General features: G+C 33.7%; 43 protein-coding genes. 27 read left to right on the top strand and 16 right to left on the bottom strand.

Annotated elements, in window-relative coordinates; genetic code table 11:
- Positions 1-309 precede the first annotated feature (309 nt).
- From nadC to QZ659_RS11455, 4 genes are all read right to left on the bottom strand, one after another.
- On the bottom strand, positions 310-1,197 hold the full coding sequence (gene nadC / locus QZ659_RS11440) for a carboxylating nicotinate-nucleotide diphosphorylase (protein WP_291725953.1): 888 nt from the start codon (positions 1,195-1,197) through the stop codon (positions 310-312).
- Between the two features lie 102 nt (positions 1,198-1,299).
- Positions 1,300-2,175, bottom strand: coding sequence for a hypothetical protein (locus QZ659_RS11445; protein WP_291725954.1), 876 nt, complete (start codon positions 2,173-2,175; stop codon positions 1,300-1,302).
- Positions 2,165-3,082, bottom strand: a complete 918-nt coding sequence (locus QZ659_RS11450; protein ID WP_291725955.1) for a hypothetical protein — start codon at positions 3,080-3,082, stop codon at positions 2,165-2,167. The genes QZ659_RS11445 and QZ659_RS11450 overlap by 11 nt, the downstream gene beginning before the upstream one ends.
- Before the next feature lie 52 nt (positions 3,083-3,134).
- Positions 3,135-4,046, bottom strand: coding sequence for a TIGR01777 family oxidoreductase (locus QZ659_RS11455; RefSeq protein WP_291725956.1), 912 nt, complete (start codon positions 4,044-4,046; stop codon positions 3,135-3,137).
- 223 nt (positions 4,047-4,269) lie between these two features.
- Here QZ659_RS11455 and QZ659_RS11460 point away from each other — a divergent pair, with 223 nt between their 5' ends.
- The 8 genes from QZ659_RS11460 (at position 4,270) to QZ659_RS11495 (ending at position 11,501) form a co-directional block, all read left to right on the top strand.
- Positions 4,270-4,695: a hypothetical protein gene (locus tag QZ659_RS11460; RefSeq protein WP_291725957.1), complete on the top strand. Its 426-nt coding sequence runs from the start codon at positions 4,270-4,272 to the stop codon at positions 4,693-4,695.
- 81 nt (positions 4,696-4,776) lie between these two features.
- Positions 4,777-5,919: a F0F1 ATP synthase subunit A gene (gene atpB / locus QZ659_RS11465; RefSeq protein ID WP_291725958.1), complete on the top strand. Its 1,143-nt coding sequence runs from the start codon at positions 4,777-4,779 to the stop codon at positions 5,917-5,919.
- Positions 5,920-6,223: 304 nt separating this feature from the next.
- Complete coding sequence (gene atpE / locus QZ659_RS11470; protein WP_291725959.1) at positions 6,224-6,490, top strand: ATP synthase F0 subunit C; 267 nt, start codon at positions 6,224-6,226, stop codon at positions 6,488-6,490.
- Between the two features lie 164 nt (positions 6,491-6,654).
- Entirely contained in the window at positions 6,655-7,164 is a 510-nt protein-coding gene (gene atpF / locus QZ659_RS11475) for a F0F1 ATP synthase subunit B (RefSeq protein ID WP_291725960.1), read from the top strand.
- A 109-nt stretch (positions 7,165-7,273) separates the two neighbouring features.
- Complete coding sequence (gene atpH / locus QZ659_RS11480; RefSeq protein ID WP_291725961.1) at positions 7,274-7,810, top strand: ATP synthase F1 subunit delta; 537 nt, start codon at positions 7,274-7,276, stop codon at positions 7,808-7,810.
- A 141-nt stretch (positions 7,811-7,951) separates the two neighbouring features.
- A complete protein-coding gene (gene atpA / locus QZ659_RS11485; RefSeq protein WP_291725962.1) occupies positions 7,952-9,544 on the top strand; it encodes a F0F1 ATP synthase subunit alpha in 1,593 nt (530 codons plus the stop codon).
- A 169-nt stretch (positions 9,545-9,713) separates the two neighbouring features.
- Complete coding sequence (gene atpG / locus QZ659_RS11490; RefSeq protein ID WP_291725963.1) at positions 9,714-10,640, top strand: ATP synthase F1 subunit gamma; 927 nt, start codon at positions 9,714-9,716, stop codon at positions 10,638-10,640.
- A 573-nt stretch (positions 10,641-11,213) separates the two neighbouring features.
- Entirely contained in the window at positions 11,214-11,501 is a 288-nt protein-coding gene (locus QZ659_RS11495; protein ID WP_291725964.1) for a hypothetical protein, read from the top strand.
- Positions 11,502-11,505: 4 nt separating this feature from the next.
- Here the strand turns inward: QZ659_RS11495 and QZ659_RS11500 are convergent, their stop codons facing one another.
- The 4 genes from QZ659_RS11500 to QZ659_RS11515 all read right to left on the bottom strand — a co-directional run bounded on the left by QZ659_RS11500 (position 11,506) and on the right by QZ659_RS11515 (position 16,313).
- The gene (locus QZ659_RS11500; RefSeq protein WP_291725965.1) at positions 11,506-12,822 is read right to left on the bottom strand and encodes a DEAD/DEAH box helicase; all 1,317 of its coding nucleotides are present in this window, start codon (positions 12,820-12,822) and stop codon (positions 11,506-11,508) included.
- A 143-nt stretch (positions 12,823-12,965) separates the two neighbouring features.
- Positions 12,966-14,249 (bottom strand): putative sugar nucleotidyl transferase, encoded by a 1,284-nt coding sequence (locus tag QZ659_RS11505; RefSeq protein ID WP_291725966.1) that lies wholly within the window; start codon positions 14,247-14,249, stop codon positions 12,966-12,968.
- A 91-nt stretch (positions 14,250-14,340) separates the two neighbouring features.
- Positions 14,341-15,081 (bottom strand): DUF434 domain-containing protein, encoded by a 741-nt coding sequence (locus QZ659_RS11510; RefSeq protein ID WP_291725967.1) that lies wholly within the window; start codon positions 15,079-15,081, stop codon positions 14,341-14,343.
- 116 nt (positions 15,082-15,197) lie between these two features.
- Entirely contained in the window at positions 15,198-16,313 is a 1,116-nt protein-coding gene (locus QZ659_RS11515; protein ID WP_291725968.1) for a DUF4837 family protein, read from the bottom strand.
- Between the two features lie 234 nt (positions 16,314-16,547).
- On the opposite strand from QZ659_RS11515, the gene QZ659_RS11520 reads away from it, so the two are divergent.
- Positions 16,548-16,898: an immunity 51 family protein gene (locus QZ659_RS11520; protein ID WP_291725969.1), complete on the top strand. Its 351-nt coding sequence runs from the start codon at positions 16,548-16,550 to the stop codon at positions 16,896-16,898.
- A 69-nt stretch (positions 16,899-16,967) separates the two neighbouring features.
- Here the strand turns inward: QZ659_RS11520 and ruvX are convergent, their stop codons facing one another.
- On the bottom strand, positions 16,968-17,387 hold the full coding sequence (ruvX, locus tag QZ659_RS11525) for a Holliday junction resolvase RuvX (protein WP_291725970.1): 420 nt from the start codon (positions 17,385-17,387) through the stop codon (positions 16,968-16,970).
- Positions 17,388-17,539: 152 nt separating this feature from the next.
- Between ruvX and QZ659_RS11530 the strand changes: the two genes are divergently transcribed.
- The 13 genes from QZ659_RS11530 (at position 17,540) to rplQ (ending at position 29,770) form a co-directional block, all read left to right on the top strand.
- Complete coding sequence (locus QZ659_RS11530) at positions 17,540-18,064, top strand: hypothetical protein (protein ID WP_291725971.1); 525 nt, start codon at positions 17,540-17,542, stop codon at positions 18,062-18,064.
- An 88-nt stretch (positions 18,065-18,152) separates the two neighbouring features.
- Positions 18,153-18,686 carry a KdsC family phosphatase gene (locus tag QZ659_RS11535; protein WP_291725972.1) on the top strand — a complete coding sequence of 178 codons (534 nt, stop codon included), beginning with the start codon at positions 18,153-18,155 and terminating at the stop codon, positions 18,684-18,686.
- 167 nt (positions 18,687-18,853) lie between these two features.
- Positions 18,854-22,192 carry a SpoIIE family protein phosphatase gene (locus QZ659_RS11540; RefSeq protein ID WP_291725973.1) on the top strand — a complete coding sequence of 1,113 codons (3,339 nt, stop codon included), beginning with the start codon at positions 18,854-18,856 and terminating at the stop codon, positions 22,190-22,192.
- Between the two features lie 380 nt (positions 22,193-22,572).
- Positions 22,573-23,205 (top strand): heme-copper oxidase subunit III, encoded by a 633-nt coding sequence (locus QZ659_RS11545; RefSeq protein WP_291725974.1) that lies wholly within the window; start codon positions 22,573-22,575, stop codon positions 23,203-23,205.
- 139 nt (positions 23,206-23,344) lie between these two features.
- A complete protein-coding gene (gene yihA / locus QZ659_RS11550) occupies positions 23,345-24,253 on the top strand; it encodes a ribosome biogenesis GTP-binding protein YihA/YsxC (protein ID WP_366935865.1) in 909 nt (302 codons plus the stop codon).
- Between the two features lie 225 nt (positions 24,254-24,478).
- Positions 24,479-25,195 carry a DUF5606 domain-containing protein gene (locus tag QZ659_RS11555; protein ID WP_291725975.1) on the top strand — a complete coding sequence of 239 codons (717 nt, stop codon included), beginning with the start codon at positions 24,479-24,481 and terminating at the stop codon, positions 25,193-25,195.
- A 316-nt stretch (positions 25,196-25,511) separates the two neighbouring features.
- Positions 25,512-25,730 carry a translation initiation factor IF-1 gene (infA, locus tag QZ659_RS11560; RefSeq protein WP_291725976.1) on the top strand — a complete coding sequence of 73 codons (219 nt, stop codon included), beginning with the start codon at positions 25,512-25,514 and terminating at the stop codon, positions 25,728-25,730.
- Between the two features lie 101 nt (positions 25,731-25,831).
- Positions 25,832-25,948 carry a type B 50S ribosomal protein L36 gene (ykgO, locus tag QZ659_RS11565; RefSeq protein WP_291725977.1) on the top strand — a complete coding sequence of 39 codons (117 nt, stop codon included), beginning with the start codon at positions 25,832-25,834 and terminating at the stop codon, positions 25,946-25,948.
- A gap of 105 nt (positions 25,949-26,053) precedes the next feature.
- Positions 26,054-26,422, top strand: a complete 369-nt coding sequence (gene rpsM, locus QZ659_RS11570; protein ID WP_291725978.1) for a 30S ribosomal protein S13 — start codon at positions 26,054-26,056, stop codon at positions 26,420-26,422.
- Positions 26,423-26,507: 85 nt separating this feature from the next.
- On the top strand, positions 26,508-26,900 hold the full coding sequence (rpsK, locus tag QZ659_RS11575; RefSeq protein ID WP_291725979.1) for a 30S ribosomal protein S11: 393 nt from the start codon (positions 26,508-26,510) through the stop codon (positions 26,898-26,900).
- A gap of 478 nt (positions 26,901-27,378) precedes the next feature.
- Positions 27,379-27,981 (top strand): 30S ribosomal protein S4, encoded by a 603-nt coding sequence (gene rpsD / locus QZ659_RS11580; RefSeq protein ID WP_291725980.1) that lies wholly within the window; start codon positions 27,379-27,381, stop codon positions 27,979-27,981.
- A gap of 134 nt (positions 27,982-28,115) precedes the next feature.
- Positions 28,116-29,108, top strand: a complete 993-nt coding sequence (locus QZ659_RS11585) for a DNA-directed RNA polymerase subunit alpha (RefSeq protein WP_291725981.1) — start codon at positions 28,116-28,118, stop codon at positions 29,106-29,108.
- Between the two features lie 131 nt (positions 29,109-29,239).
- A complete protein-coding gene (gene rplQ, locus QZ659_RS11590; protein WP_291725982.1) occupies positions 29,240-29,770 on the top strand; it encodes a 50S ribosomal protein L17 in 531 nt (176 codons plus the stop codon).
- A 70-nt stretch (positions 29,771-29,840) separates the two neighbouring features.
- Here rplQ and QZ659_RS11595 read toward each other — a convergent pair whose 3' ends face one another.
- Positions 29,841-30,452, bottom strand: coding sequence for a DUF6992 family protein (locus QZ659_RS11595; protein ID WP_291725983.1), 612 nt, complete (start codon positions 30,450-30,452; stop codon positions 29,841-29,843).
- A gap of 248 nt (positions 30,453-30,700) precedes the next feature.
- Here QZ659_RS11595 and porU point away from each other — a divergent pair, with 248 nt between their 5' ends.
- Entirely contained in the window at positions 30,701-34,138 is a 3,438-nt protein-coding gene (porU, locus tag QZ659_RS11600) for a type IX secretion system sortase PorU (RefSeq protein WP_291725984.1), read from the top strand.
- Between the two features lie 312 nt (positions 34,139-34,450).
- Here porU and QZ659_RS11605 read toward each other — a convergent pair whose 3' ends face one another.
- A complete protein-coding gene (locus QZ659_RS11605) occupies positions 34,451-35,137 on the bottom strand; it encodes a hypothetical protein (protein ID WP_291725985.1) in 687 nt (228 codons plus the stop codon).
- Positions 35,138-35,409: 272 nt separating this feature from the next.
- Here QZ659_RS11605 and QZ659_RS11610 point away from each other — a divergent pair, with 272 nt between their 5' ends.
- On the top strand, positions 35,410-36,462 hold the full coding sequence (locus QZ659_RS11610; protein ID WP_291725986.1) for an agmatine deiminase family protein: 1,053 nt from the start codon (positions 35,410-35,412) through the stop codon (positions 36,460-36,462).
- A 76-nt stretch (positions 36,463-36,538) separates the two neighbouring features.
- Here QZ659_RS11610 and QZ659_RS11615 read toward each other — a convergent pair whose 3' ends face one another.
- The 5 genes from QZ659_RS11615 to QZ659_RS11635 all read right to left on the bottom strand — a co-directional run bounded on the left by QZ659_RS11615 (position 36,539) and on the right by QZ659_RS11635 (position 42,979).
- Positions 36,539-37,111: a hypothetical protein gene (locus QZ659_RS11615; RefSeq protein ID WP_291725987.1), complete on the bottom strand. Its 573-nt coding sequence runs from the start codon at positions 37,109-37,111 to the stop codon at positions 36,539-36,541.
- 217 nt (positions 37,112-37,328) lie between these two features.
- Positions 37,329-38,594, bottom strand: coding sequence for an NADP-dependent isocitrate dehydrogenase (gene icd / locus QZ659_RS11620; RefSeq protein ID WP_291725988.1), 1,266 nt, complete (start codon positions 38,592-38,594; stop codon positions 37,329-37,331).
- A gap of 183 nt (positions 38,595-38,777) precedes the next feature.
- Positions 38,778-39,527, bottom strand: a complete 750-nt coding sequence (locus QZ659_RS11625) for a tyrosine-protein phosphatase (RefSeq protein WP_291725989.1) — start codon at positions 39,525-39,527, stop codon at positions 38,778-38,780.
- A 1-nt stretch (position 39,528) separates the two neighbouring features.
- Entirely contained in the window at positions 39,529-42,012 is a 2,484-nt protein-coding gene (locus QZ659_RS11630; protein ID WP_291725990.1) for a polysaccharide biosynthesis tyrosine autokinase, read from the bottom strand.
- Between the two features lie 64 nt (positions 42,013-42,076).
- Entirely contained in the window at positions 42,077-42,979 is a 903-nt protein-coding gene (locus tag QZ659_RS11635; RefSeq protein WP_291725991.1) for a polysaccharide biosynthesis/export family protein, read from the bottom strand.
- Positions 42,980-43,279: 300 nt separating this feature from the next.
- Between QZ659_RS11635 and QZ659_RS11640 the strand changes: the two genes are divergently transcribed.
- The 3 genes from QZ659_RS11640 (at position 43,280) to QZ659_RS11650 (ending at position 46,722) form a co-directional block, all read left to right on the top strand.
- Positions 43,280-45,205: a DNA topoisomerase IV subunit B gene (locus tag QZ659_RS11640; protein WP_291725992.1), complete on the top strand. Its 1,926-nt coding sequence runs from the start codon at positions 43,280-43,282 to the stop codon at positions 45,203-45,205.
- 203 nt (positions 45,206-45,408) lie between these two features.
- Positions 45,409-45,849, top strand: coding sequence for a hypothetical protein (locus QZ659_RS11645; protein WP_291725993.1), 441 nt, complete (start codon positions 45,409-45,411; stop codon positions 45,847-45,849).
- Between the two features lie 102 nt (positions 45,850-45,951).
- Positions 45,952-46,722, top strand: coding sequence for an enoyl-CoA hydratase/isomerase family protein (locus tag QZ659_RS11650; RefSeq protein ID WP_291725994.1), 771 nt, complete (start codon positions 45,952-45,954; stop codon positions 46,720-46,722).
- Positions 46,723-46,886: the final 164 nt, after the last annotated feature.

Consider the following 46,886-nt stretch of genomic DNA (forward strand, 5'->3'; position numbering starts at 1 on the left):
ACCCGCGACCCCATGCGTGACAGGCATGTATTCTAACCAACTGAACTACCAAACCGTTTGAGTTTTGTTATTCAGAACATTTATTTGATTTTATAAACTTTCATCTTAATTAAAAAGTTCACTTTAAATCAATATAATTTATCTTGAGATTTCAAATAACACTCCGTTCTTTTCCCGAAGTGCGATGCAAAGGTAAGACAGTATTTTTTATTTTACAAACTATTTGTGAAAAAAAATGTCTTTTTTTGAGAATTTATTTTGCTGCGAATGTTTGTTTGTTGATTATCAATAAGTTATGGTTTTGTTTGATTATATTGCTTTTAGGCTCATATCTAAACTTTTGTATGAGTGTGTGAGTGCGCCTACTGAAATAGCATCTACTCCTGTTTTTGAAACTCCTTCTATGGTTTCTAAGGTTATGCCTCCAGAGGCTTCAGTTGTTATGGATTTAGATGATGTTTTGTTAAAATCTTGTATTATGCTGACTGCTTCCTTCATCTTTTCATTTGTCATGTTATCCAGCATAATTACGTCTATTGGTGTTGTTTGTTTGCTAACTTCTAAGACTTGTTTTACTTCTTCTATATTTCTTGTTTCGATTTCTATTTTTAAGTCTTTATTTTTTTCTTTACAATAGCTTTGTGCAGCTTGTATCGCATTAGAAATTCCTCCTGCGTAGTCAACGTGGTTGTCTTTGAGCATTATCATGTCGAAAAGACCGTATCTATGGTTTGTTCCCCCACCAATTTTGACTGCCCATTTTTCTGTGATTCTTGAATTAGGAGTAGTTTTTCTTGTATCTAAAATCTTTGTATCTGTTCCTTTTACAACTTCTACAAACTGGCTTGTAAGTGTTGCAATTCCACTCATACGTTGCATGCAATTAAGAACTAGCCTTTCTGCTGTGAGGATAGACTGTGCATTTCCTTCTACGATGAAACCAATATCTCCTTTTTTGACTTTCTCTCCATCATTTATGAAAATATCCAATTTTAAATCTTTATCTACTTTAGCAAAAATCAGTTTGGCTAGTTCTACCCCAGCTAGAATACCATCGTCTTTTATGAGCAGATGAGCTTTCTTTTGAGCATTTTTAGGAACTGATGATAATGTAGAGTGGTCGCCATCAGCAATATCTTCTTTGAGAGCGAGCGTAATAAATTGGTCTAAGGCTTCGGAGGTAAGGTAATTGTACACTACTTGAATTGGTTTAGAAAGATAAAAAATATGGTTCGTGTTTATTTAACACAAAGTAAGTGAATTTTACTGATATTTGCAATTTTGAGATTGTTGTTAGTCTCAAAAATCAAGTTCTCTTTCCAAAACAACAGAGTCTTGTTCTAATTTATCGTTTCTGAAATAGAAGACACTTCTCCATTTTTCATCTTTTTTGATTTCTGAAAATGGGATTTGGTATTCTTGAACCAGAAAGTAATTTGCTTGTTCTCCACAATAACGACAACCATTATATCCACTTTCAAGAATCAGAAATTTATCATAATTGGAAGTAAAATTATATGTTTGGGGAATAAAATCTTGACCAATGTAGTTTACTAAGTCTATTGAAATTGTATCTCCTGCTTTTACGATTTGTTTAGAAGGAATATACATTATTTGGTATGAAGAGAAGCATATACAAAAGCCACTCATTCTGCTTTTTAGAATATCTTTGTAGTGAATAGATAACTCTAACAACAAACTCCATTCGAAAAAAGTCAATTTATCCTTCTCAAAGATTTCATTCAAATCGTATGGTATGCTATGATGTATATTGCCCTTAAGTTTTAGAGAATCATCAGCATTTGTTACTTTAAAAAAAATAAAACGTATTTTATTTTTATTCCTAGCCCAGTTTTTTCCTAATGGGTCATTTAAAACAATTGAATCTAAAGCATAGAGAGTTTTTGCTGTTTCAATATTGTGTCTGTCCCGTTTATGAATTTTTTTTAAAAGAGTGAAAGAGTATGGTTCATTAAAATCTCTAGAATCTACAATATAACTGTCCATATACGCATTGAGATTTTTCGAAATATCAAGTTGTAGGTTAATATATTTTAAGGCGTATTCATTTTTTAGTTTTTTATACTGATTTATTTTAAAATGCTCAACTACAATAAAATACAGTCCTACACAGAAGAGCAGAGCTAGTATGCTATTTATGATATTATTTTTCATCCGAATTTTGATTAGGTATAACCTTAAAAGGAATTGAAAGACCTTCATGTTCTGCTTCTATTTCTTTAGCTTCTTTTGCTAAAGGAATAGGGTAAATAATAGTATCTCCAGCCTCATAGAAAGTATAAAGCAACTTAGGGTTACTGAATGGATCATAGATAGAATCTTGAAACTTAAAATCTTTAGGAACTAGTCCCATTCTATTTTTTTTACCGTAATCAGAATAATACTTGGTATCAGACGGAAACCAATATGCTTTTATGAGCATGCTTTGGTTTTCATAATTTGGAATTAGAGTAGAGTATCCCTCAAAATTATTGGAAGAATAAGAGGTAGGAAATTGTTTTCTGCTTTGTTCAAATATAGAATCTATTATCTGTATTATTTCACTTCTCTGCTGAACTAAATCGAACCAAATAGATTCATCATCTGTTTCCTCCCAATCTACTTTATGATAGCCTGTTTTTTCTATGCTTGGATGGTTAGTGACATTTTGAAAGTGTTTTTCTATGTTTGATAAGAGTTCTTTTCTATGTTCATTGTTGTATTTAAATTTTGTATCATATCTTTTTGAGTAGAAAAATTCATTTTCAAATTCATTAATGTATTTCAAGTAAAGGATGTATTCTTCAGGAACGTTTTTATAAAAATCTTCTTTGAGAGTTGATTTGGGATAATGACGCATAAATCCAATGGAGTCAAGCCAACTTGATTTTACCCTTCGAAGAAACTTTTCATTATTGTCTTGTTTTATGATTCTACTTTTTTCGTGGAAATCAATAATAATAGCTTGCGTTTCCTCAACCAACTCTTGATTTTCCTTTTTCTGCCAAAAATAAAAACTCCACACTCCTACAGCCAAAAAAGCCAGTAGAAGTGTGTATTTGTTGAAATATTGTTTTTTCATAGGCAGAAGGTAGTGAAAATTAGCCTATTTTTTATCGTTTGATTGTTTTTGTTTAGCTATACAAATCATCCACAGCTTTTTGAGCGTCTGTGAAATCAAAATCAAATCCTGCTTTTACAATTTTGTCTTCGCTTGCTTTTATACTTCTTAAAACAGATTCTGCTTGTTGCCCTAAGAGTAAATACATAGCTGGCTCTGGGACATTTGGTAAAAATAAAGGTTTGTCTAATGTATTGGCAATAATGCGTGTTAGTTCGGCATTGGTAACAGGGTTTGGAGCGACAGCATTATAAACCCCACTCATATTTTCATCTTCAATCGCTTTTATGAAAATTCTGCAAAGGTCGTCTATATGAATCCAAGAAACAACTTGATTTCCGTCTCCCAACGCTGCACCAGCCCACGCTTTGACAGGTTTTGCCATTTCTACAAGTGCGCCACCTTTATCACTCAAAACAATTCCGATGCGAATAATCGACGAGCGAATATTTGAAGGGACTTCTGCATGTGCATTTTCCCATTCTAAACAAACTTGTGCTAAAAAATCGCTGCCTGCTGGGCTTTCCTCGTGTTTGAGTGTAGTTTGGTCACTTTGCTCAATTCCATAATAACCAATGGCAGAAGCTCCAATGTATGTTTTGACGTTATGGTCAAGCACAGTTAGTTTTTCTACTAAAAGTGCTGTGGAGAGTGTTCGACTTTCTAAGATTTTTTCTTTTTGAGAATCTATCCAAGCTTTATCCATAATTCCTGTTCCTGCTAAATGAATTACAACATCAGCGTTGCGAATAGCTTCTTCTTCCATTTCTCCTGCTTCTACATCCCATTCATACACTGTAACGCCTGGGATATGACTGCCAGAACGGCTAAGGTGCATTACTTCATAGTTTCCACTTGCTAATAAAAGTTCTGTAAGACGAGTTCCGACAAGTCCAGAACCTCCTGTAATTAATATTTTTTTCATAAAAGTAAAACGATTCAAAAAATGTAGTTATAAAAAAATGAGTTTTATGTCTATTTGAACTGAGAAACTAAAAAAACGTTTCAGATTTTCAGACAAAGTAGGTAACAGTAGCAATTCGTTAAAAATACTTTATATTTTTGTTTGCTTTTAAATAGGATAGTCCGTACTTTTGCACCAAAATAAGGATATGCCTTATTGAATTTCATCTAATAGATTCAAGAAAGTGTCAGAAAACGGATTGTCTAATTCTACAAAGGAAAAAATAACTCGCCAATACCATCTTAAGTTTGGTGGATTTGCGCTCGTAATGCTTCTTTGTATGTTGGCGTATCAGTTTTTTACTCCTCAATATTATCTACCTCAAGTGTGGAAGATTTATATTGGAATTACACTTCTATATTGGATTACAGGACTGCTCACATTGCGTTTTTTAGGGACAGAAAATTTTGGATATGCCATGATGGTTTCTAAAATGGTCAGAATGCTTGTAAGTGCTGCTAGTTTGCTCGCTTATATGATGATTAGTGGAGATTCGATTACTCAATCTCAATTAATTGTTCTCGCTTTTGTGATGCTTTTTCTATATTTTGGTTATTTATTATTTGAAATTCGTGCATTGTTGCCTAACTTGCAGCGCAATTCAGAATAATAGAACTGAATCTGCAAAAAGTTTAGTTAGAAAAGAAATTATTTTCAGCGTAAATTATAAATTACACTAATACAGAATCAAGTGAAGAACATTATTTTACCTTCTGTCCAGTTTTCAAAAATTGCTTTCTTGAGCATTTTACTTTCTGTTTTTACTTTCTCTGCTTTTGCACAAGAAAAAACAAACACAGAAATAGAGCATGTAAAAGAAGATGGAGAGTTTAAAATCACAGAGATGATAAACCACCACATTCTTGACGCTCACGAATGGCATTTTTACACTAATATAGGAGAAGATGGTGCAGAACATCACGTATCTCTTCCTCTTCCAATTATAGTTTATACAAATGGGCAACTTGATGTATTTTTATCTAGTGAATTTCATCACGCTCCAGTAAAGAAAATTGTTTCTGCTAACGACAAAACAGCACACGATACAGAACTTCCTGTTGTAACAAAGGGAAGTAACAATTATATCTTAGAACACGAACACGTAAAAGTGGTAGATGCTCAAGGCAATATCTTAGAAGATGTACACCCATTAGACTTATCTATCACAAAAAATGTAGCTTCAATGATGATTGCTGCATTATTACTTCTCATTATCGGATTTACAATTGCTGGTTCTTACAAAAAACGTGAAGGACAAGCTCCAAAAGGTATTCAATCGTTCTTTGAACCAATTATTGTTTATCTTCGTGATGACCTTGCTATTCCAAACATTGGAGAGCATAAATACAAAAAATATTTCCCTTACTTATTGACCTTGTTTTTCTTTATTTGGTTCAATAACCTTTTAGGCTTACTTCCAACAGGTGCAAATACTTCTGGAAACATTGCCTTTACAATGACATTAGCAGCTCTTACGCTTCTTATTACAAATATTTCTGGAAACAAACATTATTGGAAACACATTTTTGCAATGCCAGGTGTGCCGATTCCACTTTTGTTAATCATGATTCCAGTAGAACTTATTGGTATCTTTACAAAGCCAATCGCTCTTATGATTCGTTTGTTTGCTAACATTACAGCAGGACACACTATCATTTTAGCACTTATCGGAATTATATTCATATTCAAAAACTATATTTTGGGTGTGCCTATCGTTCCTTTCGTATTCTTAATGATGTGTTTGGAGTTATTTGTTGCTCTTTTGCAGGCTTATATCTTTACACTTCTTACAGCTCTCTTTATCGGACAAGCTGTGGCAGACGACCATCACTAAGAATCAGTAACCAGTTTTTTAGTAACCAGTAATCAGTTGAAATACAGTTGCTTGAAGGACTTTATTAGAAAAGTAGTTTTATATTTTATTCTAAAATCTATATTCTACAATTCTAACAGTATTCGGATAAATTTAGAATAGGTTTAAAGCTCACAAAACGGTAGGTTTTGGAGCAAGTAGTTAAAATTTAATTACTATAAAAAACGTATTCGCAGTTTAGAAAATTAGTACTTGTTAATTATATATTTTCAATTATTAATTCATATATAAATTTTCTTTTTATACCCTTTTAAATTTAGATTTTATGTTCGCATTTATCGCTATGTTATTACAAGCTGTTGCTGATTATTCTGCTTATGCTGCTATCGGTGGTGGTCTTGGTGCTGGTTTAGCTGTTTTGGGTGCTGGTCTTGGTATTGGTCAAGTTGGTGGTCGTGCTATGGAAGCAATGGCTCGTCAGCCTGAGAAATTAGGACAAATCCAAACTGCAATGATTATTGCAGCAGCCCTTATTGAAGGTGCAGCTCTTTTTGCTATCGTAGTTTCATTCCTTATCGGTGGCTGGAAGTAAGATATATAAAATAGAGCAGTAACAAATTAGTTGTTACTGCTCTATTTATTAACTGCAACTCAACCCTATAAAAAGAAATTTATTACAACTATTTTATTGCTTGTGTCTTTACAGGTAATACACCAAAAAGAATTTAATTTAAGAACTCATATATATTTATCATTATGCTTCTCCAACTCAATCCACTTATTACGCCTAATGTTGGTCTTATTTTTTGGACAGGACTAATCTTTATCTTGCTCGTTTTGGTATTAGGTAAGTTTGTTTGGCCTACTATCACAAAAGCACTTTCAGACCGTGAGCGTTCTATCGAAGAGGCTCTAAAAGCTGCCGAAGCTGCACGTATGGCAAAGGCTGATTTAGAAGGCGAGATTGAAAAAATCCGTCAAGAAGGACGTGTTGAGCGTGAGCAAATGATGAAAGAAACACGCCAAACAGCAGCTAAATTAGAAGAAGAAGCTCGTGAAAAAGCAACTGCTGAATACAATCGTATTTTGGAAGATGCAAAGCGTGAAATTGATACGCAAAAGAAAAATGCTATGGCTGATGTTAAAAATCAAGTAGCAAAACTTTCTTTAGAAATTGCAGAGAAATTAGTAAAAGAGCAGTTAGCTAACGAAGCTACTCAAAAACAACTTGTAGAAAATTATTTGAAAGACGTTCAAGTTAATTGATAATTGACAGTTGAAAATTAACAATGAAATTCATTTATATAATTCTTCAACTAAAGCTAATCTAGCTAATTTTCAATTATTCATTTTCAATTATTAATTAAAAAGTATTATGTCAGATATTCGTGTTGCTTCTCGTTATGCCAAATCGGTATTTAGTTTGGCTGATGAACACTCTATTTTAGAAGAAGTCCATAACGATATGGTAGCTATCAAAGATACCGTTGAAGGAAGTAGAGAGTTAGAACTTTTGCTCAAAAGTCCGATTATCAATTCTTCTAAGAAACTATCTATTCTAAATTCTCTTTTTGGAAATAGCAACGATTTGACAAAGAAATTCTTTACGCTTGTTGTTAAAAAGGGACGTGAAGCAGAACTTTTTGAAACAGCAAAGCAATTCCACCTACTTTACAATTCTAAGAAAGGAATTGAAATGGCAGAAGTGGTTACTCCTTTTGAATTGACTGAAGAGCTTCGTGCTTCATTTAAGCAAAAAGTAAAGCAGCTTTCTGGAAAAGACAGTGTAGAACTTAAAGAAAAAGTAGATAAAAGTCTTATTGGAGGTTTTATCTTAAATATTGAAGGCAAACAGATTGATGATTCTGTTAGGACACGTCTTCAAAAGCTAGAGCAAACTTTAGTAAAATAAAAAAAATCAGAATCCTCAACGACGGTTTTAATCTCGTTGACGGTTATATAAAAGACGAAAGGACATTTTTTTATAGAAATTTTGTACCTTTGCACTTGATAAAAAATAAAATTCAATCGTAACTGTTAAACTCACGAATAAATGGTCAGACCTGATGAAGTTTCAGCAATTTTAAGAGAACAACTCTCTAACGCTAAAACAGACGCTCAACTAGAAGAAGTAGGAACTGTACTTCAAGTAGGTGATGGTGTTGCTCGTATCTACGGACTTACAAACGCTCGTGCTGGCGAGCTTATCGAATTCAATAATGGCTTGACTGGAATGGTCTTGAACCTTGAAGAAGATAATGTAGGTGCTGTACTCTTTGGAGATTATACTAACGTAGGTGAAGGCGATTCTGTTAAATCTACTGGACGTATTGCATCACTCAAAGTAGGTGATGGTATGGTAGGACGTGTTGTAGACACGCTTGGAAATCCTATTGATGGTAAAGGAGCTATCGAAGGAGAACTCTACGAAATGCCATTAGAGCGTAAAGCACCAGGTGTAATTTATCGTGAGCCTGTAACTGAGCCTCTTCAAACAGGTATCAAGGCGATTGATGCGATGATTCCAATTGGTCGTGGTCAGCGTGAGCTTATCATTGGCGACCGTCAGACAGGTAAAACTGCTGTGGCAATTGATGCTATCATCAACCAAAAAGAATTTTATGACAAAGGAGAGCCAGTTTTCTGTATCTATGTAGCTATCGGACAGAAAGCCTCTACTGTGGCTGGTATCGTAGCTTCATTAGAGCGTTATGGTGCTATGGCTTATACAGTTGTTGTTTCGGCTTCTGCATCTGACCCTGCTCCAATGCAATTCTTTGCTCCATTTGCTGGTGCTGCAATCGGAGAATATTTCCGTGATACAGGTCGTCCTGCATTGGTAGTTTATGATGACCTTTCTAAGCAAGCAGTTGCTTATCGTGAAGTTTCTCTTCTTCTTCGTCGTCCTCCAGGGCGTGAGGCATATCCAGGTGATGTATTCTATCTTCACTCTCGTTTGTTGGAGCGTGCTGCAAAAGTTATCAATGACGATAGCATTGCACAAGATATGAATGACCTTCCAGAGTCTTTGAAAAAAGCAGGTGTCGTAAGAGGTGGTGGTTCACTTACAGCTCTTCCAATTATTGAAACACAAGCAGGTGACGTTTCAGCTTATATTCCAACCAACGTAATTTCGATTACAGACGGTCAGATATTCTTGGAAACTAACTTATTTAACTCTGGTGTACGTCCAGCAATTAACGTAGGTATTTCTGTATCTCGTGTAGGTGGTTCGGCTCAGATTAAGTCAATGAAGAAAGTTTCTGGTACATTGAAACTAGACCAAGCACAATTTAGAGAATTAGAAGCCTTTGCAAAATTTGGTTCTGACCTTGATGCAGCTACTAAGCTCGTTATTGAGCGTGGACGTAGAAATACGGAAATGTTGAAGCAAAAGCAGTTCTCTCCAGTAGAAGTTGAGAAGCAAGTTGCTATTATCTATGCTACTACTAATGGTATTACTGATAATGTTCCTACTGAAAAAATGAAAGAGTACGAGCAAAGTTACTTGAGCATTTTGGAGCAGAATCACAGAAAAACATTAGACGAGCTTCGTGCAGGAAAATATACTCCAGAGCAAACTGATGTTCTTGCAAAAGTTGCTAAAGAAGTTGCTAAAACATATAATATTACTGCAAAAGCATAATTTAGTTAATTGATAATTAACAATTTTATAATTGAAAATAAAAAATATGCTTGCTGATATTGTAAAAAATATCAGCAGCATCTTTATATATAATTGACGATTGAAATCCACTAATTTATTCATTATCCATTTTCAATTGTCCATTTATTAAAAGCCTTCAAAACATACTATGCCAAATTTAAAAGAAGTTCGTGGAAGGATTGTATCTGTAAAATCTACGCAACAGATTACAAAAGCAATGAAAATGGTAGCTGCTGCAAAGTTGCGCCGAGCTCAAAACCGTATGTTGCAAATGCGTCCTTATGCTCAAAAATTGAGTCAGATTTTGCAAAATGTAACAGCTTCTCTTGTTGGAGATGATTTTGAAAGCAAGTATAGCGAAGTACGTCCAGAAGAAAAAATCTTGATTGTTGCAATTACTTCTGATAAAGGACTTTGTGGAGCATTCAATACCTATATTCTTCGTGCTGTTCAGAATTTACTTACTCGTACATATAGCCGTCAGAACTCTTTAGGAAACGTAACCATTATGCCTATCGGCAAGCGTGCTTTAGACCATTTTAGCCGTCGTAATGCAAAAATGGTAAAAGATTATGCTGGTATTTTCTCTACAAAAGAGCTTTCTTTTGACGATGTGCGTAAGGCAGCAGAATATGCAATGGAGCATTTTGTAGAAGGAAATTATGATAAAGTAGTTATTGTTTATAATGAATTTAAAAACGTTGCTACTCAGATTGTAAGAACAGAACAGTTTTTGCCAATCACTCCTCCTACTGAAAACGAAACTTCTACTAAGCCTTCTCTTGATAAGAAAGAAGAGTTTAACAAAAGCGTAGATTACGTATTTGAGCCAGATAAGAAAGAAATTTTGGCAGATCTTATTCCACAATCTTTGAAAACACAGTTTTATAGCAAAATTTTGGAATCAAACGCTGCTGAACAAGGCGCACGTATGACAGCTATGGACAAAGCAACTGAAAATGCAGGTGAGCTTTTGAAAGAATTGAAACTAAGTTATAACCGTGCTAGACAAGCTAACATTACTAAAGAGATTTTGGAAATCGTTGGTGGAGCAGAAGCATTAGAGCAAGGTTAGTCTTTTTAGTGATTAATTGTAAGCAATTAATTATTAGTTAAATACAGAAAAACCGTTTGAAATTTATAATATTTCAAACGGTTTTTTTATTTTTAAAATAAAACTTTAGCTTTCAGTTATGAATTATATAGACAAGGTTTTACAAGACATAGCAGAGTTTGTTATTCTGTTCTCTTTAGGGTATAACTTTAATGAACTTTTATCTGATACTCTTAATGAAGTAAGTATTTTCGACAATTTGTTCTTAGTTATATCTGTTATATTTTTTATTCTAATGGTAGGAGTAATTGCTTATATGGGTATTAGGAAAAGAAATAGAAGAAAATTATACTATATTCTCGTCACACTTTTAATAACAGGCGTTTGTATCTATACTGCTATTAAGTAGTTGAGTAGTACAATTTAGTTTATAAAGACTATTGTCAAGATCTGTTTTTTTCTTCGAAAAGACCCTTGACAAAGTTAAAATTCAACTTTTTATAAAATTGCACTAGCTTTTGAAAATAACAAAATTATACCAGTTAACTACTTAATTATTCAAAGATTAAAAAAGTTGATAACTCGCCTGTTGTTATGAAGTTTTCTCATGTTAGTAGTGGGTTCAATCTATGCTTAGAGCTAAGACAAGACAGCACATATTTATTCACACAAAATAACTCTATAGAGATTTATAGAGGAAGATACTCAAAACAGGACAGTATCATAAAATTAGACAGAACTAAAATAGGTAGTATAATTGAATCTAATGTCCTATTAATCAGAAAAGGACAAGGAGACAAAGCCATACTTTATCAAGTTGATGAAGATGATAATCAGTATAGAATTATTAAAAAAGCTTTTCCATTTATACTTGTAAAATAAAATCTCATCTTTTCTTCTTAGGTTTTCTGTTTGATGAACTTCTATTTTTTTTCTTGTCTTTATTTTTAGGGTCTTGATAGCGTTTTTTGTGGTGGAACGCTCCTTTGTAGTTAGGGTCTTCTCGCTGTCTGATAAAGTCTAATGCACGAAGAAGTTTCTGATTTTCCTCAAAAGGCGTTTGTGTAATATCTACGACTGTCGGAATGCGTTCTTGTGGAATTTTTTTTCCAATTAGTTTTTCAATTTTTCTAAGGTGATGAACATCTAAAACGTTGGCAAACGTAATGGCAATTCCTTCTTTCTCTGCTCGTCCTGTACGTCCAATTCTGTGTACATAATCGTCGTATTGTTTCGGAACTTCAAAATTAATAACGTGACTTACATCACTCACATCTAATCCTCTTGCAGCCACATCTGTTGCCACCAAAATACGGATATTCTCTTTTTTAAAATCATCAAAAGCATTGCTTCGTGCATTTTGGTCTTTATTGCTATGGATTACACGTACACTCTCATCTACTTTTCTTGTCAGAAATTTATACACATTATTAGCTACTTCTTTTGTACGAGTAAAGACAATCACTTTATGAAAGCTCTCTTTGTCTTCCAAAAGGTGTTCTAAAAGATTGATTTTGGTTCGGAAATTAGGAACTTCATAATATCTTTGTTCTACTGTTTCGGCAGTAACAGCAACTGGAGAGATATTTATTTCTTCTGGAAACTCTAAAAAGTCTTCTGTTAGTTTGACGACTTTCTCTGGCATTGTCGCTGAAAAAAGAGCATTTTGGCGTTTTTTACTAGAAATAATTTCCAACAAACGATTAATTTGTGGCTGAAAACCCATATCCAAAATACGGTCTGCCTCATCCATTATCATCGTCTTAATTTTTCTTAGATTCAGTTCATTTCTCTGATAAATATCTAAAAGCCTTCCTGGAGTAGCGATAATCAAATCCATCCCTTCCCTTACTTGCTCCAACTGCCTTTTTATGCTTCCACTTCCTCCATATAATGCTACGGCACGCAAATCTGTATATTTACTAAGCATTTCGAAGTGTTCGTAAATCTGCATGACAAGCTCACGAGTAGGGGCAAGAATTAAGGCACGAGGCTCATTTCCTTGTGCATATTTGAGTTTCATCAAGAGAGGCAACATAAAAGCAGCCGTTTTTCCTGTTCCTGTCTGTGCTACGCCAATAACATCATGTCCAGCCAAAAGCAAAGGAATTGCCTTTTCTTGAATCGGACTAGGTTTTTCATACCCTGCTTCTTCAATGGCGTTGAGGAGTTGTCTGTTTAATTTAAAATCTTCGAAAGTCATTCTTTAATCAGTTAGTAGTTACCAGTAATCAGTAACCAGTTTTTTCAATTTCTTTTTTATTTATCTCTTACTGTCAAAGGCAATCCTTTACCCTATATTTATCGTTCATAATTAATTTATCACTAACCATTAACTATTTATAATTAACTAAACATTGGATTTGATTCCCAAAATCTATAATTATCAGTTTCTTCAAATACTTTTGTTAATAATCTTTTTTCTACTTCTGTAAATTCTACATCTCTACGGCTCATCATTCTTTCGGCTGTTTTGAAAAGTGCATCAATGTGTGTGGTTACAAATTTGGTTTGATGGTTTCCATTGCCCCATGCAAATGACGGGATAAACTTAGGAGGAAAACCTTCTCCAAAAACATTTGCTCCTGTTCCTACAACAGTCGCTGTATTGAACATCGTACAGATTCCAGATTTGCTATGGTCACCCATCAGAAGTCCACAAAATTGAAGCTCTGTTTTTTCATAATTTTCTTCTGAGTAATTCCAAATTCTGACTGTTCCATAGTTGTTTTTTAGGTTAGAACAGTTGGTAGCTGCGCCTAAATTACACCATTCTCCAATAACGGCATTTCCTAAGAAACCGTCGTGTCCTTTATTAGAATATCCAAAAAATACACAGTTGCTGACCTCTCCACCTACTTTGCAAAACTTTCCAATGGTGGTGTCACCTCTCATATTTGAATTTGTATTGATAACTGAACCTTCACCAAGCGCAAACGAGCCACGAATAATTGCACCTTCCTCAACACTTGCATTTTTTCCAATATAAATCGCTCCTTTTTCTGCATTCAAAACAGCACATTTTATGCTTGCTCCTTCTTCTATAAAAATGCGTTCTTCATTATATAAAACAGTATTTTTATCTGTAACAATTTGGCTTGTGCGTCCTGTAGTAATTAAATCAAAGTCTTTTTCAATTTCTTGTTTGTTGTTTCTGAAAATATCCCACGTTCTTTGTAAGTATTGAATATTTATTTTTTCGGTACTTTGTTTTGCCACTTTTAGAGCGTAGTCATAAAATTTTTCTACGTCTTTAAACTGCTCTTTTGTCTTGAAAGCAATGAGCTGAGTTCCTTCTGCATTATCTGAGAAAATAGCTGTTTCTGACTGAAGAGTATCTATTTTTTGAAAAAAATCTAGTGTTGGTAAGGTAGCTCCATTGATGTATAGGTTCTCGTCTCCTCCAAATGAAATTGGAAACTTCTCTTGTAAGTAGCTTTGCGTTAGAAATGAAAATGTATGATTTGGAGTATCTGAATGACCTGTATTTTTAAGATACTGATTGAAATAAGTTTCAAATTTTTCTTTAATTGTCAGAATACCGACACGCAAGTCAGCTACAGGACGAGTAAATGTAAAAGGTAGTAAGTGAGTTCGGAGTGAAGCAGAATCAAAAAAAATGATATTCATAGCAAATGAAAAATGACGTGTAAATTTTATTATGCTACAAATTTACAGAAAAGTGGTATAGAAAAATGTTTTTTTTGAAAATTGATGTTTATCATTTTCTCAAATCTACAATCCAAGCAGAGGGAACGTAACTTTCTACAATAAAACTACATAGATTTGTCCACCTTGAAGCATTTATAGTAATCCAAGCATCGCAAGAAGCTACAACGTGGTTTTCTTTTTCGCTTAATTCCACGATGGATTTATCAGCTTGTTTTTCCAAAACTACTTTCCAATTCCATTGTTTTTCTTCTGCCAACTCTTCTATTATTTTCTTTAGCCTACCACTATTTGAAATCGGAGCATCTAAAATCCATATTATATCATTTATCTCTAATTCTTCAATGACTTTTCCTATAAGTTCTAAGGCTGGCAAAGTTTCTTCTACCTTTCGGTAAGTAGAGTGGATACTGGCAATGTCACGCAAGCAGTCATCCAAACCAATAAAAAGAGGTGCGCCCGAAAGTGCACACTCTGTTGTGATAAGTAAGTTATAACCATCAATAACCAAAGTAGAGTTTAGCTTTTTAAAATCATCATCAATACTAATCTCTTTATCTTTTCTTAATCTTAAACTTTGTTCATCCGAACTTGCCGATTGAATGGCTTTTCTCTGACGGTCGGTAAGATAAAATTTATCTCCTACCAGTTTTAGAGATGCTTTTGGAGAATACTCTTTAGAAAGCAGCCACGACAAATCAGAAACAGCTTGCTGAAGATTTTCTATATGTTTTGTAGCAAAAGCAGCATGGTCTTTTGGATTTGCTCCTCTGTGTTTTTGAGAATGAGGCATAGATTCAATGATTAGTTTGTAATGATTAACTACTAATTGGAATTACATAATTTTCTAATGAAATAACTATTTTAGCATTTCACTTACAACTTATAATTTAACCACTAATCACTAAACTATGGTTCAAATGTCCATAAGATGCTTTCTACTTCACGAATGTAATCACGCTTTTTGTGTGTAGGAGCATAAATAAAACCTTCAATGTAGTAGAGTCTGTTTTTAGTCTCATCTACAATCAAATATCCTAAGAAAGGACCTCCAGAAGTATTTGAAGTAAGTTTCCAAAGCGCACGAATTTCTATAGCATAGCTTCCTTTGAAATTAATTTCCTGTGAAAAATAAGGAATTACATCTGTTTGGTCTGTCATATACGAACCTCTATCTGGGTCTTTCATGTAGGCTTCGCCAAGCTCTCTTCGCCACGCCAAAACGCTATCAGCACTCAGCTGTTTTTGTGAGGTATAAGGTTTATAGGCTACAAAAACATTTCGGTCTCGTCCGTTTGCATTGTCTATCATTCTTAGAAATACAAAACCTGAATCCTGCTCATTTATATCTTTAGCCTCTTGATAGCCTTGTGGAATACTTATTTTGAAACCGTGTTCTTTTTGGTAACGTTCCATTCTACCTGTCTGTTCTCCACCTCTAAAAGCGACTAAATAAGAGCGACGACGTTCGGTTTTATAGAAAATTTCTCTTAATTTTTCTTCATTTGCTTGTAGGTGTTTGATAAGCTGCTCATCATCTTTTCCTATCAAATAAACCACTTGCTGATTTTTAGCATTTACATCTTTTTTTACAATAAGATAAGGTGTTGTATCGGCTGCAATTCTATCTAGGCTTTCTTTTGAGAATTTTTTACGTAAAATATCACTATCTATTGTTTTGCTTTCCAATGACAAAATCACAAAAATAGAATGGTATTCTTCTAGCAAATCATTGACTTTTTTGGGAGCAGCGTGGTAGAGCTTGAAAATAGGTTCTGCTGGTTGTGGAAATCCAGGCATAGGAGCCATATAGAGTTCACGAACAGCAGCTCCTAAATCGCCTTCCCATTTACTAGAATCCATTTGGAGTAAAATTTCACCACGTCCACCCTTCGAAGGAGGAAGAAAATCTCTGTATGAGAAGGTTTTTTCTGCATCTTTTTCGCCAGAACAAGACGAGAGAGAAGTTATGGTAATTGAGAGAAAGAAGAAAAAAGTAAGTTTGAAGATGGTCTGAAATTTCATTGAAAATATTGAATTGATTTTTGTTTCCTTTATTTAACCTACTAAGGTGCATACTTAAAACACTATTGTAACACGAAAGTAACGAAAATATAGTGAGTTTTCAGACAAATTAACATTGAAATTGAATTAGAGTTTATGAGTCCTTGCTTTTGCTAAAGTGATTTGATTTTATTAGAACAGAAAAAATATTAGTTTTATGAAAATTAATCATACCAAACAAAATTTTTAATAGCTATGGAAAATACAGATTTCGAAAATAAAATAAAGCCATTTTTTTGGACAGACCACGAAACAAGTGCATCAGTTTGTTTGACTGTAGGAGAATACAAAACAGAAATTTTTGAGACACGAGCTGATGAAGGATTTGAAGGTGGTGGCTACGATTGGGCTTCGTTGGCACGAGTATTTTTAGAAGAAAAGCAACCTGAGTGGACAGAAGTTATACGTTTTGACCCTGAGGGGAGTATGTATTGTGCCTACTCCTCTGATAAAGAAGCTCTAAAAGAGTTTAGTTTGAAGTTTAAAGAAGCCTGTGAAAATGAAAAACTCATACAGGATTTGTTTTCAAGAGCAGAGTTAGATTAGTACTCATCTAAACGTATCACAATAGTCTTAGGGAAAGTATTAAGACTAAGTGCTTTCCCTAAAATTCATTTAATAGCTTTGTGTTCTCTCCATATAGGTCTGTAAAATCAAAACGGCACTTATTTTATCTACATTAGCTTTATTACGACGATTTTTTTTACTCATTCCTCCACTAATCATTGCATCTAAGGCAAGCGAAGAAGTAAAACGTTCGTCTTCCAAAGAAATAGGAATGTCTGGGAAAATGGTTTCTAATTTCTTTTGAAATTTTTCTACGGCTGCTGCATTGCTAGAAGGTGAGTTGTCTAGTCTTTTAGGCATTCCCAATACAAAAATTTCTACATTTTCTTTTTCTACATACTCCTTTAAATAATCTAACACCTCATTTTCAGCTACTGTTTCTAGTGCTGTTGCAATAATTTTATCATTGTCTGAAACGGCGAGTCCTACTCGTTTTTGCCCATAATCAATGGCTAATAATCTTCCCATAGTTTTATAACTTTATTTTTTTTATTGTAAAATACAAATCTATTTTTTGCAAAAATACATCGAAAAGAATGCTTTTCTTGGTTAGAGTTCTGATTTTATTCCTTAAATTTCATTTTAGTTCATCAAAACTACTAATCAAACCCCTTTAGATTATGAAATCATTGTTTTTAAAATCACTCATAGTTGCTGTTCCTTTGTCTTTCTATGCCTGTGGAACACCAACAACTGAAAATACATCAGCAGATACAGAAATTCAGCAAGTAGTCAATGCAGAAGCCAATACTGAGCAAGAAAATTTAGATTATGCTGAAAAACAAGAAGCTACCAATCAAGCAATCGAACTTTATAGACTTCAAAAAGAAGGTTTGTATGAAAATACATTAGCATTGGTAGATAAAGAAAATTATCCCAACTTCTCAGATAAAGAGTGGCTTGCTCTCTTGAAAAAAGAGGAAGAATCTAAGGGAGCTATTGAAAAATATGCTGTGCAGACAGTAGAATTAGAAACTCTAGCTGATGGAACGAAAGCAGTACAACTTACTGTAGATGTAACTCGTAATGGCAAGAAATACAAAGAAGAAGTAGAGCTAATAAAAATGGATAACCAAACATCTTATCTTTTAAAAGAAATTGAGTTTGAAAGCGAACAAGCAGCAACAGAAGAAGATGACGACTAAAAGTATTCTTTATTCAAAAAAATCCGTGTTTGTTAATGTCTAAACACGGATTTTTCTTTTAATCTACTTTAAAAAATATCAAATAAAAATGGATAATTCTCTAAAACAAAAAATACAAAATATTAAAATCATTCTCACTGATATAGATGGTGTAATGACAGATGGAAAAATTATTTATGATGACAATTTTTTAGAATACAAGCACTTCAATGTAAAAGATGGTTTTATCATTAAGCCTCTTCAAAAGTTAGGTTTTAAGGTGGGAGCAATTACTGGCAGAACCTCCGAAGTAGTTAAGAAAAGGTTAGAAGAACTTAATTTTGATTTTCATTATCACGGAAAAGGAGGTAAAAATGCTAAACTAACAACATTTCAGACTATTTTAAAGGACAACATAGTAAACCCTGAAAATATAGCCTATATCGGGGATGATTGGATAGACTTACCTATCTTGATGCGCTGTGGACTGAGTGCTGCTCCCAAAGATGCTATGAGTGAAGTAGTCAAGAGGGTAGATTACATCACAGAAAGAAAAGGAGGAGAAGGTGCATTTAGGGAGTTTGCAGAGCTTATTTTAGATGGACAGGACAAACTAGACGATTTGATTAAGGAATATTTGTAATTTCTTATCATTTTATCAAAATATCTTAAATCACTCAAAAACAATTAGTTTATCTGTAATTATATTTCTGATTGAGATACTAAACAAGTAAATTTAGTAAAAGCATTTTTTTACTCTGCTTTCAGATAAAAATAAAATTGCCTCATCAGATTTTACCAGCAAACGGAATGAAATATAAACACTACTTACTACTTACTTTATTATTATTATTTGTCTCTCCTACTTTTGCACAAGAGGGAACACCTCCAATGGAAGTTTTTAATCCATCCGACTACAATGGAGCTCCTGATATTCGTGCAGTCATGCAGAGTAAAAGAGGTTTTTTATATGTAAGCTCTACTGATGGAAGTATTTTGGAATACGATGGAGTATCTTGGAATAAAATTCCTGTGCCTTGTCAGTATGTCAATACTATAAAAGAAGATAAAAATGGAAATATTTTCTTTGTAGATATGTTTTTAACTTGTGCATCTTATCTACGTCCAAATACTAAAACAGGAGCTTGGGAAGTGATGCCAATAAATTTTAATTTACCAGATTCTATTAGACAAAGTGGACGAGTACAAATTAGACTACACCAAGCTAACGAAGAAATATATTTTATACTTACAAGTTCTACTCCTAATATATTTGATGGAATCAGTCAAGTTTATAAGTTTGAAAATGGCGAGCTACAACCACAAAAATTTGAACTGCCTAGTCAAAAACGTATATTCATAACTCCACAAAGAATTTTTCAATCACAAGAAGAAGGAAAAATTACGGTTTATGACTTTGAGGGTATACAAACAGATTCTATTACCATTACTATTACTTCACAACAAGGACCTTATCAAATTGAAGAGCTTGGGAAGGATAAATTTTTAATTCTAACAGTCTTTGATAATCTTTGGGTATATGATATAAAAACAAAAGAAACCAAACCACTGCTTTCCCCTAATGAAGCACAAATAATTAGTACTGCACAAGCCCTTAACTTTCACCAGCTCAACAATGGAAATATTGCTGTTGGAACAGTAAGAAAGGGACTGTTTATTCTTAATAAAGAAGGAAAAATAATCAAAAATATATCTACTGCTGAGGGTTTGAATGATGATATTGTAATGGTAACTACACAAGACCAGCAAAATCAACTTTGGGCAGGACTTTACAATGGCATTAATAAAATAGACATCAATGCACCCATTAGTGTTTGGACAAAACGAGAAGGAGTTTTGGGAAGTACGACTGATAATATTATTAAATTTCAAAACACCTACTTTGCTGCCACAATAAGCAATTTATTATATTTAGATGAAAAAGATAATCTTTGGAAGCCTGTTGAAGGCACTAATATAGAAAATCATATTGCTGGAATACTAACCCTAGAAGATGATAAAAAGCATTTATTTGTTGGAAATATCAATGGGGTGTATGAAATTGTGAGAAACGATACAGGAGGTTGGAAAGTAAAATACATTCTTCAAGCAGGGACTCAATTTAGAATTAGAGGGGTAGCAAATCATATATCCCAACCTAATAAGATATATGTTTGGACATTATTTGGAGGTATTGGATATATCAATTATGAGGAAAACCAAACACAGATACAGCCTATAGAATCATTAAAAGAAACACAAATAATAGGAGGTGTTACAAGCATAATACAGGGAGATATTTGGTCTGTAACAAGAGAAAGAAGACGTCCTTTTAAAATAGATTTACCTACTGAAGAAGTAACTATTTTACCTTATGATAGTAGTTATGTAGGTTACTATGATGGAGAATTTTTATTATATAATGGTAGCCTTGACTCTACATTCAAGTTAGACTCAGAGTATAAAAAAACATATTATCCAGAGCTAAGTCAAGTTATATCTCCATATAGTGATGAAAATTTGATTATGGCAAGAGATAGCTTAGGTTCTATTTGGCTTTTTAAAGCGCAAGAGTTTTTTGTAAGAGTGTTTCGTAAAACAGAGAAGGGCTACCAAAGAGATAATTTTTTAGAGCAGTCTCTAGGCAAATATGTTGTAAGAGGCATTTACTCAGACCCAGATGACAAAAATATAGTGTGGGTAAGCACAAGTGTAGGTGTTTTGAGAGCTGATATGTCAAAATCAGAAATTACGAGTGCTAGTCAAGAAAATTTCAATACCTATATTCGTCAAATCAAAATTGGAAAAGATTCTGTTATCTTTGATGGTAATTTTGTTCAAACTCAAAAATTGGATAATGATTCAACATTAAATATCGTCTTAGCAAATCAGCCTAAAGAAGACTTACTTTCTCTGACTTTTGATAATAATGCGATTGCTTTTAACGTCGCTTCACCATTTTTTATTGAGGAAAAGCAAATACAGTTTGCTTATTTCTTAGAAGGCTTAGATGAAAAATGGTCAGAATGGACAAGCCTAAACGTCAAAGAATACAACAATCTCAAAGAAGGAAAATACACTTTCAAAGTAAAAGCTAAAAACTATTTAGGGCAAGAAAGTACAGAAGCTACTTATCAGTTTGAGGTATTACCACCTTGGCACAGAACCACACTTGCATTCGTATTATATTTTGTTTTCGGTGCAGGAATTATTTTTGGCTCTACACGTCTTTACACGCATCGCCTAAGAAAGCAAAATGAACACTTGGAAAATATGGTTCGTGAGCGTACCGACCAAATAATGCAAGTAAATACTGAACTTCAACAACAAAATGAAGAAATTGTACAGCAAAGAGACCAGTTAGATACTAAAAATCAGCAAATTGAGGAGCAGAATAAAAATATTGTTTCTAGTATCAATTATGCAAAGCGCATTCAGACAGCCCTTTTACCAATGGAAGAGCGTGTAAAACAGCAAATTCCAAAGCATTTTATTTTTTATCAACCTCGTGATATTGTCAGTGGCGATTTTTACTGGATAGAAAAAGTAGAAGATAAAATTATCATTGCAGTAGCTGATTGTACAGGACATGGAGTTCCAGGGGCATTTATGTCTATGCTAGGAAGTAGTGGACTTTCAGACGCTGTTTTTCAGCAAAAACTCACTTCTCCAGAACTTATACTAACACATTTACACAATTATATTTTTTCAGCTCTAAAACAAAGCAAATCCGACAACCGAGACGGAATGGACATTGCCATCGTTGTTTGGAACAAAGCTCAAAATCAACTTCATTATGCAGGAGCAATGAATCCACTTTATTTTATTCAAAATGAAGAACTACAAACTATCAAAGCAGATAAAATCCCAGTAGGTGGAACTGTTTCAAGGGAGCGAATTTATACTCCTCATACTATCAATCTCACTACTGAAACAACTATTTATCTTGCTTCGGATGGTTATCAAGACCAGTTTGGTGGAAAAGATAGTAGAAAGTTTATGACAAAGCGTTTTAGAGAGCTTCTTTTAGAAATTTCTCATTTGCCAATGCCAGAACAGGAAAAACGAATGGCAGATGTTTTTGAAAGGTGGAAAGGTAGTCATAAACAAATAGATGATGTTTTGGTAATGGGAATGAAGTTGAGCTAACTTTTTATATATTTTAGTTTTTTTTGAAGCAACTCAAAACCAACTTTGCGTGTCTCTGTTAATAGAAAGAGTACAATCAAGTTATGTAGGCTTCACAGCATGTTTATGTTTTTTAGTGAAAAACGATTAAAAGGTACAGCTCATATTTTAAACTCCTTAAAAATCAAGCTGTTTGCTTCGTTTTTTTAGTGAAAAAATTGTATCTTCGTTGTGAAGTTTATTTGAACAAATACGTGTTATAATTTATTATACATTCATAGCAAAACTTTGTTCAAGTTTGCTCAATAACTACCAAAATATACAGACAATCCACCAACTTACAAGACAAAGACATACTATTATTTATCTTTTCTTGTAATAAAAAAATAGCTAGTGTTTTTATGCAACAGCAAGAAAAAACCAATATAAGAGAGAAAAAAACTACTCTTGAAAAGATGGAGCAACAACACCCTTACGTCATGATGATGTATTTGGGAGTGATGGGAATCTTTATGGCATTTACACTTTTGATGCTACTCTTTTTCAATGAATCACTGATAAAATCAGTTACACATCCAATTCAGTTTCCTTATGCCTTTTTTATCAGTACGGTAGCTATTGTAAGCAGTAGTTTTTTCTTGGAAAAAGCACGTCAAGAGTTTTATAAAGACAATTTTAAAAAATTAAGGAATAATTTATTAACTGTATTCGGATTAGGTATTGTTTTTCTTTCTCTACAAATTATTGGAGGATACGAACTTCACCAAAACAAAATCTATTTGGAAGGAAAAACAGCTGGTTCTTATCTCTATATCATCTCTGCTTTTCACATGATACACCTAATGGGAGGACTTATTTATACAGCCTATCTTACCAATCAGTACACAGACACAGCTGATGATGCTGTTCAGGTTCTCATTACAGTTACTAATCCTTATGAAAAAGTAAAGCTACAACTCCTTACTATCTATTGGCACTTTATGGATATTCTTTGGGTAGGCATTTTTATAGGGTTTCTAATAGCTTTGTTTTAAGCAAAAAACAGCTTTCAATCTATTAAAAAGCCATTCTCTTTTGGGGGAATGGCTTTTTAATTTTTGTCCATGAATATAAAATTGGCGAACTTTGTTCTTCTATTTATTATCTATTTCAATTATTATCTATTAAAATATTATGCAAGTCAATACTGCCAAATTTTTAGAGAGTAACCCTTCTGTAAAGACTTGTCCGTCGCCTCATCTTCCCGAATATGCTTTTATTGGACGTTCCAACGTAGGTAAGTCATCGCTTATCAATGCCATGACGAATCATGGCAATCTTGCCAAAACCTCATCTACTCCAGGAAAGACACAACTTATAAATCATTTTCTTATAAATGAAAGTTGGTATTTGGTAGATTTACCTGGTTATGGCTGGGCTAGAGTGAGTAAGTCGCAACGCAGAGATTTTGAAGGCTTGATTACAGAATATTTGGCAGAGCGAGAAAACTTGGTAATAACGTTTGTTTTGGTAGATATAAGGCACGAACCACAACCAATAGATTTACAGTTTTTAGAATGGTTGGGAGAAAATCAGATTCCATTTGCTATCATTTTTACTAAATCTGATAAACTCAACAATAGTAAAATCGTGGCATCTTTAGAACGTTACGAAATGGTTTTGAAATCGGGTTGGGAAGCCCTACCACCTCATTTTATTACTTCTTCTGTGAAAAATGAAGGAACAGAAGATATTTTGAACTATATAGAGAAATATAATAAGGCTTTAAAAGAAAAATTTGCCAAAATCCAGCCTATAAAGGTAGATAAAACAGTTTTAGAAGAGGTAAAAGAACAAACAGAAGAACAGCAAAACACTACAGAGGTAGAAAAAATAGAAACGAAGAAAAAGTCAAACGAAAAAAATCAGACAAAGGAAGTTGCCATTTCAATAATACCATCTTCATCTACAAAGAAGAAAAAAGCAACAAAATCTAAACACACTGTACCATTTCCCAACTCAAAAACAGAATTTAAAAAAAGAGGTAAAAAAACATCTTCGCAGACAAATTCTAAAAGAAAAACACAGCGACCTAAGAAGTAACACAAAACGAAATCAGAAAATTATTTTATTTTTATTATTTTTGCGCTCTTGTGTTGTGTACAAGAAAACGCTATCTTTTTTATTTTAAACAAAATTTTAGACAACAAAAAGCGTTTATTTATAGGCTAAATTTTTATAGTACCTATTTTTTATATTGATAAAAAAGTAGAAATCTATATTAACCAAATTTTCAATTTTCAATTTTCAATTGTTCATTAATTATATATGAAACTTAAAGAAGTAGCCGTTATTTCGGGCAAACCAGGACTTTATCAAATTCTCAAACCTACTCGTAACGGAGTAATCATTGAAGCTATTGGAGGAGGTCGCTCCAAAATTATGGCAGATGCAAGTCATCGTATTTCTATTTTGAAAGAAATTTCTATCTACACAACTACTGAAGAAGGTTCTGTGCCTTTGCAAGATGTGTTTCATAAGATATATGACAAATATGCGCTCAACTTAGATGTAAAAACATCAGACAACAAAGCACTTAAAGGGCTTCTGAATGATATTTTGCCAGAATGGGACAAAGACCGTGTTTATACTTCTGACATTAAAAAGCTCGTAATGTGGTATAATATTTTGGCAGAACATGCTCCAGAACTTATAGACCCAGCTCAAAAAGAAGAGGACGAAGAAGATGAAAAAGCTGTTGTAGAACAAAGAGAGGAAAGCCAAGACAAGCTAGAGGAAAATCCAGAAGAGCCAGTTACTATCTCTAAAATGGAAGCAAAGCCAAAAGATAAGAAGAAGGCAAAAAAGGTAGAAGAGAAAGTAGATGCTATGGTAGAAGCTGAAACAACAGCCAAAGATAGCAAGGAAAAAAAGCCAAAGAAAACAACAAAAAAAGCTACAAAAGCAAAGACCGAAGAAAAAGCTCCAGCAAAAACTAAGAAAACAACTACAAAAACATCTAAAGCTAAAAAAGAAGAGAAATAAATTTTTATTTTTATAGATTTTTTGTATAACTCAAAAATAAATCTTAACTTTGCAGTTCGTTAAAAAGCGGGTGGACAACAAAATTTAGGCTTTAATTTATACTTTTGCGATAAAAATGAAAGTGCTGAATTTAGAAAAAATAATTCTTATTTCTTAAAAAAGATTGGTTTTTTATTAAATAGTTTTGTTCTGCCTCTATTAAATAGATATATCTAATTGTTTTAAAGAATCAATTATTTTAATCTTCTATTTATTATCTAAATTCTAATACTTCAGTATTTATTTAAATTATAATCTAAATTTTAAGTTTAATCTTATGGCTAAACAAGATAGCATCGAACAAGACGGAACAGTATCAGAAGCATTATCAAATGCAATGTTTCGTGTTGAACTTCAAAACGGACACGAAGTAACAGCTCATATCTCTGGAAAAATGCGTATGAACTATATCAAAATTCTTCCAGGAGATAAAGTAAAGTTGGAAATGTCTCCGTATGATTTAACAAAAGCCCGTATCGTATATCGCTACAAATAAAATGTAGGTCGTTTTTAGTTTTGTAAATTAATTGTTGCTGATTAAAACAAAAACTAGAGGCGATGTTCTTTTTTCTTTATATATAAATAAACTTTTCAACTATGAAAGTTAGAGCTTCCGTAAAAAAGCGTAGTGCAGATTGTAAAATCGTACGTCGCAATGGAAAAGTTTACGTTATCAACAAGAAAAACCCTCGCTTTAAGCAGCGTCAAGGTTAATTTTGTTTTTTTTGGAATAGATAGATTGAAATAAAAAAGTTTATTTCAAAAATTTCGTAACCTTTTTATATTAATTTAATCATCACTTAGAATTATTCAGCTAATATGGCAAGGATTCAAGGTGTCGATATTCCAGATAATAAGCGTGGAGTCATCAGTTTGACATACATCTTTGGTATTGGAAATACTCGTGCAGCAGAGATTTTGGATGCAGCAGGAGTTGATCACAGCAAAAAAGCTAAAGATTGGTCAGACGATGAAGCAAAAGCTATTCGTGAATATATCGGCGAAAACTTCAAAGTAGAAGGTGAACTAAAATCCGAAATACAACTTAACATCAAGCGTTTGATGGACATCGGTTGTTATCGTGGTTTGCGCCATCGTAAAGGACTTCCTGTAAGAGGACAGCGTACTCAAACAAATGCACGTACTCGTAAAGGAAAACCAAAAACAGTGGCAAACAAAAAGAAATAATAACTCTTATTTTAAGAAAAAGTCTAGTGGAGAAAATTATATCTTTAGTGATATATTTTCAGAAGCAGCTTAAAAGTAAAAACTTATGGCACAAAAGCGTAAAGACAAAGCCAAAAAACGAGTAGTGAAAGTTGGTGCAGTAGGGCAAGCCCACATCAAAGCATCTTTCAACAACGTTATTATTTCTATGACTAACGAAGCAGGTCAAGTTATCACTTGGGCAACAGCAGGTAAAATGGGCTTTAGAGGTTCTAAAAAGAACACTCCTTATGCAGCTCAAACTGCAGCTCGTGATTGCGCTCAAAAAGCGTATGACTTGGGTCTTCGTAAAGTAGAAGTATTTGTCAAAGGACCAGGTTCTGGTCGTGAGGCAGCTATTCGTACAATTCATAGTGTAGGTATTGATATTACAGCTATCAAAGATGTAACTCCTCTTCCTCACAATGGTTGTCGTCCTCCAAAACGTCGTAGAGTATAATTGTAATTGTCATTACACTTTTACAAGTGTTAGATAATTTCATTGAGCTTTACACAGAGGAAAGGCTAAAAAAAATAGATAGTGTACTCTATCTCGCTTCTACTAGCTCTAGCGTAAAAAGAGTTAGATAGTGAGTTGAAACGATAGGTGATATTCTCCCTTGTTGCGTGCTTTTAGGATATATGTAATAATAAATCAAAATGGCTCGGCAACTCTTATTTTTTTGAATACGGATTAGTTAAAGACCTTCTCTAATCGTCTGTGTTCTAAGAGATTTAATTAAGTTTGACAGTAATTATCATTCTTAATTTTAACAATCAAAAAAATAAGTAACGTAGAGAAGGAAAAGAATACCCCGTTTAGCTTACGACTGTAAGAACCGATAAATTTTTGTACTTATTACTCTAAATTTATCTACTATGGTTTTTACTTTTAGAATTTATTTTTAATTTTCGTAAAAACGAAAAATACAAACAGTATGGCACGTTATACAGGACCTACGGCAAAAATTGCAAGACGTTTCGGAGAAGCTATCTTCGGACCAAGCAAAGCCCTTAAGAAAAAAGCTTATCCGCCGGGTCAGCACGGAAAAGGTCGTCGTCGTAAAGTATCAGATTATGCAGTTCAGCTTATGGAAAAGCAGAAGGCAAAACATACTTACGGTGTACTTGAGCGTCAGTTTTCGAACGTATTTAAGCACGCAGTAAGAGCGCAAGGCTCAACAGGCGAAAACCTTTTAAAATTCTTAGAAACACGTTTGGATAATGTAGTGTATCGTTTAGGAATTGCTCCTACTCGTAGAGCTGCTCGTCAGCTTGTTTCTCACAAGCACATTACCGTAAACGGAGAAATTGTAAATATTGCTTCTTACTCATTGCGCCCTGGCGATATCGTTGGCGTTCGTGAGAAATCAAAATCTTTGCAAGTAATTACTGATAGCTTGAGTGGACGAGTAAATCGTTACTCTTGGTTGGAGTGGGACAATGCAGAGCTTCAAGGCAAATTTATGATGCTTCCAGAGCGTGAGGAAATTCCAGAGAACATTCAAGAACGTTTAATCGTTGAATTGTACTCTAAATAATCCTAGCTTATATATTCTATTCGCTTAGGATATATTTAGTACAGTTGAAAAACTGTTTCCTACCTAATTTATTTTAGGACACAAATAGGTTATCAATTCTTTAAAAAAACACTTCAAAATATACAGTAAGTTCTATGGCAGTATTAGCATTTCAAATGCCCGACAAAGTGGTAATGGAGAAAGCCGATGATTTTCACGGTATTTTCGAATTCAAACCATTAGAACCCGGTTATGGTGTAACTGTTGGTAATGCACTTCGTCGTGTATTACTTTCTTCTTTAGAAGGATATGCAATCATCGGTATCAAAATGGGTTCAGTTTTACATGAGTTTTCTACCGTTGAAGGCGTTGTAGAAGATGTAAGCGAAATCATTTTGAACTTAAAGATGTTGCGTCTTAAAAAAGTAGTAGAAGACGAATCTAGCCAGAAAATAAGCATTCAGCTTTCTGGAAAGTCAGAGCTAACAGGAAAAGATATTGCAGATGCTACTAGCGAATTTGAGGTATTGAATCCAGAATTGGTAATCTGTCACATGGACGAATCAGTAGAACTTGAACTTGAACTTTTCTTAGACAAAGGACGTGGATACGTTCCTGCTGAGGAAAATCGTCAAGCAGAAAATTCTTCTAGCTACATTCCAATAGATGCTATCTATACACCTATCAAAAATGTAACATATAGCATCGAAAATACTCGTGTTGAGCAAAAAACAGATTATGAGAAACTCATAATTGATATTCAGACGGATGGTTCTATCCACCCAGAAGATGCTCTTAAAAGTGCAGCTCACTTACTTATGCGTCATTTGGCTCTTATTTCAGACCAAAACATTACGCTTGATTATTTGGAGACACAACAAGAGGAGGAAGTAGATGAAGAGTTTGTAAGAATGCGTAAGCAACTCAAAACAGCTCTTTCAGAAATGGATTTGTCTGTTCGTGCTTACAACTGTCTTAAAGCAGCAAACATTCGTACACTTGGCGACCTTGTAAGTTTGGAAATTTCTGATATGATGAAATTCCGTAATTTTGGTAAGAAATCACTTACTGAATTGGAACAACTTGTATCTGATTTGGGACTTACTTTTGGTTTAGACATAAGCAAATACAAATTAGACGAAGACTAATCTTTTTTCTAAGCTGTATTAGAATATTATTTAAAGCTCTGTTCTATTACTGGTACTTAATACAGAACTCTAGGCAAGGTTTGATTTTATAGTTTTTCTTTAACTCAAAACTTGTCCAAACTTATACGAAAATGAGACACGGAAAAAAATTCAATCATTTAGGGCGTACATCGTCTCACCGTAAGGCGATGCTCTCTAATATGGCTGCTTCTCTCATATTACACAAACGTATTCAAACAACTACTGCTAAAGCGAAAGCATTACGCAAATATGTAGAACCTTTGATTACTCGTGCGAAGGGTGGAACTCAAAACGACCAACGTGTTGTTTTCTCTTACCTTCAAAATAAAGAAGCTACCAAAGAGCTTTTCAATGAAGTAGCTCGTAAAGTGGGTGAGCGTCCAGGTGGATACACACGCATTATCAAACTTAGTTTGCCTCGTTTGGGTGATAACGCTGATGTTTGTTTTATCGAACTTGTAGATTACAACGAACTTATGCTACAAGACAAAGCAAGCTCTAGTGGACGTACTCGTCGTGGTCGTCGTAAGAAGAAAAAATCTTCTGAGGACACTGCACAAACAGCAACTGCTGAGGCTACAAGCGAAGAAAAAGTAGAAGAAAAGAAAGCTGACAACGCTGATTCAAGCGAAGAAGAATAATCAGTATTTCATTTTTTCAAAATATATAAACCAACTTTCTAAATCTTTAGAGAGTTGGTTTTTTGCTTTTCTAAAATCTATACGTAAACTGTAAATGATTAGGAGCAAGAGCTAATGAAACAGGAATGTCATATAGACGGTCAGACTGTCTTTTACTCAATAAATATGTGCTTGCATCAAACAATAATAAGAAACCTCCCTGCACAATCAAAGATTTTCCATAACCTAGAAATTGATTCGTAGTTTTTATATCTGTTCTGGTTTTGGCTCGTTCTCTCAAATACAAACCTGTCATTATGTATCCTACATCAATGCCTGCATTGAATAGAAGAACTTTTTGTGTAGAATGATAGGCTTTGAGCGTTTGAGAATAATTCAAAGCTGTATTCCGTTTGCCAAATAAAAGCCCTCCTCCTGCCAGTGCAAAATTTATAGTATTCCAATAAATATTAGACTGATAGAAGTATTTAGCTTCTCCATTTTTTACACCACCTAGCAGTACTGCTCCATTGTAGGTAAAGTTAGCCACTGACCAGCCTCCCAAAACGTACATAGACTTTTTTTCGAATGCAAGACGGTTTTTGTTGATTTCTTTTAAATCAATTTTATCAGATTGGGCAAAAACAGCAGATGAAAAGCCTAAGAAGGAAAAAAGTAAGACAAGAGAGAGAAAATTTTTCATAAAAAGGTAGTTTAAAAAGTTACACAATTTGTTTGTGTTGCCTTCTCTAACTTTTGGGTGCTGATTTTGGTTTTAGTTTTATGAAAAAGATAATTTTTACTCTACTTAAGAAAGCTACCTTTTAAAGAATTTAAGAAAAAAATAGTGCAAAAAGTGGTATCTTTACAGACTGTATAATGTATCAAACCATTGATAATCAACTGTTTTTAAAGAAAAATACCAGCGATTCCAAATAAAAAATATATCTTATGAATTTTCATAATTTAAAATATACATCCAAGCTTATCCAATATTCTACCCTTGTTTTATTATTGTTCTCTATCATTCCAATAACTTCTGCTCAAAACTCGGTGCTTGCAGATGGACAAATTTTGAAGCTAAAAATAGAACAAAATGGTATTCATAAAATTACTTTTCAAGCCCTCCAAGAAGCAGGTTTAAATCCTTCTACTATCAATCCAAATAATATTCAACTTTTTGGAAACGGTGGTGGAATGTTGCCACAAGCAAATGCAGTTGATAGAATTTCAGACCTAAGGGAAAATGCTATTTTTTTAGAACTTGGAGGAGATGGCACATTCAATCAAGGAGACTATATTTTGTTTTATGCCCAAGCAGCAGACAGTTATCAATACGATGAGCAAAGTAATGATGCACTAAAATTTAGTTTTGAAAAAAATCTGTATGATGATTTTAATTATTACTATTTGAAAGTGGGAAACCAAGCAGGAAAGCGAATCCAAACAGCTGAAAGTTTGAATGGAGGAACAAAAATTACTACCTACGATGAAATAGCTCATCACGAACTAGACGAAGTAAACATTATTGGCGATTTGAGAAACTCTGGTGGTGGAGGTTCGGGCAGGATGTGGTTTGGAGAGCGTTTTGATTTTGTAACTGAAGCAACTATCAATTTTGAGGGAGAAGGTTTGGTTACTTCTCGTCCTGTGTTATTGCGTGCTTCTGCGATGGCGTATTCTTCTCGTCCGAGTGAATACACAGTTTCAATAGCTGGACAAAATATTGGCACTCTTCCGATTGCTGCTTCTATAATTTCTACTTATTCTAAAAAAGGAGATATTACTACTTCTACTTTCCAATCGAATATTAGCTCTTCGTCTAGCACACTTCCTGTAACAGTTGCTTACAACAAGACAGATAACACAGCTTTCGGACATTTAGATTATTTGACTTTATCCTATACAAGAAATTTATCTTTTTATAAACAGAATACACATTTTCGTTCTGTAGCTTCTATTCAAAATGAAGTGAGTAGTTTTGAGTTTTCTCAACAACCTGCTTCTATGCGTGTTTGGAATATTACAGATGTATTTGCTATTCAAGAAATTCCACAAAATACATCCAATCTAAATGCTTTTACAGTTCGAACAGGTAATACACTAAATGAACTAATAGCCTTTGACACAAATACAGACTTACCTGTACCTTTGGAAATTACGCCTTTAGCGAATCAAAATTTGCATGCGCTGCCTACTCCAGATTTTGTCATCGTAACGCATACTGATTTTATAGATGCTGCTCAAAAATTGGCAGCCTTCCATAATGAAAATGATAATTTGGAAGTTTTGGTAGTAACTGTTGACCAGATTTGGAATGAATTTTCATCTGGAAAGCAAGATATTTCTGCTATTCGTGACTTCGTTCGTTTTTTATATAAAAATGATAGTGATAAGTTGCGTTATTTGCTGCTTTTTGGAGATACAAGCTACGATTATAAAGATAGAATTTCATCAAATAATAATTTTGTACCTGTTTATCAATCTAGGGAATCCTTAGAACCTGTCGAAACATTTTCATCAGAAGACTTTTTTGGTCTTTTAGAAGATAATGAGGGAATTTGGGGAGAAGAAACAAATACTCAAACAGAAGATTTAGATATTGGAATTGGTCGTATTCCTGTCAGAAGTGCTACACAAGCGAGCCAAGTAGTAGATAAAATTATAGGTTATTCTCTTCCTCAAACATTGGGAAAGTGGCGAAATAAAGTAGTTTTTGTAGCAGACGATGGAGACAATAATATTCACATGAGAGATTCTGAAGAGATGATAGAAATTATTGAAAGCTATAAAGGTTATCAAGCAGAAAAACTATACATTGATGCTTTTCCTCAAATTTCTACTTCGAATGGAAAATTTTCTTTCAAAGTACGTGAAAAGCTAAGTCAGAATGTAAATGAAGGTTCTTTGATTGTAAATTATATGGGACACGGTTCGGAGTCTAGTTTAGCAACAGAAGCTGTGGTAGATTTGGCTTCTATTTCTAATTGGAAAAATTTAGATAATTTGCCTTTATTTGTTACGGCAACCTGTGAGTTTGGACGTTACGACAATCCAGATGTTATTTCTGCTGGAGAGCGTCTCATGACAAATGAAGACGGAGGAGGAATTGCGCTCGTAACCACTACACGCCCTGTAACAGCTTCAACAAATTTTGTGTTGGCAAAAGCATTTTATAGTAATGTTTTTAAACGTTTACCCAACGGAGAAATGCCTCGTTTGGGAGATATTATTAGAAAGACAAAAAATGAAAGTCTTGCAAAACTCAATCGAAATTTTACGCTTTTGGGCGACCCAGCTTTGCGCCTAAATTATCCAAAAGAAGAAGCTGTCATTACCGAGGTAAAGGCAAATGGAACAGTAACAGAATCTATAAAAGCACTAGATAAAGTTACATTGACAGGCGAAATTGTAAATAACAACACTTTAAGTGCAGATTTTACAGGAATTTTAGATGTAGTAATTTATGATAAACCAGCCGAGCTTAGAACGTATGGCGATGAGTCAAGACCGATGTTTTACAATGCTTGGCAAAATGTTTTGTACAAAGGAAAGGCTACAATCAATCAAGGAAAATTTGAAATTACCTTTGTAGTTTCTAAAGACATAAATTACAATTTAGCAGCAGGAAGAGTAACTATGTATGCACAGCACGAAACCCAAAACAGAGATGCTAATGGTTTTTATGGGATTCAGATTGGAGCAAGCAACAATAATGCTCCCACAGACAACACACCACCAACGGCGCAAATTTGGATAGAAGACAAGACTTTTGTTTCTGGTGCGAAAGTTCCTTCAAATACAGTTTTGTTGGCAGAAGTGAGTGATGAAAGTGGAATTAATTTGAGTGGATATGGTGTGGGAAGAGAAATAACGGCTGTTGTGGATGGAGAAGCCTCTCAAACGTTTATTCTGAATGACTATTTTACTTACGACGAAGGAAGTTATACGAAAGGAACAATTACTTTTCCGTTAGAAGATTTGAGTGTAGGACAACACACACTTTCTTTTACTGTTTGGGACAACTACTCTAATCCTACTACGATTGAAGTTGATTTTTATGTAGAAAACAAACCTATTGAACTCACTGAAATTACACCTTATCCAAATCCTTTTTGGAGCAGCGTAAATTTTGATGTTACACATACACGCAAAGGCGATGATATTGAGGTAGTGATGGTTGTTTATGATGTTGTGGGGAGAGCAGTTAGAACAATTCGTCAGAACTTTATAGATAATCAAGGGAGTTTTTCAACGCTTTCTTGGAATGGTAGAGGCAACGAAGGCGAACATGTCAAAAATGGAATGTATATCTGTAAAATTTATATTCGTTCGCTGCAAGATGGTGCTGTTGGAACAAATACGGTAAAGGTGGTTTTGAATAGGTAAAAACACAAAAAGACTCTTACAAAATGTAAGAGCCTTTTTCTATTCAATCAGGAAAACAATGAATCTTTAATGTCTTGTAATATAATAATGATGGATATAATCTCTCCTTGAGCTATCCATCATTATTATTTATATCTTATCAACAGTACAAATATACTAATTGTTTAATTTATTTTCAAAAAAGATACACAGAAATATATGCGTTTTTTAAAGCCAGTGTAAATAAAAATAAGACCTCTTGAATAATCAAGAGGTCTTATTTATTTTTTGAAACTGTTTATTGTTTAAGATTAATTTATAAGATATACACATTTAGAATCTTCCTAATTTCACAGAAAACTGAAATGTAAATCCTTCTAAATCATTTTTTTCAGTTCCTAAAAGTTTGACATCATCTGTAAAGCGATAGCTTCCTCCCATTGAAACACGTAAAATCTTTGTCAAGTTCATCTCTACCATAGCACTTGGTTCAAGCACAAAGAAAATTTCGTCATCTAGCAAATCATCTTCGTGGTTGGTGTATGCTCTTTCATATTTCCAATCTTTTACATAACCTACCCAACCTGCACCAATGGTAGTCGGAAAAGTAACATGAATAGGCAAACGAGAACCAATAACAGGCTCTAAGGTAATCCCTCCATAACCCATCAATAAACGTGCTTTTTGATTTTCTATTAAATCAGTAGAAATTGTTTTCTGTACGGTTGGCGCAAGTCCTTGTCCCATAAATCCAATATTCATAATTCCATTGATATTCCAACCTACTCTGCCTCCTGTGAGGATGGCTGGCTCTCCAACAAGACGAGTAGCTTTTGTATCCCAAGCCATAAAAAAGCCACTGCGTTGTGTAGAGTTTTTACCAAAAATCGTTTTTGGTTCAGTGGTGTTTATTTCTTTGTGGTTTTTATCAGTAGTTTCTGAAATATCATCTTGTGAGAAAGCAGAAAAAGAAATAAGAAAAAATAAAATGAAAAAAGTGATGGTTTTAGAATGTGTCATAGTTTGAAATAGTTAAATTTGTAGAGGATTGGACACAAGATAAAAAGTTGTTGAAAACATCAACTAACAGTATTTTTCCCTGTTCTGTGACTCACAGAATAGCAAATATCTGTTCATGTCCAGCACTCTATTAAATTTGATGATAAATAAATTTTGTGATTTGATTTGCAACTATGACGAAGAAATAAAAGCTCTTCCCCTATTTTTACTGTAAAGAAAACTTGAATTTGATTTTTTTTAACATTATTGATTTCTAAGAATTATCCTAGATTATGTCTGATACCCCAAAAATATCTCGCCGTCTTCCTGCCGAATGGGAAGAACAATCGTTTGTTCAGCTAACTTTTCCTCACGCAGCTTCTGATTGGAAAGATGATTTAGAACTTGTTATTCCTGTTTTTGTAGAAATTATCGCTCAAATCACACGTTTTGAGAAGGTTTTGTTGGTGTGTCAAGATAAGGCTGAAACAGAAAAGCATTTTAAAAATTTAGATAAGACACAGTTAGACCGAATTACTTTTGCAGAGATAGATTCAAACGATACTTGGGCAAGAGACCACGGCGCAATAACAGTTTTTGAAAATGACGAAGAAAAGACAGAAAAAATCCATTTAGATTTTACATTCAACGGCTGGGGAAATAAATTTGAAGCAGGAAAAGACAACAAGATTACTCAAAATTTAAAAAATAAAAACTATTTGAAAGGCAAAGTTGAGGTGGTTGATTTTGTTTTAGAAGGTGGTTCAATAGAATCTGATGGAAAAGGAACTATCCTAACCACCTCTGAATGTCTGCTTTCAAAAGAGCGTAATCCTAGTTTTTCAAGAGAAGAAATAGAAGAAAAGGTAAAAGGGTATTTTGGAGCAAAACATATTTTATGGTTGGAAAATGGCGCATTGGAAGGAGATGATACGGATGCACATATTGATACATTGGCTCGCTTGTGTCCTAATAATACGATTTGTTACGTTGCTCCTCCAGCAGACAAGACAGATTCTCATTATGAATCGTTGAAAAAAATGGAAGAGGAACTACAAAATCTAAAAACTATAGATAACAATTCCTATAAACTCATCCCTTTACCTTTTGCACCTGCTGCCTATCACGAAGAGGATAACCGACGTTTGCCTGCTACGTATGCCAATTTTTTGATTATCAATAATGCTGTTTTAGTCCCAACCTATCAAAATGAAAAGTTAGATGATTTGGCTCTTTCTCAAATCCAAAAAGTATTTCCAAACCGAGAAATTATTGGTATCAACTGCCTTCCTATTATCCGTCAGCACGGCTCTCTGCATTGTCTTACGATGCAATTTCCGAAATAAGCCAGTAGTTTTAAAAAAAAGACTTCTACAATAAAATAGAAGTCTTTTTAGCTTTGTACTAACTTTAAGATGATGTTTACATCTTTTTTAATGTCAGTTTAAACTCTCCAGAAGCATCTTTTCCGTCATCTGTACTGCCCGAAAAACTTCCTGTGGCTGTTCCTTTTTCTTCGTCTAGTTCTGTAATAGTTACTGTTCCTTTTGCCAGCGATGCGCCCATAGAACCAGAGGTAGTCGTAAGGGAAATACTTACATTTGCAGAGCGTTCGTCTGCACTACCAATAGGAAACTCTCCAGAAGTGCCTCCCTTTAAATCAATGCTAATATTATTTTCTGTATTTCCTGCCATAATGTAGGTTACGCCGTTGTCTTTGTCCATAGAAAGACCGTTGTCTGCAAGGTTGGTCTTTACACTAGATTTTGCATCTCCTAAAGAGACATTGAAAAAACCACCTTCCTTGTTGGCATCTTCAGGAGAAAACTCAACAGTTGTTTCTGTACTCGTATTTTCTGTGGTAGAAGAAGTTGTACTTTCTACGGCTGTTAGGGAGTCTGCATCTGTTTGAGTAGTTTCTTTAGTAGAAGAGTTACAGGAAAAAAGACAAATTAATAGTGTGCAAGCAAGACTATTTAAAAATGAAAAACGCATAAAACTTAGTAATTAGTGATTAATGATAAGTGATTAACGAATACAACTATTCCAAATCACGATAATTCAGTATTCTTTTGAGAGAAAAAAGCCTTAACAAAATAGCGATACATTTTATGAATTAAAAAATGTATCGCTATAAAGTTACAGAAATTGTCTCAAAATTGAGAATTGAAAATCTTGAATTTAATTTCTGAATAAAAAATAGTGTATGAGATTACATATTTTTGATGATTTCTTCACCAAAGCCAGAACAAGAAACAAGTGTTGCTCCTTCCATCAGTCTTTCAAAATCATAAGTAACTCTTTTAGATTCAATCGCTCCTTCTAGTCCTTTAGTTATAAGGTCAGCAGCTTCTTGCCATCCCATATATTCAAACATCATCACACCAGAAAGAATTACAGAAGACGGATTTACTTTGTCTAAACCAGCATATTTTGGAGCTGTTCCGTGAGTTGCTTCAAAGATAGCAGCACCTTCTACATAGTTGATATTTGCCCCAGGAGCAATACCAATACCACCAACAATGGCAGCCAACGCATCAGAAATGTAGTCGCCATTGAGGTTGAGAGTTGCTACTACTGAATATTCAGCAGGACGAAGCAAAATTTGTTGTAAGAAAGCATCAGCAATAGAGTCTTTTATCAATATTTTTCCACTATCTAAGGCAGCTTTTTGTTCTGCATTGGCAGCATCTGTTCCTTTTGCTTCTGCTGTACGGTCATACTGTTGCCACGTATATACTTTATCTCTAAATTCCTGTTCTGCAAGTTCGTATCCCCAGTTTTTGAATGCTCCTTCTGTAAATTTCATAATATTTCCTTTATGAACAAGTGTTACTGAAGGAAGATTTTGAGCGATTGCGTATTTGATAGCAGCACGAACAAGACGTTTTGTACCTTCTTCTGATACTGGCTTAATTCCGATAGATGAAGTTTCAGGAAAACGGATTTTGCTTACCTTCATTTCCTCTTTCAAGAATTTTTTTACTTTATCTGCTTCTGCTGTTCCTGCCATATATTCAATTCCTGCATAAATATCTTCTGTGTTTTCACGGAAAATAACCATATTGGTACGTTCTGGATGTTTTACTGGAGAAGGAACACCATTGAAATAACGTACAGGTCGCAAACAAGCATACAAGTCTAATTCTTGACGAAGAGCTACATTGAGCGAACGAATACCACCACCAACAGGAGTAGTGAGAGGACCTTTGATACCTACTAAATATTTTTTAAATGCCTCTAGGGTTTCAGAAGGAAGCCAATTTCCTGTTTCATTGAATGCCTTTTCGCCAGCCAACACTTCTTTCCAGTTTATTTTTCTTTCTCCACCGTATGCTTTCTCCACAGCAGCATCAAAGACAGCTTGAGAGGCTTTCCAAATATCAGGACCAATGCCATCGCCTTCAATAAAAGGAAGTGTGGGAGTGTTGGGTACATTTAGATTGCCGTTTTCGATGGTAATGATATTTTCACTCATATGAAGTAAATTCTGTTTTTTTATAAATAATTGTATGAAATAAGTCTTTAGATAGGAATTTCTTAAAGAAAAGAAGTAATTTTTTGCAAAGATACATAAAGCATCAACTATCTGCAAAGGCAATAAAGTCAATTCCTTTGCAGTCAATAGAATAAATAGAGAAAGTTGGTAAATTGGTATATATTATTCTTCTAATAACTTGTTGTTGAGAAGTTCCTGAGAAAGAGCTTTTTTATAATGATTAGTTTCTCTACTTTTTACAAGTGATTTGAAGTGGCGTTCTCCGTGCATATCTGTACCTAAGAAACTTACTAATTCTTCATCAATCAGATATTCAGCAATTTTTTTCGAAGGGCGAGAGTAATAACCAGACAAAGAGTTTATGTTTATTTGAAATAAAACACCTTTTGAATGTAGCTTATGAAGCTGTTCGTTATAGTTTTCAAAAAGATATACATAACGCTCTGGGTGTGCCAAAACAGGAGTATATCCCAAAGATTGTAACATAAAGATTACATTCTCTGTATGAGGTGAAGCATTCATATAAGATGTTTCAAAAAGAACATATTTTTCTTTCCCAAAACATAGAAGCTCTTCAGCATTGTCTATGCGTTCTACAAAAGATTCATCTAAATAGTATTCTGCTGCAGCTCCCAGTTCTATATCTAGTCCTAGCTGATTGATGATGTCTGTGAGCTGGTCTAGTTTACCAAGTATTATTTCAGGAGTATTTCTGTAAAAATCACCCATAATATGAGGTGTGCAGATGAGTTTTTTGTACCCTAATTCTATTAACTCTTTTATAAGGGCAATAGATTCGTCAAAAGACTTACAACCATCATCTATTCCAGGTAAAAGATGTGAGTGCATATCCACTGTAATTGGTAGCACATTGCCGTACGATTTTGCTTTTCTTCTAAATAATGAAATCATTTTATTTTCTGCTTAATTTTCGTTTTGTTTTTTTCCACCATTTTTTCACTCTCTCATTGAAAGGAATAGTCTCATCTTCATCATCGTAATATCCATACCCATACCCATATCCATACCCATATCCATACCCATATCCGTACCCATATCCTGCGGTACTTTTGGTTGCTGCATTGAGTATAATAGATAATTTTTTAAAGTTTTGTACTTGATAAAGACGATTTATACCTCTGACATAAGAACGATGAGAATATTCTGTACGTACTACATAAATAGGTAAGTCAGAAAGACGCATTGCTATAATACCATCTGTAACAAGTCCAACAGGAGGCATATCGAATATGATAACATCGTAACGTTGTTTTAGCTCTTGGAGTAGTTCCTTAAATCTATCACTCATAATAAGTTCAGATGGGTTTGGAGGTTGAGCTCCTGCCGTAATGAAATCAAAATTAGGAATATCACTATGGTTGATAGCCTCATCGATAGATGTTTTTCCTATCAATAATGTACTCATTCCTCTAGTATTTTCCACTCCAAATGCCAAGTGTACTTTTGGTTTACGAAGGTCTAGGTCTAATAAGACTACCTTAGTTTGTGATAGAGCAATAATTCCACCTAAATTGACAGCAATAAAAGTTTTTCCTTCTCCACTTGTTGTTGAAGTAACAGAAATCACAGAATCGTGGGAAATATTACCCATAAAATCTAGATTTGTACGTACCGAACGGAATGATTCACTGATGGCAGATTTAGGTTCTCTATGAATAACCAGTTGTGAATAGTCCATTTGTTTTTTATACTTAGGAATCATTCCCAAAATTGGAACAGAAGATAGTTTTTCAAGCTCTGCCAATGAGTCCACTTTGTTTTGTCGGATATAATTCAAACCTATTAGTAGAACAGAAAGAGCAAGCCAAACTGCTAAACCATAAATGTAGAACATTTGAGGTTCTGGATAAATAGGAGTAGTGCTTGGAATAGCTTTGGCAAGGCGTTGATAGTTGGTTACTGTTCCTGCCATTGTGATATTTGTCTCTATTGATGTTCCTAGTAAAATACTATAATTATTTTGATAGGAATCTTGATAGCGCATCATTTTTTTGAGTTCTAAATCTATAGCGTTAGCTGAGGAAGGAATAGAACTTTGTAGTTTATATATATTGATAGCAATTTCGCTAAGTTTTTCGTAAAGAATACGTTGGTTTAGAGTGATTGTTTTTTCTATTTCTTTCTTGAGTAACTCTATTTTTCTTTCTTTTTGCTGATAGGCTGCTGTTTTTTTAGTAACTCTTTCAAGCATAAGTTTCTTTTCTTTTACTTCATCATATACTTCTTCTAGCTTATTTTTTAAGTCAGAGCTTTTTAGTATTGAAGAGTAAGTAAGAGCTACAAGTAATGTAGAGTCGTTTTCTAAGAGTGTAGAAATTTCTCTATATAGTTTTACCTCATTGTCCATCTCTAACTTTTCTTCTTGTAGAGCTTTAATATCGTCTAATATATTTTGTATAAGAGCTTGGTATTCATTGGGGTCTTGATTAGCAATACCATTTTCTTGTCTATAATCGTCTATTCTCTTTTCAACCTTTTCTAGGCTATCTTGTACAATCTTAACTTGTTCTTCTAGGTAATTGATGGTTTGTTTATATACCTTATTTTTATTTTCTAGTGTTTTTTCAAAATATATATCTACTGCTTTATTAGTAATAATCGCAGCTTTATAAGGGTTGTTATCTGTAAATGATACTTGTATAGTATAAGCCTTTGGATTTAATACATTTGCTGTAAGAGAAGAAGCAATATAGTTTATTTGATACTCATAACTGTTTAAAGTAAAAAAATAGTTATCATTAGGAGACCTTAACCTATCAAAAGTATTGGTGGGAGAAACAATAAGCGTAAAGTATTGATTTTTAACACGTGTATTGAACTTATATATTTTGCTAAAGCTTTCTCCAGTTTGTGTTTCGTATGTCAAGACAAATTCTTCTTCATCTATAATCTGTACACTCAACGGACGATTATAAAATGAGTTATCATAAACCTCATACTGTGTAACTTCAAAAGGACTGTCTTGAAAACGCTCAAAGTAATTGAACCACCAACGACCTTTTACAAAGTAACTGACATCTAAATCTAGGGCATCCACTACCTCTTCATACACTGAGCGAGATAAAATGAGTTCTATTTCTCCAACTAAAAAGTTGGTTGTGTTCTCATCACTTGCAAAAATACCTTTACCTAGAAGTTCAGATGTTCCCTTCATCTCTAATTTTAATGTAGAAGATGATTTATAAACACGCTTAGTATAACGCAATACAATCCAAGAAACTCCTATACTAATAAATAAAAGTAAGATAATATACACTAGATTTTTTCTAAAAACTCTAATGAGTTTGGAGACATCAAAATCGGCTAAAAAATTATCTTCTTCAGCTTCTGCTGCTTGTGCTGGGTTGATAAATGGATTTTCTTCGAAGTCGCTCATCTATATTTTTAAATAGGATAATAATACTTTCAATTCTTTTATATTACTAAATTATAATACTATGTTAAGGATTATTAAATCTATCTTGTAATAAAAGTACTGTCAGAATAAGAGTTACAGAGCTTCCAATGGCAGAAGCTACTTGTGCAAAGTCTGCTAAAAACTCTGAGCCTATTCTACGACGAGGTTCTATATAGACAACGTCGTTGGGTTGAATAATCAATTCTGCATTTTTCAACCCTTGCCATGTACTTAAGTCAATATTTTTCATCACAGGATTGCCTGTACTGGCGTTGCGAATGAGGCGTATCTTATTTGCTCTCGTATTATTATCAAAATCGCCAGCTAATGTAAGCACTTCTAATAGAGTCATATTTTCATTGGTAAGAGTAATGATTTTGTTACCCATTGCTCCCATTACCATTACTCGTTTATTGATATACCTAGTAATAACATAAGGTTCTTCATAAAACGTGCTAAATTTTTTTGCTAACAGACTATCAGCTTGATAGAGTGTAAGTCCAGCTAAATTTACTTTTCCTACCATAGGAAGTACAGCAACACCTGTTTCTTGTACCAAATATCTACGTAGAAACCCATCCATCCTGTTACCAGCAAGACCTATGTTGCTGCTCATATCTGTAGGAATACCAGAAATGTCTGATTCAAATTGGTTTTGATTACGAGAAATTTGTCCTGCTCCTTCTGTTACTTCTTCACCAAATTCGCCTGTAGGGTCAATCATAATTTCACCATCGTTAGTGAACACTTGAATGGTAATGTAGTCGAAGGGAGCTAAACGATAATTTTGTTCTGCTTCTGCTGTTACTTTGTCGAAAGCTGTGTTATCAAAATCTTCTCCTGTGCGAAAAAGAATATTGTTTTGATATCCTGCACAGGAAAATAAAGAAGAGAGAAGAAAAAGTGAACAAATAAACTTTATATAAAAAAGAAACGTATTTTTCATCAAATGATAGAGCAGTCTATTATAGCAAATAGTTAGTAATATTTTAATCAAAACACAAAAATACATTCTTTTCATGGACTTTGATGAATTAGAAAATATATTTGTGAATTTTAAATAGATGGAGATAATAATTTATCCTTTAAAGTGAGTGTAAATTTGGATTTTGCTAAATAAATTAGCATTTTTGTAAGGTAGTTGAAAATATTCTACTACTGCATCTGATTTTTTAAAAAAATAAGCATCTTTGTAGCTTATTTGATGTAAATAAGATAAAGGTAAAATATAGAAATTTATATAAATATGGCTCAAAATACTTCTTCTGGAAATTCTACCTATAATGAAGATAGCATACGCTCACTAGACTGGCGTGAACACATACGATTACGTCCAGGTATGTATATTGGAAAGCTAGGAGATGGTTCGGCGCAAGATGATGGAATTTATGTACTGGTAAAAGAAGTTGTCGATAACTGTATCGATGAGTTTGTGATGGGACATGGAAAGCGCATCGAAATCAAAATAGAAGACCATAGAGTCTCTGTGCGTGATTATGGACGTGGTATTCCTCTCGGAAAAGTTATCGATTGTGTTTCCAAAATTAATACAGGAGCAAAATACGATTCAGAAGCCTTTAAAAAATCTGTAGGTTTGAATGGTGTTGGTACGAAAGCTGTCAATGCACTTTCTACCCATTTTAGTATTAAATCTGTCCGTGACGGACAGGCAAAATTAGCTGAGTTTGATAAAGGAGTTTTGAAAAACGATGTTCCTATTCAAGACGAAAATGCAAAAAACGGAACTTACGTAGTTTTTGAACCAGACAATTCTATTTTCAAGAATTACCGTTTTATTCCAGAATATTTGGAAGAACAGATTTGGAATTATGCTTTCTTAAATGCTGGTCTGACAATAAACTACAATGGTAGAAATTACCACTCTGATAAAGGGCTTTACGACCTTTTGATGAGAAAAGTAAATGAAGAATCGCTCCGTTATCCAATTATTCATTTAAAAGGAGAAGATATTGAAGTTGCTTTTAGTCATACCAACGATTATGGAGAAGATTATTATTCTTTCGTAAACGGACAGTATACCACACAAGGGGGAACACACTTGGCAGCTTTCAGAGAGGCGATTGTCAAGACGATTCGTGATTTCTATGGTAAAAACTTTGATGCTGCCGATATTCGTCAGTCTATTGCTGGTGCGATTGCTATTAAAGTTCAAGAACCAGTTTTTGAATCACAAACTAAAACGAAATTAGGTTCTCAAAATATTTCTCCTGATTCAAATTCAGCAAGTGTACGCCATTTTGTAAATGATTTTTTACGTAGAGAATTAGATAACTTTTTACATAAAAATTCGGATGTAGCAGATGCAATTTTGAAGCGTATTTTGCAGTCGGAAAGAGAGCGCAAAGAAATTTCTGGTATCAAAAAAATTGCGAACGAAAGAGCAAAAAAAGCAAGTCTGCACAACAAAAAATTGCGTGACTGTCGTGTTCATTTCGATGATAAAAAAGGAGACGAGGAAATAAAAAGACAAACAACTATTTTCATTACGGAGGGAGATTCTGCAAGTGGAAGTCTGACAAAAGCTAGAGACGTACAGACACAAGCTGTTTTTTCACTTCGTGGAAAGCCTCTAAACTGTTTTAGTCAGACGAAAAAAGTAGTTTATGAAAATGAAGAATTTAACCTGCTTTTTCATGCCCTAAATATTGAAGACGGATTAGAAGGGTTGCGATTCAATAGAATTGTTTTGGCGACAGATGCTGATGTAGATGGAATGCATATTCGTCTTTTGATGATGACTTTCTTCTTACATTTCTTTCCAGATTTAGTAAAAAAAGGACATTTACATATTTTGGAAACGCCTTTGTTTAGAGTTAGAAATAAGAAAGAGACAATTTATTGTTATTCGGAAGAAGAAAAACTATCTGCTATGCAAAAGTTAGGTAAACAAGCCGAAATTACACGCTTCAAAGGACTGGGAGAAATTTCACCAGATGAGTTTGGACAATTCATTGATGAAAACATGAAACTTCAACCTGTTATTTTGAATAAATCTACTTCTATTTCTGATTTACTTACCTATTATATGGGTAAAAATACAAGAGAAAGGCAAGAGTTTATTATTGATAACTTGAAAGTAGAGAAGGATGAAGCTGATGATGATAATGAGAATAAGGAAGTTGTAACACAAGATAACTTAGAAATGGCTTAAAATAATTTTATGCTAAAAGTTAATTAGTAATATTTAATCTTCTTAAAGGTCAATGATATGCTATTTTTATATAGCTTTGTTGTACTTTAAGAAGATTTTTTGTTTAAAATTTAATCAATGAAAATGAAATTATCTAATCTAATTTTAAAATGTTTGTGTATCAGCATGTTGTCTATTTTTTTTTCTCTTGTTCAAAAAATGAAGTGGAAAAAGCACACGAAAAAACTCTTTTTTTAGATTGTGATGAAGGAATGACAAGTCAAATTGATACAGTCAAAGAATATATCATAGGAAAATACGATTGGGTTTATACTTTTCATCGTACAAGACTAAGCTCGGGTTACTCTACACCAGAAAGTAGTAATACGACTTTATCTTATATTTTCAAAGATGATACAAAGGTAGAACAATACGTAAACGATGTTTTGAGTAAAATATATGAATATGAAATTAAGCCAGAGATAGTATTTTTAGACAATGGAGAAACTAGAGAAGAAGGGGCTAAAATTTATTTGTATGAAAGACAGGGGCAAGATAGAAAGCTAAAAAATGTCATGTTCAGCTCTATTTGTAATGATTCTGCTACGTTTATCATTATCGATAGTCAAACAATTATGATGCAGTTTGGTAGAAAGAGTATGTAGAAAATAAATTCTAAGCCAAATGCTCATTTTTGATTAAATATAAATTCATTTTATCTTTGATTTTTCAAGTTTAACGCATCAAAAATAACACAACACTCAAAAATGTACACTAAATACGAAGTCAAAAACCGAGTAGCTTTTATTACACTTAATCGTCCAGAAAAACGAAATGCTTTTAGTGACCAGTTAGTAGAAGAATTAAAAGATAGTTTTTCAAAAGCTGAAAATGATAAAGATGTAAAAGTTGTGGTTTTGAAGGCAGAGGGAGATGTTTTTTGTGCAGGCGCAGATTTAGGATATTTACAGACTCTTCAAACTAACTCTTATCAAGAAAATTTGGGTGATTCGTCTTCTTTGAAAGATTTGTACGAACAGATTTATATGCTCTCTAAGCCAACTGTTGCACAAGTACAAGGACATGCACTTGCTGGGGGATGTGGTTTGGTTTCGGTGTGTGATTTTGTTTTTTCTGTTCCTAGAGCAAAATATGGTTATACAGAAGTAAAGATTGGTTTTGTTCCTGCGATTGTGATGTACTTCTTGATTCGCAAAATTGGAGAAGCTCGTGCTAGACATTTACTCATTTCTGGGGATCTTATCAAAGCCGAAAAAGCAGAACAGTATGGTATCGTTACTGAAATTGTAGAAGCAGAAGAGTTAGAACAAACTGTTTTAGGTTTCTGTCAGAATCTTTGTGAGACTAACTCTGAAGAGGCGATGGCTCTTACCAAGCAAGCTATTTTAGATGTACAAGAAAAGACCATTCCAGATGCGCTTCGCTACGCTGCCGAGCTTAATGCCAAAGCAAGAATGACCGAAGATTGCAAAAAGGGAATTGGAGCATTTTTAAATAAAGAGAAAATTAGTTGGTAGAAACCTCCTATTTTTAGAATTTGGACAAAAACAAAAAGGAATTTGATAGCAACTATCAAATTCCTTTTTTATTTGTAGTAGAGATAAGAGCATGTTTTATCCCTACAAGTAAGTAGTTGAGTAGTACAATTTAGTTTATAAAAACTATTGTCAAGGTCTGTTTT

The organism is Bernardetia sp., from assembly GCF_020630935.1.
Lineage (GTDB): Bacteria > Bacteroidota > Bacteroidia > Cytophagales > Bernardetiaceae > Bernardetia.

Coding starts and splice junctions, on each gene's coding strand:
- QZ659_RS11445 (WP_291725954.1), bottom strand. CDS start 2,175: ATGAAAAATAATATCATAAATAGCATACTAGCTCTGCTCTTCTGTGTA.
- QZ659_RS11450 (WP_291725955.1), bottom strand. CDS start 3,082: ATGAAAAAACAATATTTCAACAAATACACACTTCTACTGGCTTTTTTG.
- QZ659_RS11455 (WP_291725956.1), bottom strand. CDS start 4,046: ATGAAAAAAATATTAATTACAGGAGGTTCTGGACTTGTCGGAACTCGT.
- atpE (WP_291725959.1), top strand. CDS start 6,224: ATGTTCGCATTTATCGCTATGTTATTACAAGCTGTTGCTGATTATTCT.
- atpF (WP_291725960.1), top strand. CDS start 6,655: ATGCTTCTCCAACTCAATCCACTTATTACGCCTAATGTTGGTCTTATT.
- atpH (WP_291725961.1), top strand. CDS start 7,274: ATGTCAGATATTCGTGTTGCTTCTCGTTATGCCAAATCGGTATTTAGT.
- atpA (WP_291725962.1), top strand. CDS start 7,952: ATGGTCAGACCTGATGAAGTTTCAGCAATTTTAAGAGAACAACTCTCT.
- atpG (WP_291725963.1), top strand. CDS start 9,714: ATGCCAAATTTAAAAGAAGTTCGTGGAAGGATTGTATCTGTAAAATCT.
- QZ659_RS11495 (WP_291725964.1), top strand. CDS start 11,214: ATGAAGTTTTCTCATGTTAGTAGTGGGTTCAATCTATGCTTAGAGCTA.
- QZ659_RS11500 (WP_291725965.1), bottom strand. CDS start 12,822: ATGACTTTCGAAGATTTTAAATTAAACAGACAACTCCTCAACGCCATT.
- QZ659_RS11505 (WP_291725966.1), bottom strand. CDS start 14,249: ATGAATATCATTTTTTTTGATTCTGCTTCACTCCGAACTCACTTACTA.
- QZ659_RS11510 (WP_291725967.1), bottom strand. CDS start 15,081: ATGCCTCATTCTCAAAAACACAGAGGAGCAAATCCAAAAGACCATGCT.
- QZ659_RS11515 (WP_291725968.1), bottom strand. CDS start 16,313: ATGAAATTTCAGACCATCTTCAAACTTACTTTTTTCTTCTTTCTCTCA.
- QZ659_RS11520 (WP_291725969.1), top strand. CDS start 16,548: ATGGAAAATACAGATTTCGAAAATAAAATAAAGCCATTTTTTTGGACA.
- ruvX (WP_291725970.1), bottom strand. CDS start 17,387: ATGGGAAGATTATTAGCCATTGATTATGGGCAAAAACGAGTAGGACTC.
- QZ659_RS11530 (WP_291725971.1), top strand. CDS start 17,540: ATGAAATCATTGTTTTTAAAATCACTCATAGTTGCTGTTCCTTTGTCT.
- QZ659_RS11535 (WP_291725972.1), top strand. CDS start 18,153: ATGGATAATTCTCTAAAACAAAAAATACAAAATATTAAAATCATTCTC.
- QZ659_RS11540 (WP_291725973.1), top strand. CDS start 18,854: ATGAAATATAAACACTACTTACTACTTACTTTATTATTATTATTTGTC.
- QZ659_RS11545 (WP_291725974.1), top strand. CDS start 22,573: ATGCAACAGCAAGAAAAAACCAATATAAGAGAGAAAAAAACTACTCTT.
- yihA (WP_366935865.1), top strand. CDS start 23,345: ATGCAAGTCAATACTGCCAAATTTTTAGAGAGTAACCCTTCTGTAAAG.
- QZ659_RS11555 (WP_291725975.1), top strand. CDS start 24,479: ATGAAACTTAAAGAAGTAGCCGTTATTTCGGGCAAACCAGGACTTTAT.
- infA (WP_291725976.1), top strand. CDS start 25,512: ATGGCTAAACAAGATAGCATCGAACAAGACGGAACAGTATCAGAAGCA.
- ykgO (WP_291725977.1), top strand. CDS start 25,832: ATGAAAGTTAGAGCTTCCGTAAAAAAGCGTAGTGCAGATTGTAAAATC.
- rpsM (WP_291725978.1), top strand. CDS start 26,054: ATGGCAAGGATTCAAGGTGTCGATATTCCAGATAATAAGCGTGGAGTC.
- rpsK (WP_291725979.1), top strand. CDS start 26,508: ATGGCACAAAAGCGTAAAGACAAAGCCAAAAAACGAGTAGTGAAAGTT.
- rpsD (WP_291725980.1), top strand. CDS start 27,379: ATGGCACGTTATACAGGACCTACGGCAAAAATTGCAAGACGTTTCGGA.
- QZ659_RS11585 (WP_291725981.1), top strand. CDS start 28,116: ATGGCAGTATTAGCATTTCAAATGCCCGACAAAGTGGTAATGGAGAAA.
- rplQ (WP_291725982.1), top strand. CDS start 29,240: ATGAGACACGGAAAAAAATTCAATCATTTAGGGCGTACATCGTCTCAC.
- QZ659_RS11595 (WP_291725983.1), bottom strand. CDS start 30,452: ATGAAAAATTTTCTCTCTCTTGTCTTACTTTTTTCCTTCTTAGGCTTT.
- porU (WP_291725984.1), top strand. CDS start 30,701: ATGAATTTTCATAATTTAAAATATACATCCAAGCTTATCCAATATTCT.
- QZ659_RS11605 (WP_291725985.1), bottom strand. CDS start 35,137: ATGACACATTCTAAAACCATCACTTTTTTCATTTTATTTTTTCTTATT.
- QZ659_RS11610 (WP_291725986.1), top strand. CDS start 35,410: ATGTCTGATACCCCAAAAATATCTCGCCGTCTTCCTGCCGAATGGGAA.
- QZ659_RS11615 (WP_291725987.1), bottom strand. CDS start 37,111: ATGCGTTTTTCATTTTTAAATAGTCTTGCTTGCACACTATTAATTTGT.
- icd (WP_291725988.1), bottom strand. CDS start 38,594: ATGAGTGAAAATATCATTACCATCGAAAACGGCAATCTAAATGTACCC.
- QZ659_RS11625 (WP_291725989.1), bottom strand. CDS start 39,527: ATGATTTCATTATTTAGAAGAAAAGCAAAATCGTACGGCAATGTGCTA.
- QZ659_RS11630 (WP_291725990.1), bottom strand. CDS start 42,012: ATGAGCGACTTCGAAGAAAATCCATTTATCAACCCAGCACAAGCAGCA.
- QZ659_RS11635 (WP_291725991.1), bottom strand. CDS start 42,979: ATGAAAAATACGTTTCTTTTTTATATAAAGTTTATTTGTTCACTTTTT.
- QZ659_RS11640 (WP_291725992.1), top strand. CDS start 43,280: ATGGCTCAAAATACTTCTTCTGGAAATTCTACCTATAATGAAGATAGC.
- QZ659_RS11650 (WP_291725994.1), top strand. CDS start 45,952: ATGTACACTAAATACGAAGTCAAAAACCGAGTAGCTTTTATTACACTT.